45 protein-coding genes and 1 pseudogene (1 of these 46 running past the window's edge) are annotated in these 57,671 nt (G+C 58.6%); 36 read left to right on the forward strand and 10 right to left on the reverse strand.

From position 1 onward, the window contains the following. The first annotated feature begins 169 nt into the window (after positions 1 to 169). From recC to yfiB, 6 genes are all read left to right on the forward strand, one after another. Positions 170 to 3,622 carry an exodeoxyribonuclease V subunit gamma gene (gene recC / locus AC07NR_RS28580; RefSeq protein ID WP_495079961.1) on the forward strand — a complete coding sequence of 1,151 codons (3,453 nt, stop codon included), beginning with the start codon at positions 170 to 172 and terminating at the stop codon, positions 3,620 to 3,622. Further along, a complete protein-coding gene (gene recB / locus AC07NR_RS28585) occupies positions 3,619 to 7,308 on the forward strand; it encodes an exodeoxyribonuclease V subunit beta (RefSeq protein WP_248738398.1) in 3,690 nt (1,229 codons plus the stop codon). The genes recC and recB overlap by 4 nt, the downstream gene beginning before the upstream one ends. Further along, the gene (gene recD, locus AC07NR_RS28590) at positions 7,305 to 9,410 is read left to right on the forward strand and encodes an exodeoxyribonuclease V subunit alpha (protein WP_495079962.1); all 2,106 of its coding nucleotides are present in this window, start codon (positions 7,305 to 7,307) and stop codon (positions 9,408 to 9,410) included. The genes recB and recD overlap by 4 nt, the downstream gene beginning before the upstream one ends. Positions 9,411 to 9,529: 119 nt before the next feature. Further along, the gene (yfiR, locus tag AC07NR_RS28595; protein WP_114881328.1) at positions 9,530 to 10,105 is read left to right on the forward strand and encodes a regulatory sequestration protein YfiR; all 576 of its coding nucleotides are present in this window, start codon (positions 9,530 to 9,532) and stop codon (positions 10,103 to 10,105) included. After that, positions 10,102 to 11,370 (forward strand): diguanylate cyclase DgcN/YfiN, encoded by a 1,269-nt coding sequence (dgcN, locus tag AC07NR_RS28600; protein WP_495079963.1) that lies wholly within the window; start codon positions 10,102 to 10,104, stop codon positions 11,368 to 11,370. The genes yfiR and dgcN overlap by 4 nt, the downstream gene beginning before the upstream one ends. Beyond that, a complete protein-coding gene (yfiB, locus tag AC07NR_RS28605) occupies positions 11,370 to 11,870 on the forward strand; it encodes an outer membrane lipoprotein YfiB (RefSeq protein ID WP_192552822.1) in 501 nt (166 codons plus the stop codon). Before dgcN ends, yfiB begins: the two co-directional genes overlap by 1 nt. On the opposite strand, the pseudogene AC07NR_RS28610 reads toward yfiB, so the two are convergent. Continuing rightward, positions 11,867 to 12,004: pseudogene (locus tag AC07NR_RS28610) on the reverse strand (LysR family transcriptional regulator); the annotation flags it as partial. The gene yfiB and the pseudogene AC07NR_RS28610 sit on opposite strands and share 4 nt — an antisense overlap. A gap of 43 nt (positions 12,005 to 12,047) precedes the next feature. Between AC07NR_RS28610 and AC07NR_RS28615 the strand changes: the two are divergent. From AC07NR_RS28615 to AC07NR_RS28635, 5 genes are all read left to right on the forward strand, one after another. Next, a complete protein-coding gene (locus AC07NR_RS28615) occupies positions 12,048 to 13,433 on the forward strand; it encodes a tyrosine-type recombinase/integrase (protein ID WP_495079964.1) in 1,386 nt (461 codons plus the stop codon). 522 nt (positions 13,434 to 13,955) lie between these two features. Continuing rightward, positions 13,956 to 14,546, forward strand: coding sequence for a recombinase family protein (locus tag AC07NR_RS28620; RefSeq protein WP_495079965.1), 591 nt, complete (start codon positions 13,956 to 13,958; stop codon positions 14,544 to 14,546). A 1,257-nt stretch (positions 14,547 to 15,803) separates the two neighbouring features. Next, positions 15,804 to 16,127 carry a hypothetical protein gene (locus AC07NR_RS28625; protein WP_495079966.1) on the forward strand — a complete coding sequence of 108 codons (324 nt, stop codon included), beginning with the start codon at positions 15,804 to 15,806 and terminating at the stop codon, positions 16,125 to 16,127. Between the two features lie 390 nt (positions 16,128 to 16,517). Further along, positions 16,518 to 17,198 carry a KilA-N domain-containing protein gene (locus AC07NR_RS28630; RefSeq protein ID WP_495079967.1) on the forward strand — a complete coding sequence of 227 codons (681 nt, stop codon included), beginning with the start codon at positions 16,518 to 16,520 and terminating at the stop codon, positions 17,196 to 17,198. 192 nt (positions 17,199 to 17,390) lie between these two features. Then, on the forward strand, positions 17,391 to 18,476 hold the full coding sequence (locus AC07NR_RS28635; protein ID WP_495079968.1) for a hypothetical protein: 1,086 nt from the start codon (positions 17,391 to 17,393) through the stop codon (positions 18,474 to 18,476). 322 nt (positions 18,477 to 18,798) lie between these two features. On the opposite strand, the gene AC07NR_RS28640 is transcribed toward AC07NR_RS28635, so the two are convergent. Next, complete coding sequence (locus tag AC07NR_RS28640) at positions 18,799 to 22,422, reverse strand: AlbA family DNA-binding domain-containing protein (protein ID WP_495079969.1); 3,624 nt, start codon at positions 22,420 to 22,422, stop codon at positions 18,799 to 18,801. A 248-nt stretch (positions 22,423 to 22,670) separates the two neighbouring features. Here AC07NR_RS28640 and AC07NR_RS28645 point away from each other — a divergent pair, with 248 nt between their 5' ends. Continuing rightward, the gene (locus AC07NR_RS28645; RefSeq protein ID WP_495079970.1) at positions 22,671 to 22,889 is read left to right on the forward strand and encodes a hypothetical protein; all 219 of its coding nucleotides are present in this window, start codon (positions 22,671 to 22,673) and stop codon (positions 22,887 to 22,889) included. A gap of 71 nt (positions 22,890 to 22,960) precedes the next feature. Here AC07NR_RS28645 and AC07NR_RS28650 read toward each other — a convergent pair whose 3' ends face one another. Both AC07NR_RS28650 and AC07NR_RS28655 read right to left on the reverse strand, forming a co-directional pair. Continuing rightward, the gene (locus AC07NR_RS28650) at positions 22,961 to 23,512 is read right to left on the reverse strand and encodes a hypothetical protein (protein ID WP_495079971.1); all 552 of its coding nucleotides are present in this window, start codon (positions 23,510 to 23,512) and stop codon (positions 22,961 to 22,963) included. Positions 23,513 to 23,801: 289 nt separating this feature from the next. Beyond that, complete coding sequence (locus tag AC07NR_RS28655) at positions 23,802 to 24,749, reverse strand: LysR family transcriptional regulator (RefSeq protein ID WP_495079972.1); 948 nt, start codon at positions 24,747 to 24,749, stop codon at positions 23,802 to 23,804. A 149-nt stretch (positions 24,750 to 24,898) separates the two neighbouring features. Between AC07NR_RS28655 and AC07NR_RS28660 the strand changes: the two genes are divergently transcribed. Continuing rightward, positions 24,899 to 26,425 carry a CoA-acylating methylmalonate-semialdehyde dehydrogenase gene (locus AC07NR_RS28660; RefSeq protein ID WP_495079973.1) on the forward strand — a complete coding sequence of 509 codons (1,527 nt, stop codon included), beginning with the start codon at positions 24,899 to 24,901 and terminating at the stop codon, positions 26,423 to 26,425. Between the two features lie 9 nt (positions 26,426 to 26,434). Next, positions 26,435 to 27,322 carry a 3-hydroxyisobutyrate dehydrogenase gene (mmsB, locus tag AC07NR_RS28665; protein WP_248738392.1) on the forward strand — a complete coding sequence of 296 codons (888 nt, stop codon included), beginning with the start codon at positions 26,435 to 26,437 and terminating at the stop codon, positions 27,320 to 27,322. Positions 27,323 to 27,398: 76 nt separating this feature from the next. Here the strand turns inward: mmsB and AC07NR_RS28670 are convergent, their stop codons facing one another. Beyond that, positions 27,399 to 27,743, reverse strand: a complete 345-nt coding sequence (locus tag AC07NR_RS28670; protein WP_007953863.1) for a cupin domain-containing protein — start codon at positions 27,741 to 27,743, stop codon at positions 27,399 to 27,401. Between the two features lie 739 nt (positions 27,744 to 28,482). Between AC07NR_RS28670 and AC07NR_RS28675 the strand changes: the two genes are divergently transcribed. From AC07NR_RS28675 to rfbA, 5 genes are read left to right on the forward strand one after another with little or no spacing between them, the layout of a single operon-like run. After that, positions 28,483 to 29,283, forward strand: a complete 801-nt coding sequence (locus AC07NR_RS28675) for a DapH/DapD/GlmU-related protein (protein WP_248738391.1) — start codon at positions 28,483 to 28,485, stop codon at positions 29,281 to 29,283. A 38-nt stretch (positions 29,284 to 29,321) separates the two neighbouring features. Continuing rightward, positions 29,322 to 30,530, forward strand: coding sequence for a glycosyltransferase family 28 protein (locus tag AC07NR_RS28680; protein ID WP_248738390.1), 1,209 nt, complete (start codon positions 29,322 to 29,324; stop codon positions 30,528 to 30,530). A gap of 22 nt (positions 30,531 to 30,552) precedes the next feature. Then, positions 30,553 to 32,730 (forward strand): prenyltransferase/squalene oxidase repeat-containing protein, encoded by a 2,178-nt coding sequence (locus tag AC07NR_RS28685; RefSeq protein WP_248738389.1) that lies wholly within the window; start codon positions 30,553 to 30,555, stop codon positions 32,728 to 32,730. 54 nt (positions 32,731 to 32,784) lie between these two features. Beyond that, on the forward strand, positions 32,785 to 33,867 hold the full coding sequence (rfbB, locus tag AC07NR_RS28690) for a dTDP-glucose 4,6-dehydratase (protein WP_495079974.1): 1,083 nt from the start codon (positions 32,785 to 32,787) through the stop codon (positions 33,865 to 33,867). Between the two features lie 42 nt (positions 33,868 to 33,909). Continuing rightward, positions 33,910 to 34,833 (forward strand): glucose-1-phosphate thymidylyltransferase RfbA, encoded by a 924-nt coding sequence (gene rfbA / locus AC07NR_RS28695; protein WP_495079975.1) that lies wholly within the window; start codon positions 33,910 to 33,912, stop codon positions 34,831 to 34,833. Positions 34,834 to 34,875: 42 nt separating this feature from the next. Here rfbA and AC07NR_RS28700 read toward each other — a convergent pair whose 3' ends face one another. Next, entirely contained in the window at positions 34,876 to 36,021 is a 1,146-nt protein-coding gene (locus AC07NR_RS28700; protein ID WP_495079976.1) for an LLM class flavin-dependent oxidoreductase, read from the reverse strand. Positions 36,022 to 36,131: 110 nt separating this feature from the next. Here AC07NR_RS28700 and AC07NR_RS28705 point away from each other — a divergent pair, with 110 nt between their 5' ends. From AC07NR_RS28705 to AC07NR_RS28735, 7 genes are all read left to right on the forward strand, one after another. After that, positions 36,132 to 37,052, forward strand: a complete 921-nt coding sequence (locus AC07NR_RS28705) for an NAD(P)-dependent oxidoreductase (protein ID WP_495079987.1) — start codon at positions 36,132 to 36,134, stop codon at positions 37,050 to 37,052. Between the two features lie 230 nt (positions 37,053 to 37,282). Next, positions 37,283 to 38,440, forward strand: a complete 1,158-nt coding sequence (locus AC07NR_RS28710; protein ID WP_423204859.1) for an acyl-CoA dehydrogenase family protein — start codon at positions 37,283 to 37,285, stop codon at positions 38,438 to 38,440. 136 nt (positions 38,441 to 38,576) lie between these two features. Beyond that, positions 38,577 to 39,677: an efflux RND transporter periplasmic adaptor subunit gene (locus AC07NR_RS28715; protein WP_085713201.1), complete on the forward strand. Its 1,101-nt coding sequence runs from the start codon at positions 38,577 to 38,579 to the stop codon at positions 39,675 to 39,677. Continuing rightward, entirely contained in the window at positions 39,674 to 42,751 is a 3,078-nt protein-coding gene (locus AC07NR_RS28720) for a MexW/MexI family multidrug efflux RND transporter permease subunit (RefSeq protein WP_305836553.1), read from the forward strand. Before AC07NR_RS28715 ends, AC07NR_RS28720 begins: the two co-directional genes overlap by 4 nt. Before the next feature lie 9 nt (positions 42,752 to 42,760). Then, on the forward strand, positions 42,761 to 44,212 hold the full coding sequence (locus AC07NR_RS28725; RefSeq protein WP_495079977.1) for an efflux transporter outer membrane subunit: 1,452 nt from the start codon (positions 42,761 to 42,763) through the stop codon (positions 44,210 to 44,212). 129 nt (positions 44,213 to 44,341) lie between these two features. After that, entirely contained in the window at positions 44,342 to 44,707 is a 366-nt protein-coding gene (locus AC07NR_RS28730; RefSeq protein WP_085713204.1) for an ArsR/SmtB family transcription factor, read from the forward strand. Between the two features lie 75 nt (positions 44,708 to 44,782). Next, the gene (locus tag AC07NR_RS28735; protein ID WP_495079978.1) at positions 44,783 to 45,340 is read left to right on the forward strand and encodes a chorismate--pyruvate lyase family protein; all 558 of its coding nucleotides are present in this window, start codon (positions 44,783 to 44,785) and stop codon (positions 45,338 to 45,340) included. A gap of 51 nt (positions 45,341 to 45,391) precedes the next feature. On the opposite strand, the gene AC07NR_RS28740 is transcribed toward AC07NR_RS28735, so the two are convergent. The 3 genes from AC07NR_RS28740 to AC07NR_RS28750 form a co-directional block, all read right to left on the reverse strand. After that, positions 45,392 to 45,667 carry a helix-turn-helix domain-containing protein gene (locus tag AC07NR_RS28740; RefSeq protein ID WP_134825418.1) on the reverse strand — a complete coding sequence of 92 codons (276 nt, stop codon included), beginning with the start codon at positions 45,665 to 45,667 and terminating at the stop codon, positions 45,392 to 45,394. A 59-nt stretch (positions 45,668 to 45,726) separates the two neighbouring features. After that, entirely contained in the window at positions 45,727 to 46,236 is a 510-nt protein-coding gene (locus AC07NR_RS28745) for a flavin reductase (protein ID WP_007953834.1), read from the reverse strand. 172 nt (positions 46,237 to 46,408) lie between these two features. After that, positions 46,409 to 47,290 (reverse strand): LysR family transcriptional regulator, encoded by an 882-nt coding sequence (locus AC07NR_RS28750; RefSeq protein WP_495079979.1) that lies wholly within the window; start codon positions 47,288 to 47,290, stop codon positions 46,409 to 46,411. 82 nt (positions 47,291 to 47,372) lie between these two features. Here AC07NR_RS28750 and AC07NR_RS28755 point away from each other — a divergent pair, with 82 nt between their 5' ends. Further along, positions 47,373 to 48,137, forward strand: a complete 765-nt coding sequence (locus AC07NR_RS28755) for a sulfite exporter TauE/SafE family protein (RefSeq protein ID WP_495079980.1) — start codon at positions 47,373 to 47,375, stop codon at positions 48,135 to 48,137. On the opposite strand, the gene AC07NR_RS28760 is transcribed toward AC07NR_RS28755, so the two are convergent. Continuing rightward, positions 48,127 to 48,441 carry a putative quinol monooxygenase gene (locus AC07NR_RS28760; protein WP_495079981.1) on the reverse strand — a complete coding sequence of 105 codons (315 nt, stop codon included), beginning with the start codon at positions 48,439 to 48,441 and terminating at the stop codon, positions 48,127 to 48,129. The genes AC07NR_RS28755 and AC07NR_RS28760 overlap by 11 nt on opposite strands. A gap of 202 nt (positions 48,442 to 48,643) precedes the next feature. Here AC07NR_RS28760 and mdaB point away from each other — a divergent pair, with 202 nt between their 5' ends. From mdaB to AC07NR_RS28805, 9 genes are all read left to right on the forward strand, one after another. Continuing rightward, complete coding sequence (mdaB, locus tag AC07NR_RS28765) at positions 48,644 to 49,234, forward strand: NADPH:quinone oxidoreductase MdaB (protein ID WP_085713210.1); 591 nt, start codon at positions 48,644 to 48,646, stop codon at positions 49,232 to 49,234. 60 nt (positions 49,235 to 49,294) lie between these two features. Beyond that, the gene (locus AC07NR_RS28770) at positions 49,295 to 50,206 is read left to right on the forward strand and encodes a LysR family transcriptional regulator (RefSeq protein ID WP_249485766.1); all 912 of its coding nucleotides are present in this window, start codon (positions 49,295 to 49,297) and stop codon (positions 50,204 to 50,206) included. A gap of 103 nt (positions 50,207 to 50,309) precedes the next feature. After that, entirely contained in the window at positions 50,310 to 51,203 is an 894-nt protein-coding gene (locus tag AC07NR_RS28775; RefSeq protein WP_495079982.1) for an NAD-dependent epimerase/dehydratase family protein, read from the forward strand. 417 nt (positions 51,204 to 51,620) lie between these two features. After that, positions 51,621 to 53,342: a carbamoyltransferase family protein gene (locus AC07NR_RS28780; protein WP_432218526.1), complete on the forward strand. Its 1,722-nt coding sequence runs from the start codon at positions 51,621 to 51,623 to the stop codon at positions 53,340 to 53,342. Between the two features lie 64 nt (positions 53,343 to 53,406). Next, positions 53,407 to 54,582, forward strand: coding sequence for an MFS transporter (locus tag AC07NR_RS28785; RefSeq protein WP_495079983.1), 1,176 nt, complete (start codon positions 53,407 to 53,409; stop codon positions 54,580 to 54,582). Then, positions 54,548 to 55,255: an HAD family hydrolase gene (locus tag AC07NR_RS28790; RefSeq protein WP_495079984.1), complete on the forward strand. Its 708-nt coding sequence runs from the start codon at positions 54,548 to 54,550 to the stop codon at positions 55,253 to 55,255. Before AC07NR_RS28785 ends, AC07NR_RS28790 begins: the two co-directional genes overlap by 35 nt. Then, complete coding sequence (locus AC07NR_RS28795) at positions 55,252 to 55,890, forward strand: YdcF family protein (protein ID WP_085713216.1); 639 nt, start codon at positions 55,252 to 55,254, stop codon at positions 55,888 to 55,890. The genes AC07NR_RS28790 and AC07NR_RS28795 overlap by 4 nt, the downstream gene beginning before the upstream one ends. A 25-nt stretch (positions 55,891 to 55,915) precedes the next feature. Then, positions 55,916 to 57,373, forward strand: a complete 1,458-nt coding sequence (locus tag AC07NR_RS28800) for an N-acyl-D-amino-acid deacylase family protein (RefSeq protein WP_495079985.1) — start codon at positions 55,916 to 55,918, stop codon at positions 57,371 to 57,373. A gap of 117 nt (positions 57,374 to 57,490) precedes the next feature. Then, on the forward strand, positions 57,491 to 57,671 hold the 5' portion of the coding sequence (locus tag AC07NR_RS28805; protein ID WP_495079986.1) for a glyoxalase superfamily protein. 188 nt of this gene lie beyond the right edge of the window; the window shows 181 of its 369 coding nt (coding positions 1–181); it begins with the start codon at positions 57,491 to 57,493; its stop codon lies off the right edge, out of view.

Consider the following 57,671-nt stretch of genomic DNA (forward strand, 5'->3'; position numbering starts at 1 on the left):
TAGGTCATCGTCAAGATTAAATTCCGAAACCCCAATTGCGAAAGCAGTTGGGGTTTTGTTTTGCCCGCAGGAAAGTTCGTACAGCATTCTCGGACGCCTTGCGGCTGCCCTAGCCAGCCGGGAATGCTAAGGTTCAGCCCTAGCTTTTGTACTTTTCCAAGGAAGCCTTATGCCGGACACTCAGTCCCTCAACGCTGCATTCATGGTGGTCCAGAGCAACAGCCTGGACGAACTGCGCAGCCTTGTGATCAGCATCATGCGGCGTTATCCGCTGGCTCCCTTGGAGAACGAAATTGCGCTCGTGCAGAGCAACGGCATTGCTCAATGGCTCAAGCTTGCACTGGCTGAGGATCCTGAAGAGGATGACTTGGGTGGCTGCGGTATTGCCGCTGCAATTGATGTGCAGTTGCCGGGCAGTTTCATGTGGCAGCTTTATCGCATGGTCCTGGGGCGAGATGAGATTCCGGCCAAGTCCTTGCTCGACAAGGCCCCTCTGACCTGGCGACTGATGCGCCTGTTACCGCAGGTCATTGACCTGCCGCATTTCGAACCCCTGCAACGATTCCTGACCCATGACACCGACTTGCGCAAGCGCTACCAGTTGTCCGAGCGTCTGGCGGATCTGTTCGATCAGTATCAGGTATACCGTGCCGACTGGCTCGAGGATTGGGCCGAGGGTCGTCATCAGCTACGAAATGTCAGGGGGGAGGTGAAACCGCTGCCCAGCACCAGTTGCTGGCAGGCGGAGCTGTGGCGCGCATTGCTTGAAGATGTCGGTGAGCAAGGCATGGCTCAAAGTCGGGCAGGCGTGCACCAGCGATTCATCGAGTGTATCAACAACCTTGAAAAAGCACCGACAGGCTTGCCGTCACGGGTAATCGTCTTCGGAATTTCCTCACTGCCTGCACAAGTACTCGAAGCATTGGCTGGGCTGGCCCGTTTCAGCCAGGTCCTGCTCTGCGTACATAATCCTTGCCGTTATCATTGGGCCGATATCGTTGCCGACAAGGATCTGTTGCGTCATCAATACAAGCGTCAGGCTCGCAAGAGCGGCATGCCCGTAGTGCTGGATCCAGAGTCACTGCATCAACACGCCCATCCGCTGCTTGCCGCCTGGGGCAAGCAAGGTCGTGACTACATCAATCTGCTCGACAGCTATGACGACCCCGGCAGCTATCGCGCGGCATTTCGCAATGGTCGTATCGATCTGTTCAGCGAAACGGCCCCGCAAAACATGCTCAATCAACTGCAGGATGACATTCTGGAGTTGCGCCCGCTCAGCGAGACGCGTGAGCTCTGGCCTGAAGTCGATCTGAAGCAGGATCAATCGATTCGATTCCACATTGCCCATAGTGCGCAGCGCGAAGTCGAGATTCTCCACGATCAGCTCCTGGCTCGATTCAGCGCCAATCCGGAACTGCGTCCCCGCGATGTGATCGTGATGGTGCCCGACATCGACAGTTATGCACCGCACGTCCGTGCAGTGTTCGGGCAACTGGATCGTAACGATCCACGGTTCATTCCTTTCACGCTGGCCGACCAGGGGCAACGCGGTCGCGACCCATTGCTGATCGCCGTCGAACATCTGCTCAAACTGCCCGACAGTCGTTTCCCCGTCAGTGAAATTCTCGACTTGCTCGATGTGCCGGCGTTACGCGCACGGTTCGGGGTGGAGGAGCGGGACTTGCCGACACTGCATCGCTGGATCGAAGGCGCCGGGGTGCGTTGGGGGATGGACGCTGACCAACGTGCCGGACTGGGATTGCCAAATGAACTGGAGCAGAACAGCTGGCGTTTCGGCCTGAAGCGGATGCTCCTTGGTTACGCGGTTGGCGATTCCAGTGCCTGCGCAGGCATTGAGCCCTACGACGAAATTGGCGGCCTCGATGCCGCGCTGATCGGTCCGTTGTCCGCCTTGCTGGATGCCTTGGAGTACTCGCACCAGCAATTGCTGAAGCCTGCGAAACCTCAAGAGTGGGGGAGTCGGTTACAGGTACTGATGCAGTTGTTTTTCAAAGCGAGCAATGAGCATGACGACTACTTGCTGACTCAGCTTGAGGACCTACGCGAAACATGGCTGGAGACCTGTGAGTCTGTCGGACTGGAGGATGAGTTGCCGCTGACCGTTGTTCGCGAGGCCTGGCTGGCCGGGCTGGATCAAGGGCGCTTGTCTCAACGGTTCCTGGCCGGTGCAGTGAATTTTTGTACCTTGATGCCGATGCGGGCAATTCCCTTCAAACTGGTTTGCCTTCTGGGCATGAACGATGGCGATTATCCCCGGGCACAACCACCGTTGGACTTCGACCTGATGGGCAGCGATTACCGGCCGGGAGATCGCTCCCGCCGTGAAGATGATCGCTATCTGCTGCTCGAAGCACTGCTGTCTGCTCGTCATCAGCTCTACATCAGTTGGGTTGGACGCAGCATTCGTGACAACAGTGAACGGCCACCCTCGGTGCTGATCGGTCAGTTGCGCGATCATCTCGCCAATGGTTGGCGAACGACTGATGAGAGTGCGGATCTGTTGCATGCCATGACCCAGGATCACCCGTTGCAGCCATTCAGTTCACGTTACTTCCATGACGGTGATGAGCTGTTCAGCTATGCCAATGAATGGCAGCTGCTGCATCAACTTCATGAGCCTGCCGAAGTGAAAGGAATGCTTGAACCCCATGTCCAGGAGGAGCCGCTCGGCCTTGCACTGCTGCAGGATTTTCTGCGTAACCCGGTTCGACACTTTTTCACTCAACGCTTGAAGGTTTACTTCGAAGCGGCGCAAGTGCCTCAAGCCGATGAAGAGCCTTTTGTGCTGGATGCATTGCAGCGATACACCCTCAGCAGCAGTTTGCTCGACGCGGCCTTGAGGCATCCGGAGAGTGTTGATCAGGCGCTTGAAGCTCAGGCCCGGCGCCTGCAAAACAGCGGACTGCTGCCCATGGCGGGATTCGGAGAGTGTCTGCAGCGAGAGTTGATCGAACCCCTTCCTGATTTGCTGCAACGCTATCAACAACTGCTGACGCTTTGGCCGACTCCGCTGACCAGTGCGATCCCGATCAATCTTGAATGGCAGGGATTACGCCTGGAAGGATGGCTTGGAGGTTTGCATCAGCGCGCCGATGGCGGTGTGCTGTCGGTGACGACGATCCCCAACAGCATCGGTTCAATCAAGAACCGCAAATGGCACCGTCTGATCAAACCGTGGGTCGATCATCTGGTCGCTTGTACGAGCGGGCTGTCCTTGACCACTGCGCTGGTCGCCAGCGACGACACTCTTTTGCTTGAACCCATGGAGCAGGATCGGGCATGGCGGATACTCGAAGACCTTCTGCTCGCCTGGCAGGCAGGAATGCGCCAGCCACTTCCGGTTGCAGTGAAAACCGCTTTTGCATGGCTGGGCCAGAGCGACCCGCTGAAGGCTGAAGCCGCTGCACGCAAAGCCTATGAAGGTGATGGCCAGACCAGCGAAGGCGAGAGACGCGAAAGTCCCGCATTGGCGCGGCAGTTCCCGGATTACGATGCTTTGCTGGTCGAGGAAACATTCCCCGATTGGTGTAACGCTCTATACCGCCCGGTGCTCGAAGCCCCCTGGCAGTCATTGGCCAGCGAGGGGGTGCGTTCATGAGTACACAGCAGCCACTTGCCCTGGCGTTTCCATTGAAGGGCAGTCAACTGATCGAGGCCAGCGCGGGCACCGGCAAGACGTTCACCATCTCCGCGTTGTATCTGCGCCTGATCCTTGGTCATGGAGGCGAAGCGAGTGGCTTCGGTCGTGAACTGCTGCCACCGCAGATTCTTGTAGTGACCTTCACCGATGCGGCAACCAAGGAGTTGCGCGAGCGCATCCGCACACGTCTGGCCGAGGCCGCACGCTTCTTCCGTGACGAGACGCCGCCTCCTGATACGTTGATCGATGAGCTGCGCGCGCAGTTCGATCCTCAGCAATGGCCCGGTTGCGCCAATCGCCTGGATATCGCCGCGCAATGGATGGACGAGGCTGCGGTCTCGACGATCCACAGCTGGTGTCAGCGAATGCTGCGCGAACACGCATTCGACAGCGGCAGTCTGTTTACCCAGTCTCTGGAAACCGATCACAGCGATCTGCTCGGCGAAGTGCTCCGTGATTACTGGCGCCTGTTCTGCTATCCGATGCAGGGGGATGCCCTGAATTGGGTTCGTACTAACTGGGGAGGTCCGGCCGCCCTGTTGCCTCGTGTACGTGCTCTCTTCGGCACTGAACGTGACGGCAAGGAAGACAGATCTCCGGCCGAACTGATCGACGAGTGCCTGCTGGAACGCCGCGCAGCATTGGTTGAATTGAAAAAGCCCTGGCAGCAGTGGGCGGAAGAATTGCTCGCCATTTGTCATCAGGGTGTTGCCAGCAAGACAGTCGACGGACGCAAGATGCAGGCCCGCTACTTTGAGCCCTGGTTCGAGAAGCTCAAGACCTGGGCTGAAGACGAGTCACTGGAACAACTGGATATCGGTACCGGATTTACCCGGCTCACGCCGGACGGCATGGCCGAAGCCTGGAAAGGCGAGCCCCCGAGTCATCCGGGACTGGACGCGATGTCGAGGCTCAAGTCGAGTCTCGACGGGCTGCCGACGCCTGACGCGGCTGTGTTGCAGCACGCCGCCAAATGGGTAGGTGCGCGCTTTGAGGAAGAGAAGCGCAGACGTGCCGAAATGGGCTTCGATGACATGCTGCTGCGCCTTGACGCCGCGTTGCGATCCGAAGGCGGCGAGCGCCTCGCCACGCTTATCCGCGAGCAGTTTCCGGTCGCCCTGATCGACGAATTCCAGGACACGGATCCGGTGCAGTACCGGATCTTCGAGAACATCTATCGCATCGAGGAAAACAATCCCGAGACCGGACTGTTTCTGATCGGAGATCCCAAGCAAGCGATCTATGCCTTTCGTGGCGCGGACATCTACACCTACCTGCGCGCGCGAATAGCCACCGCAGGGCGACTGCATACGCTGGGTACGAACTTTCGCTCCAGCCACGGGATGGTCCGTGCAGTAAACCAGGTGTTCGAGCGCGCCGAGTCCCGTGAGCAGGGACGCGGTGCGTTTCTGTTTCGGGAGAAAGACGGTGACAACCCGGTGCCGTTTCAGCCTGTGGATTCTCAGGGGCGCAAGGAGCATTTACTGATTTCCGGGCAAGACGTGCCGGCGCTGAACATCTGGCGTTTATCCACCGAGCAGCCAGTCTCCGGTGCGGTCTACCGCCAGCAGCTGGCGGCGGCCTGCGCCAGTGAAATCACTGCCCTGCTCAATGGCGGACAAGCCGGCAGCGCGGGTTTCGAGCAGGACGGCAAGGATTTTCGCGGGCTGCAGCCGGCGGACATCGCAATTCTGGTGCGCGATGGCAAGGAGGCTCAAGCGATACGCGGTGAGCTTGCCGCCCGTGGGGTGCGCAGCGTCTATCTTTCGGACAAGGATTCAGTCTTCGCGGCCCAGGAGGCCCATGACCTGCTGGCCTGGCTCAAGGCCTGTGCCGAGCCGGATGTCGAGCGCTCACTGAAAGCAGCCCTGGCCTGTATTACCTTGAATCTGCCGTTGGCTGAACTCGAGCGCCTGAATCAGGACGAACTGGTCTGGGAAGCCCGAGTCATGCAATTCCGAGCCTATCGCGAGATCTGGCGTAAACAAGGCGTGTTGCCGATGTTGCGGCATCTTTTGCATGACTTCCATCTACCGCAAACCCTGATCGCTCGCAGTGATGGTGAGCGGGTGCTGACTAACCTGTTGCACCTGTCGGAGTTGTTGCAGCAGGCGGCCTCCGAACTGGATGGCGAGCAGGCGCTGATCCGTCATTTGGCCGAGCACCTTGCGTTGTCCGGTCAGGCGGGTGAGGAGCAAATCCTGCGCCTTGAAAGCGACGAGCAACTGGTCAAGGTCGTGACGATCCACAAGTCCAAGGGGCTTGAGTATCCGTTGGTGTTTCTGCCCTTCATCTGCTCGGCCAAACCCGTGGACGGCAGCCGGCTGCCGTTGCACTACCACGATGCATCCGGCAAGGCTCAGGTCAGTCTCAAACCGGATGCCGAGCTGATTGCCCTGGCCGACAATGAGCGTCTGGCGGAGGATCTGCGTTTGCTCTACGTCGCGCTGACCAGGGCACAACATGCGTGCTGGCTCGGTGTGACGGACCTTAAACGCGGTAATAACAGCAGCTCGGTCCTGCATCTTTCAGCATTTGGCTATCTGCTGGGTGGTGGCGCGTCACTGAGCGAGTCCAGCGGTCTGACCCGTTGGCTCGACGATTTGCACCAACATTGCCCAGCGCTGAGCATCGTGGAAATGCCGCTGGCAACCAGCGAGCGTTACCTGCCACCCCGCAACGAAGCGACCCCAAGTGCCACGTTAATCCCCAAACGCAAGGCCAGCGAAAACTGGTGGATTGCTTCCTATAGCGCATTGCGCATCAGTGATGTGTTGAGCGTGGGCAGTGATGAAGCACCTGACAGTCCCCAAGCGCAGAAACTGTTCGACGACGAGCGCCTCGAGCCCGATGCCCCCCGCGAGATCGTTCCGGGAGGCGCCGAGATTCACCGCTTCCCCCGAGGACCGAATCCGGGAACGTTTCTTCACGGACTGCTCGAATGGGCAGGCGATGAAGGTTTCGCGGTTTCGCGCGAAGCGTTGGAAGACGCGATCGCCCGGCGCTGCAATCGTCGTGGCTGGGAAGGCTGGATCACGACTCTCAGCGACTGGTTGCAGCATCTGCTCAAATCGCCGATGCCGGCAGGCGCCGGTCGACCTTCAGTCGTGCTGGAGCAACTGAAACAGTATCGGGTCGAGATGGAGTTCTGGTTCGCCAGCCACAAGGTCGATGTCGTCAGACTCGACGAGCAGGTACGCAAGTTCACCCACAACGGCGTTGCCAGGGTTGCCGCCGAGGCCGTGCAACTCAACGGCATGTTCAAAGGGTTCATTGACCTGACCTTTGAGCATGATGGTCGTTACTACGTGGCGGATTACAAATCCAACTGGCTGGGCGTCGATGATGCCGCCTACACCGAGCAGGCCATGGAACAGTCGATTCTGGAAAACCGCTACGACCTGCAATACGTGCTGTACCTGCTGGCACTGCATCGTCAGCTCAAGGCCCGCCTCGCCGATTACGATTACGACCGGCACGTGGGCGGTGCGCTGTATCTGTTCCTGCGGGGTACACGGGCAGACAGCGGTGGCGTGTATTTCGCGCGGCCTCCACGGGAGCTGATCGAGCGTCTGGACCGGATGTTCCAGGGTAAACCGGAACCGAAATCCGAGCCGGTATGGGAACAGGGAGAATTGCTATGAGCCGCACCTTCGCGCACTTGTCGCCGATTGCGCTGGATGCAGACAGTCTTGCTCGACTGACGCCCCTGATGCAGGCCGAGGACTTGCTGCAGTTGCTGACCCACTGGGTCGAGCGAGGGTGGCTACGGGCTCTGGACAAGGCCTTCGTGACGTTTCTTCACGAGTTGGTGCCAGACGTCGACCCGCTGGTCCTGCTTGCCGCCGCTTTGACCAGTCACCAGCTCGGTCATGGTCATGTGTGCCTGGATTTGTTCGAAACCCTCAAGGCTCCTGACTTTGCCCTGTCCCTGCCACCTGAAGGTGATGCGCAATCCGGTGTGTTGTTGCCATCGCAATTGCTTGAGTCACTTGACGGCGCACACTGGTGCAAAGTGCTGGCCGGCAGCCCTCTGGTGGCGCTGGCTGCCGACGACAGTGAGTCTGCACGGCAATGCCCTCTGGTGCTGTCCGGTAAACGCCTGTACCTGCGCCGGTACTGGGCCTATGAACGGCGTATCGACACGGCACTGCGCCAACGTTTGGCAGAGCATGAACCGACGCCGGGTGATCTGTCGCAGCGACTGGACGAGTTATTCGGGTCGGCAAAGACATCCGGTGCGATCGACTGGCAGAAACTCGCCTGCGCACTGGCGACCCGAGGTGCCTTCAGCATCGTCACGGGCGGGCCGGGCACCGGCAAGACCACCACGGTCGTGCGTTTGCTGGCCTTGCTTCAGGCCCCGGCAGTCGAAGCCGGCCAGCCTCTGCGTATTCGCCTGGCCGCGCCTACGGGTAAAGCGGCAGCGCGGCTGACCGAGTCCATCAGCCAGCAAGTGCAATCGCTGGAAGTCGCCGAAGCCGTTCGGGAAAAAATTCCTTCCGAGGTAACTACCGTTCACCGCCTGCTCGGTAGTCGTCCCGGCACCCGACACTTCCGTCATCACGCGGGCAACCGCCTGCCACTGGATGTGCTGGTGGTCGATGAAGCGTCCATGATCGACCTGGAAATGATGGCCAACCTGCTTGATGCGTTGCCGTCACATGCTCGCCTGGTGTTGCTGGGCGACAAGGATCAACTGGCCTCTGTCGAGGCCGGTGCGGTGCTGGGGGATCTGTGTCGCGATGCCGAGGCGGGTTGGTACAGTCCGCAGACACGTCAGTGGCTGGAATCCGTGAGCGGGGAATCCTTGCAGGACGCCGGTTTGCACGAAGACACGGACGGTACGCACCCGCTGGCGCAGCAAGTGGTGATGTTGCGTCACTCGCGGCGTTTCGGCGAGGGCAGTGGCATCGGCCAGCTTGCGCGCCGGGTGAATCAGCAACTGCCGGATGAAGCTCGTCACTTGCTGGCAGCGCGAAGCCATGACGACGTTTATTCGCTGGCACTCAAGGGAGAGCATGACCATGCACTGGAACGCCTCGTTCTGGATGGGCATGGCGAGGGCCCTCACGGTTATCGGCATTACCTGAGCGTCTTGCGCAATCAGCGCCCGCCCGTCGGTGCCCCTCTTGAAAATCCCGGTTGGCTCGATTGGGCGCGAGCAGTCTTGCAGGCGTTCGATACGTTCCAGTTACTGTGCGCCGTGCGCAAAGGACCGTGGGGTGTCGAGGGGCTGAACCTGCGTATCACCGAAGCACTGCTCAAGGCGCGGCTGATCGACAGCGACCAGCAGTGGTATGAAGGCCGTCCGGTCCTGATGACCCGCAATGACTATGGCCTGGGGTTGATGAACGGTGATATCGGTATCGCTCTCAAACTGCCCGAACGAGATGGACCGAACGCCGGTGAACCGGTGTTGCGGGTGGCGTTCCCGCGTAACGATGGGCGCGGTGGGGTGCGGTTCGTGCTGCCGAGCCGGCTCAATGATGTGGAAACCGTGTACGCGATGACTGTGCACAAGTCGCAAGGCTCGGAGTTTGCCCATACCGCGTTGATCCTTCCCGACGCTCTGAATCCGGTATTGACCAAAGAGCTGATCTACACCGGCATTACCCGAGCCAAACACTGGTTCACCTTGATCGAACCGCGAGCCGGGGTATTCGAGGAAGCGGTGCAGCGCAAGGTCAAGCGCTTGAGCGGTTTGATGCTGGAACTGGAGGAAGGCGCGGCGCTTCGAGGGTGAAGTTGCCAGTGATTACTGGCGTTATCTGACCGACCGGTCAGAGGGGGCTGTATCGCTGGCGTTCCAACGCTGTGCTATCGTTGCGGCATCATTTCGTAACGATCCAAGAGAATCCCTGCATGAAGCTGGCTGTCTGGGCGACAGAGCGCGTAGTTGGCAGCAAGCGAGCGTTGCTTGCCGTTCTGCTCTGTTTGCTCACAGGCGGGGTTGCTGCCCAGCCGCAAACACCGGTCGGTATGGCTGAACAACGGGCCAAATCCGTCACTCAGGTAGTCCTTGGCATCCTCAGTTACGCCCGTTGGCCGGTCGAGCCTGCGCAATTGCGCCTGTGCATCGTCGGTCCCACCGAATACACCGACGATCTGGTGAAAGGCACGACCCAGGCTACGGGCCGGCCTGTCACGGTGCGTCGCCTCCTGGCCGATAACCCGTCCATCGTCAGCGAGTGCGATGCGGTGTATATCGGCAAGCTCACCGCCGATGAACGCAGCCGTCTGTTCGCTTCGCTGATCGGTCACCCGGTATTGAGCATCAGCGAGGGCGGCGATCAATGTACGGTCGGCAGCCTGTTCTGCCTGCGGGTCGGTGACGAGCAGGTGTCGTTCGAGGTCAATCTCGACTCCGTCGCCCGCAGCGGCGTGCGTATTCATCCTAGCGTGCTGCAGTTGTCGCGCCGCAAGCCGGCGGCTCCATGAGACGCGACAAATCCACAGGGCGTCCGACCCTGGGTTCGGTCATCGGTCGCGGGCATTTGATCGTGGCGCTGGTTGCCGTGGCGATGGCCAGTGTGTCCCTGACCCTGCTGGGCGTGCTGGCGCTGCGGGTCTATGCCGACCACAACCTGCACCTGATCGCTCGTTCGATCAGTTACACCGTGGAAGCGGCGGTGGTGTTCAACGACAAGCCTGCCGCGACGGAGGCGCTGGCGTTGATCGCCTCGACCGAAGAGGTGGCGGACGCGCAGGTGCTGGATAGCCAGGGTCAGTTGCTGGCGCGATGGCAGCGACCGGAAAACGGTTTGTTTTCCGGGCTGGAAATGCAGATCACGCGGATAGTGCTGGAAAAGCCGATCAGCCTGCCGATCCTGCACCAGGATCGCGAGATCGGCCGGATCCTGTTGATCGGTCACGGCGGCAGCCTGATGCAGTTTCTGTTGAGCGGTCTGGCGGGCATCATTCTCTGCACCGCGATCAGCGCCTGGGTCGCGCTATTTCTGGCGCGCAGTCAGTTGCGCGGGATCATCGGCCCGCTGCACAGCCTGGCGAGCGTGGCTCACGCCGCACGAAGCGAACGGGCACTGGACCGGCGGGTGCCACCGGCGAAAATCGCCGAGCTCCACAACCTCGGCAACGACTTCAACGCTTTGCTCGATGAGCTGGAGTCGTGGCAGACCCACCTGCAAAACGAGAACGAAACCCTTGCCCACCAGGCCACTCACGACAGCCTCACGGGACTGCCCAACCGGGCGTTTTTCGAGGGTCGCCTGATTCGTGCATTGCGCAGCGCCAACAAACTCAATGAACGCGTAGCCGTGCTGTTTCTGGACAGTGATCGTTTCAAGGAGATCAATGACAATTTTGGCCATGCGGCCGGCGATGCGGTGTTGGTGGCTGTAGCGAACCGGGTGCGCGCGCAGTTGCGCGAAGAGGACCTGGTAGCGCGTCTGGGCGGCGATGAATTTGCCGTGCTGTTGACGCCGTTGCACAAGACCGAAGACGCCGAGCGCATTGCCGACAAGATCCTCGCCAGCATGGACACTCCCATTGCGGTACCGGGCGACACCCTTGTGGTGACCTCGCTCAGTATCGGCATTGCGGTTTACCCCGATCATGGCGCCACGCCCGGCACCTTGCTCGATGCGGCCGACGCCGCGATGTATCAAGCCAAACGCCTGTCCCGCGGCGCCCAATTCACCGCCGGGTCGGAGCACCCGGTCGATCCCGTTCAAACCAGGAGCTGATGCCCGTGTTCTCAATTTCCTTTCGACTGATTTCCACCCTGTTACTGACCGCCATGCTGGCCCTGACCGGTTGCCAGACCGCTCCGCAAAAAGGCCTGACGCCGGCGCAGATTGCCGTGCTCAAGCAGCAGGGCTTTGAACTGACCGACGACGGCTGGGAGTTCGGCCTGTCGGGCAAAGTGCTGTTTGGCAGCGACATCGAAAGCCTGAACAAGCAAAGTACCGAAATCGTCGAGCGTATCGGCAAAGCCTTGTTGGGTGTAGGCATCGAACGGGTTCGCGTGGATGGCCACACCGATGCCTCGGGCAAGGAAGCCTACAACCAGCAGCTGTCGCTGCGCCGAGCGAAGAGTGTGGGCAAAGTGCTGACCACGGTCGGCATGAAGGAAGAAAACATCCAGCTGCAAGGCCTCGGTAGCCGCGAGCCGGTAGCCTCCAACGACACCGCCGCCGGCCGCACCGAAAACCGCCGGGTGTCGATCGTGGTCAGCGCCGACTAGTCGGCGAACTGCATCTCCCGGGTCTGTCCCATCAACAGCGCCTGATTGCGCTCGGTCACTTCGCGGATGTAATCCCACAACAGGGTGATCCGCTTCAACTTGCGCAGGTCCTCCCGGCAGTACATCCAGAACTTCAAGGAATTCAGGTTAACCCAATGATTACGGGGGCTAACCGCCATGAGCATCCTTGAAGTTCGATCTGCTGTATCAACCACTGTTACAAGTCTTACTACTCCCCTGAGGCCGGCCACAAGGCTCGCTAAGCCGTATTACTACCGACGCAACGGCATTTACTACATGCGTCTCAGGGCTACAGGCAGCACCACCAATCTCGCTTCGGTTTCCTTAAAGACCAATAACCGAAGGGTGGCTATGGATGCCGCTGAACAGCTCTCGGGCTTTGTCCGGGCTTTTCACTTGGAGAACCCAGACGCCCCTTGGAACAAGCTGAAGGAGCATTTTCGTTGTGTCTCGTTTGAGCTGTTTGGGGCTGAACGGGATAACGACGTCACGCAGGTGTGGGGCGGGTTTCATGAAGTCCACTCAGGTGATGTGGGCGGCTCAACGGGATCCATAAAGCCGACTGCGGATGTCCCGGTGTCTCTGTCTGAAGTGGCTCCAGCGATGACCTTTGAGATTCTTTCCAGTCTCTACTTGGCCGACCGTGGGCGGGATCAGAAGGCATCAACCCTGAAGGAAACCAAGATTTGCCACGGCACCATCTCTGCGGCCCTAGGTGAACTGGACATGAGGACGCACTCACGGGCTGACCTCGTAGCTCTCCGTGATCGTCTTGCAGATGGTCGCATGCCTTCAACGGTCAATAAGCTCATTGTGAAGCTGTCGGCTGTCCTCGCATGGTCTGTGGAGAACGGTCACATATCCAAGTCATACGATAAGAAGCTGAAGCTTACTAAGGGTCTTGAGTCGAGCCGTAAGGCATTTACACAGGATCAAGTGGGCTTGCTGGTGGCTTACTCCAACACGCTCCCTGAGTCCTCATGGAAGCGCTGGCTATTGAGTCTTGGTGCTATCACTGGCGGGCGCCTCAATGAAATCTCACAGTTGACGGTAAGTGACGTGCAGACCCTTGCTTCAGGAATCACCGCCATACATATCAACGAGATCGGTGAAGGTAAGTCGATCAAGAACAAACGTAGTGAGCGGTTAGTGCCACTGACTGACGGTGCCTATGGGTTCGACCTCGCAGCCTTCATGCGGTATGTCGATGCGCGCAAAGTCAGCGGGTCAGACTCATTAGCTCAGATCGGCTACAAAACAGCCGGAGAGTGGGTAAATCAACAAGCAATCCCAGAGGCTCTTGGTGACACGTATGGCCCAGGCTTGGTGTTCCATTCGTTGCGTCACTCGTTGGCTTCGCTAATGCAAGTCAAAGGAGTTCCTACGACGCATGCTCAGGCTGTGATGGGGCATGCTTCTGGCACGATTACTTTTGACACATACGGCTCTGGCGTTCCCGTTGAAACCATCGCTGAGGTACTCAGGGGGCTTTTTGTCAGTAGCGATCACCTACCCCGAATCAAAAATGGTTTGCACTTGTGAGAGGTTTCCCGCCGTTAGCCGCGCCCGGCTTCCCCCGTGGGGGAGGGGCAATGGCCTCTGTGCTGCGTCTGGTGGGCGAACGGGAGCCTTTATTGCCCTAGCCGGGGCCGGTGCATGCACTCCGTTGTACCGGGGCGATGCGGTCTGGTGAGGCTTGTCGGGTGGCTTGCCTCATGTATCACTCAGGGCCATTGCCGCAGCTTAAGTCGTGTTGGCGTGTAGCGTTGTATGACGGGCTGTGAGGGCAGTTGGCCCGTTACGCTGACTATGCCGAGGCTGTCGCTTTGTGTCCGCTGGTGGTTGGCTGACGAGCTGTGAGGTGCTGTCGAGTGATGCTGGTCTGGTTTGTCGCTGTCAGAAGGGGGCTGAGGTCATGTGGTGCCAACAATCATCCGTTTAATGGCACTGGCTGGAAAGGTCGTGAAGCGGTGACATCAAACTATGGTTGAAACTTGTTGGCACCATCGGTATTCTTGTCACCATTAAATGGCACCACCGCCATTGACTACAGGATGACAGACCATGACCACTACAGGCCGCACCTTCGCCTACTGCCGGGTATCGACTGCCGACCAGACCGCCGAAAACCAGACACACGCGATCAAGTCAGCCGGGTACACCCTGCGCGCTAACCGTGTGGTGTCCGAGACTATCAGTGGCAGCGTGCCAGCGATGGAGCGTCCGGGCTTCCTGTCCCTGCTCAATAAGATGGAAGAGGGTGACACGCTGGTGGTGCTGAAGCTCGACCGCCTTGGCCGTGACAGCATCGACATCCAAACCACTATTCAACAGCTTGACGATGCGGGTATTCGTGTCGTTTCCCTCGACCTTGGAAATACCGATCTAACCAGCGGCGCGGGTAAGCTCTTGATGCAGGTAATTGCAGCCGTGGCAGAGATGGAGCGTGACCGAATCCGCGAGCGTACTCGTGAAGGTCTAGCTCGTGCCAAGTCCGAAGGCGTGAAGCTGGGGCGCCCTGTTGCCGATGACGTGACCGCACAGGTTCATTCTTATCGCCGCCAAGGCTACAGCCAGTCAGCTACAGCCGCAGCACTGGGCATCTCTGTACGAACCGTGAAGCGACATTGTGCAAAGCGGGAAGCCGATGCATGATTTTTGGCAAAGGGCCGTTTCAGGGCACGCTAAGGGCGTTCTATAGCATCGAGGCGCTGACTGCCCCGACCTTATCTAGCTACCCGAATGCACTACGCATAGGTTGAGATGCACGGTGAGAAATGCGGCCAGAGGCCCGCGAGAGGCTATTACAGCTCAACCGAGCAGCATCTGGGATTCGCTTAGGGGGGGACGGCTTGAAATGGCTCCCGCGCGCCCAGATCCGCCGACTGTGGCGCTGGCGTTATTCATTGTCACTCACATTCCGCTATTGGTCGCCTGGCTCTTCCGTGACTGCATGTATTCCAATCAGCCCCAGACCACACTCAGACAGCGACCGGGCAGAATATAGATTGCCCCCCACCAAAAGCCTCAGGCGCTCAACGCGAGCCTCTGGGGCTTTCTCGTTTGAGGATATTCGCCCACGTCTGACAAAAGTCTCACACGTGAGACTAATACCGGATCGAGTTTTAAATTGCAGTATAGAAATAAACCTCCCGCGTGACTCGATTGGTAGATCTGGTCACAAAGTCTCACAGCGCCACAGCCCTTATAAACCGTGGTTTCGAGAGTCTCACACTATTTAAGTTGCAGTATAGAAGAATCCCCAGTAGCAACAGTAGTGTAAAAGCTACAGTAGCACCCTAGGGGGAGTAGGTTTAGTAGTCTCCAGTGGAAGATGTAGTGCATTAGCCTAGTAGAGATAGTTGTATTCCTCCCTTCTTCTCCTTATGGAGAAAGGGAGAACAATATCTGCAATGACGTATCCCGTTCACTGAGCCCTAGGCCGCTCACAGGCAATTGTGGGTAGAGTGCTGAGCCCAATACTGTCTAGCGCTTAAAAGACGAATAGCGAGCCTCTGGGGCTTCTGAGTTTGGCCTTAAGTCTCACACGTTAGACAGATTTAAGTTGCACTATAGATAGGCACGTCGAGTCTCGGCAGTAAACACCATTCAGTGAAACGCCCCCACCACTATTTCCCTATCTCAGGTCGATGCCCAAATGAGAATGATTCATGGGTTCATCGGTCTGTATCCCCATCGAAGATGGTAGCCACCAGTAGAACAAGTTCCACTAGTAGCCGCTCTTCTTGTTCTTCCTTGAAGAACAAAGCCAACGCAGTTGGTAGCAACCAGAAGCCGTTAGCAGCCCTCTCTTTCCGGGGAGGTTTGTTAGGACATCGTTGCAATAACCATACGATGCTCAAAGCGTACAGCACTGAGCCAGTAACCACCCACACTAGAGAGGTAAGACCAATGTCCAATCAAGACCCAGAAGATTACAACAGCACCCATATCACCGGTGACCGAGCAGAGAACAAGCGACGTTTCGGTGTCACTTTGCACAACATGCCTACAGTCCCGCTCTCTGCCATCAATGACCCTAAGCACAGCATCAATATCAGTTCGGAGTCAGGTAAGCGCATGGGCGCTTTGGTGCTGGTTGTCGATGAAGGCTTCGAGCTTACCGGTCGAATGCAGCTCATGATTGCTCACGGAAGCCGCACCACTGATGGCTGGACGCCTATCTGGTCGAGGTTCGTTGAGGCTCCTCAGTTCACTCCCGGTGCATCGGAATGAATCGCGGTGTGCAAGTCCTCACCAGCGCGAGCATGGTAGACCTGACAGGCAACGGTAGGACGCCACGTCAACCGGGCCAACCTATGGGCGTCATTGCCACAGGCCGCTTTGCTCATGAACCAGACCCGATAGAGCTGCAGGGAACCACCAGCACTACAGGCATGTATGACATGTCCAAGATGCGACGTAGTTAAGTTGCAGTAATGAATGAGGCAGGCGGTCGCTTGCCCATCTGCTACACCCTCTTACATCTCCCTAGACAGAACATATAAGTCAATCATCGTGGCCGGTGGTTACGGTTGGTCGCCGCTCTTTGGCTGGCTGCTCGATGGTTGACTTATATGTTCCGCCTGCACACCAAATTCAAAAATAAATTTCGAGAGGTCTACTATGACTATCGCACTGCCTATTAAACTGCCCGACGCACAGGGTAACTTGCACACCTTCCTGTCTAACAATGATGGGATGTACAACCTGACTGACATCTGGCGAGAGCTGGGCCTGCCAAAGAAGAATCTACCCAGTCAGTGGGATAATGCGACTAAGCGTTACTTAGCGCAGAGTGGAAATTTCCATTCTGCAAATACTCAAGACAAGAATACCCTCGCCACTGAGATTGGAACCATCGCATATGCAATGTGGGTTAGCCCTGCATTCTTTGAGCTGGTTGTTTCTGTCTTCATCACTGTGCGCAATGACGAGAAGTTAGCCGCTGCCACCTATCGCAAGCTGGCGGATGAGCATCAAGACATGTTCGCTGCCAATGCCCGGAAGGTTAAGGCATACGCACGCTTGGATCGTACATTGTTGCACTGGAGGCATAGCTGTTACTTGGCAGACATCAACAGTCCTGACCTGGCCTACAAGTACGTAGTCAGTAAGTACATGCTTTGGTCTGTCCGTTACGTCGGCAAGATTACCCGATATTCCCTCACCGCTGAGGGAAAGGCCGCAGGGTTCTACGTGGTCAATGGTGGAAACATGAGCGATGGCCTTCGCGTTACATCGGCAGGTCGCTGCTGGCTTATGGATCACGCCGACGAGATTAACGAGGCAACCCGTTATGCGTAAGTTGATCCCCGGATATTCCCCATCGTTTAACTACGGCGGGCCAATTGGTCACGCTGATGAAGACGACACAGTTAACGGGCGAGCGCCCTACCTACCGGCACCTACTAACTTCCTTGCTGCATTCCAGCCGGGGAGAGGTGCGCAACTAATGCAACAGACAATGACCAACTAAACAGAGAGGTTTAAGACCAAATGGACAACGTACAGAATATCAATGCACGATTCGACGCACTCAAAGGCGCAATGACCCATTCCCAACTGCTCAACGCAATGAAGGTGCCATCTGCTCAACAAGCTATCCAGCAAGTTGGCGAAGCCGAAGTTATCAAGATGCTGCAAATGAATGGCTTGGGCTACGCCGAAGGACAGGTGTGCAAACGCTTCACTGTGTTCACCTCCCAGCTAATCCCCGGTCGTGATAGCGATGACCAGAAGTTGCGGGAGTTCGCCCGTACTCGACAGGACGTTATCAACTCGCTCAAGCATTACAACGAGTTCGGCTATCTGAAACACCAGACTCCGAAGGGTATGCCGTCGCCATATGACGCTCAGTGCCTGTTCAAGTGGCTGAGCGACCTGCGATCTTTCATCACGACCCAGCTACCAGAAACCGACATGTTCAAGCAGGTAGGGGTGGGGAGTAGCCGTAGCAGCTTCCCAGAGTTCTCCGAGGTGCTGAGCAAGTACAGCCCTGACATCCTTGACCTTCTGGACGTGGTAGACCACGGGCGCTATCACAGCTACGCCTACCACTCTGCGAAGGTGGGGAGCGATCTGGGGCGCACGATGCACTCACTGCTGTTCGGTGCCGAGGGTTGGGGCAAAGCTGCTGCTGAGAAGCTGGCCGAGCTGTCGGCTGCTGCAAGCGGCCCGTACAACCAGCGCAAGCCAGCGACTGAGGCATTCAACCTGCTGACCACTGGCCTGCTGTCGGCTGAGGACTGCGCTGCATTGGTTGCCACCGGAACCTACACACCGTTATTCGTGGAGCAGATGTTCCAGATGGCGGCTCAGGTCTACGGCCAGTTCAAGATGGGCGACATCGGCTATCAGGTCTACGAGTTCAACAGTAGCCGACTGAGCGCTGCTGTCCGCGAGGCAGAGCGTCAAGCCAAGCTACTGGCGGATCTGGAGGCACAAGAAGAGGCTCGGCGCACTCGGATGGAGCGTGCCCAAAAGATCCTTAAGCGACTGGAAGAACTGAAGGCCAAGATGGCCGACGGCTCTATCACCATCAGCGAGCTGGAAGAACTGGAACGCATGCAGGTCTTCGCGTAAGCATCAGGCAACAGAAGGAAGGGGCTGGCATAAGCTGGCCCCAACCAGTAGGAACAAGCACCCAAGGCCACAGCGCACGGGTGACTATTGCGGACAGGCTAAGCTCGGGGTATCTGTCTTTTTGCACCCTGGCCCTCCGCTTCAGCCATTAGCAATTGATGATGAGTGGTAATCGAGTCTATCTTAACCTCGGCCTACTCTTTGGAAATTTACCAATCTGATAATGAGATTAATATGTTGTTAGCAGTTAAAAGAAAACGCTACGAGATCGGCGAAATCTACGTAGCGTTTAGATTTTGCTTGTTTTAATTTCCCCCTAGTCTCATTCGAGATTAACTACCCATGCGCGAGGCCCATCATAGCTGAGACCTAGATAAAAGCTAACTGTCGCGTTTTCATCTTTGCCAGCATGAATGTCAGATTTTCCAGGAACAAAAAATGCGTCTATCCCGCCATTAACCTCAATGAGTCCCTTATGAGGCCCGTCTATAGACTTTACCCTACCGGATACTCTGCGAAGCAATTCAGGTGATTCAAAAAACTCTCCCTTCCAATCACCTAGTTGACTTTGATGAACCAACCCTTGAATTCCGCTTTTCTGGCCGATCCACTCAAAGCTGCGAGTGCGATCACGCCGATATCGAGTTAAAGTCTTACAGTCTTCCAAAGAGCGTTCGGTATCCATTACCGCCTGTGAAGAGCCCTGTAAAATACGCATGAAGTGCAACGCATACAGGTAGAAAGCTGCGTCGAGCGAGCCTGTATTCACTTTCCAATATCCAACTTTTTCCGTGAGTGCGTCTAAGGAAGGTGGGGCGCTCGAGTAGCGAACGGCTCTAAGCCAAAGTCGCAGGCTGGTGGAGTCGTTTGTGTTTTCTTCAAGGTTTTCTTCGAGAAGATTTTGAATTCTTTGAATCTCTTTAGTCGATAGATTTTCCCACCGACCTTTATGCCTTCTGAGAATAGTCCACACAATTTGTCTGCGCACGGGCGGTTTAGAAACTTCCGGGCGGGATAATAAGCTATCCCAACTTTGCAGGGAGGAAGTAAAGTCGCCGTGAAGTCTAGAAAGCTTTGCTTGGCAGTCAAGCGCGTAGCGACTTGGCTCTTCTCCCGCATAAAGATTTTGTAGTTGGTCTAAAACGTCTTCCGCCCTATCTATTGCCTCCCGAAGATAGGGGTTGCTCGTCGCGCTAGTGACACTCGAAAAGCCGACTCTGTCTACCAAGTCAAGCAGTAATTGTATTTCTCCAATGTAGCCGTGCTCTAAGTCTGGAGCGATATCTCTGGTGCGTTCAAAGGAGGAGCTTGCATCTTTTGCTATCTCAACAAGTTCCTCAGCCATAGCTCCTTGCTCAGCTGAGGCTTTCATTTTTTGTCGTAGAACCATGCCTCGCATATGGTGAAGTACGTGATCGTCTTCCTGGATAGATATTGCATAATCAATCTCACTAAGAGATTGAGGGAAGTCACCTTTGGCGCCCAAGAAACGACCTAAGTGAGCATGCATGTGCGCTTCTAATGGAAAACACTCAGTAAGATGACGTAGCACCTCGACCCGCCCGGCGTCAGAGGGAATATCATCAATTAGATGAGAAAAACCTCTTGCGCCTGAACGCTCGGTGCCAAGAACTTCGACGTTGTCACGATAAATGAATACCCTTCTCGCCAGTTCCAATAGCACATCGCTTGACGTTTCACCATCACCGCCACATAGATCAGCGAGTTCCTTGCTCCACTTTGAAAGGCTCTGACGCCAAATGTCGCTCTTGTCCTGAGCATCCACAGGTGAGAGCAGATGTCTCATAATTTCTTTCGAAATAAGTTGGTGGCTTGTCCTCCAAAACCCTGTTTGCGTTTCGATCAATAAATCCAGTGTTTTTTCTGTTTCGCCAGAGAATACACTTCGCAGTTCGACAGGTTTCGTCTGTGGCAATCCTAATATACTTGCAAAGGCCTGAGCAGGAACAGCCTGCTGTCCATAGTAATTAGCTATTGCCAAGAAGCCCAATATCTTCATCTGAGCAGCGTTTAGATGCTGTACCCGCAGAATTACATAAGGGGTCAAACCTTTAAAGTCACTCTCAAAAGCTGTCAGTCCAAAGAAAAAAGCTGTTCTTTCTCGTGCTTTTTTACTTTCAGCCAATGAGCGGATCTGTGAGGATCTACTTGGTACAGCTTTAACGTACGCCGCGCGGAAACGATCAGATTCTTGGTTGCTCAGATCCGCCTCCAACCAAAATCGACGTTTTGCAAGCTGCTGCGGACTGAAGCGACGAAGCACCTGAAGAAGAACCGCAGGAGTTTGTGACGCTTTCAAATAGCCAAATAACTCGTCAATATCCCTTTCCGAATGAAGTCCACCATCAATTACTACGAGGACGGTACATTCGGTAAGCGCTGCTAACTTGGATATCTTATCTGCTGTTTCGCGGCCGGAGGATCTCGTAAGTAAGCAAGTAGGATATGTGTTGTGCACATCCCATGCTAGTCGACGAGCGATTGTTGTTCCACCACCGCCTGGGGCATGATAAAGATTTACCCTGACAGTTTGCCTCCGTCTCAGGTCATCTTCAATTTGCGTTCTGATTTGATAAAGAACATCTCGATCGCAGTCATGATGGAGCTGTAAGTTTCTCCAAGAAATATCTGCCCCGCGTCGAAACTCATCAGGATCATCCTCGCCTGTGAGGCCAGTGTTCCGGTGAAGAATCTCTAAGTCCTCTGATAGCCACAACCAATTGGCTAACTCCAACTCAATTGAAGCTCCGTTTGGAGTGACTAAAATGTATCGTTCATCTTTGTGAGTGGATTCTATGTCTGAGAAGTGTACAGCAAGGCTAGATAGAACACTTCTCCGGCTCATCGTAATAAAATGGGCTCCCGCATCCTCACCAATGGATTCGAATGAGGCGGGGTCGTTTGAAACTAAGACAATTTCGAGCGCTTCCCCGAATACACCATTCATTTCTTCTAATATGGTTCTTAGATGCTTCTTGAGATCTGTATCTTCCCAAAAAACAACAGCCACTACCGGTGAAGGATTGATCGCTGATGCAATATTTTGGAGCTGCCTACTAATCTCTAATTTATATTGCTTCAGCCAAACTTTGTGCTCGTTGGTTGCAACCGTTTCTTGCCTCCCATGGATGCCTCTGGCAAAAAACCAATGTATCCCTGGCTCTGGTCTAACTGTGTACTCTCCCCGAACTACTCGGTGTATAGTTCTAAACCGCTCAAGAGTTCCAGATGCGAGTTTCAACAACCCAGTTGTGTCACTTTCAGGGTCGAAATCGATAACTGCTCGCCAAGGAGCGGCTCCTATAGCATGTGCAACTCCTGCTAGCTTTGGGTCAACTCGGTCAGTAATTAAAATGTATGAGATGCCCTGCGAAAAACTTCGTGCAGCTTCTAGAAAAGGTGACCAGTTATCAAGAGGCTGAGAGGTAAATCCGGATATCTCGCCCGTATGAAACCACCGAAAAATCATCGAGGTTTCATCACCTACAGCTCGTTCGCTAGTAGTGCCGCGTCGAAAATAAATAGCACCAGCTTGTAAACCGTCAAAATCTTTTATGGGTGTAAAAGGCCCTCTATCATCAATTAATATTTCAACAACTCCGACATTTTTGTTGTCGATAGTTAGAGGGGTATAGACGAATCGTGGAATAGGTTGGGCCCGATCTGTACCAAATGCTCCTTGGAATTGCTGATCATCCATATGCTTTTCAAGACCAATGATTTCGCTACCATTCTCCGCAGTCCAAGAAACTCCCAGTACAAGCACTGCACTACAATCTCGCGGCGTATTTGCCATCGCCAGAATATCTTTAATGAATTCGTTGCGTGATTGCGGCGATTTCAATCCGCCATATGCATCCCTTTTGAAGTCCAGCCAATCTCTCTCGCCAAAACTTAGCAATTCACGCAGTCTTGCTTCATCCATATAAGACACCCTTGTCAATCGCTGTAAGTGTTTCTTTATCTGCTCATGGAAAATATAGTGATTATTTTCCGCTAAAAAAACTTTTGCCCTTTCGTGACGCTACCAAAAGCGTGGAGCCGTGTCGAGCGCCTTGACCGGAGCTGCCTTGGAGTAAACGCGCGTAGGTACGCCTGAGGAATTACATACCCGGCTTCCACCAGTGGCGAGATGAGCTAAAGTTTATGCGTCACCACTCAAGGACGATTCTTATGTGCGATAACTCAGAAAGTAATGTCGCAACGGCGGACGCACTCACTTTGCTTTTGCATAACCAGCATGCCATCGCTGCGGCAATTGATGAGCTGACTTGCTGGCTCTCAGAGAATGGAGTTTCAATCGTTGCTGAAAACGCAACCATGGCCTTGGAAACGCTGGACGTGAATGCTCAAGAGATTACGGACGCCATAATGCGAATACGGCGGTCGTAGACCTGGCGGCTTGGCTACCCGCCTTGTCACCTGCTGTTTTCGATCATGGGCGCAGCGATCCCTGAGAAAGGTCAAAGCTCCCCATTGTAAGTTATTGGGTCTTTACTAATTCCGATGTCCTCTCGGACAGCATTCAACAGTGCTAGAGCTTTCTCTCGTACTTCTGACCATTCATACACCACCGCTCCGTGGCTGATTTTCAGTAAGTGGTCAATGAGGTTGTCCTGTGCGTCCATCACGGACTGGGGCGCAAGCATGGCGAGATATCCGTAGACCTTCATACGTTGCTCGTTGAATTCATCGAAGCGCGCCCCTGCCTCGGTCGCAATCAACCGCCCCTCTCCGTGGGAATCGAGGGCTGAGAGAAGCCTTGCGACAATTTCTATAACCGCCCGGTAAATCAGTATTTTGTCGTTCTGGAATCGGAGAGTGTTTTCTTTGATTACATCGAGAGCCCGCTTTGCCTTTTCAAGCTCCATGGTCAATTGGTGGGTTTCGTTTGCCAGAATTCGGCCAGCCCAGACCTTTCCCAACCAAGAGGAGAGAGCGAAGACAAGAATGCCGCCACCTCCGAGCGAAAAGATTGCAGCCCCCACCAGTTTCAATATCTCTTCCCAACTCATGATTGGCTCCCTTGTTGTAGCGCTTGAGTATGGTCGACTTCAGGCAGGCGCCTACTGGGCTCCTTCAGCATCTTGCAGAAAATCCGGGTAGGCACTTCCGGGTATGTCCACACATCTCCCTCGCAGGTGCCCTAACATGAGCTTATCGCGTGCACATGCGCGCCTCTGGGTGGGGGGACTTTGGGGCGCTCTCAGGTGTTACAAGTCACGTATCAACCCCTGACACAAAACCTTGGCAAAGGCCTGCTGACCTCGTTACGATGCGGCCACCTGATTCCTTGAAACTCTGTCAGTCGGCAAACCGCATCTCTCGCGTCTGCCCCATCAACAGCGCCTGATTGCGCTCGGTCACTTCGCGGATGTAATCCCACAACAGGGTTATCCGCTTGAGCTTGCGCAGGTCCTCCCGGCAGTACATCCAGAACTGCCGGGTGATGTCGATTTCCTCCGGCAACACCGGCAACAGGCGCGGGTCCTGGGCCGCGAGGAAGCACGGCAGAATCGCCAGCGAACGCCCCTGCTGCGCCGCCACGAATTGCGCGATCACGCTGGTACTGCGCAAGTTCGCGCTGGCGCCGGGCACCACGTTCGCCAGATACAGCAGCTCCGAGCTGAACGCCAGGTCATCCACATAACTGATGAATTGATGCTTGCCCAAATCGGCGGGGCGGCGGATCGGTGGGTGTTTGTCGAGGTATTCCTGGGTCGCGTATAGCTGCAGGCGGTAGTCGCAGAGTTTGCAGCACACGTACGGCCCGTGCTCCGGGCGTTCGAGGGCGATGACGATGTCGGCCTCGCGTTTGGACAGGCTGATGAAGTGCGGCAGCGGCAGGATGTCCACCGAGATCGCCGGGTAGGCGTCGACGAAGTGGCTCAGTTGCGGGGTGATGAAGAAGCTGCCGAAACCCTCGGTGCAGCCCATGCGCACATGCCCGGACAGCGCGACGCCGGATCCGGACACCTGCTCGCAGGCCATGTGCAGCGTGCTTTCGATCGACTCGGCGTAACTCAGCAGACGCTGGCCTTCAGCGGTCAGCACGAAACCGCTGGTGCGGGACTTCTCGAACAGCAATGTGCCCAATGCCGCTTCCAGCGAACCGATTCTGCGCGACACCGTGGTGTAGTCTACCGCCAGACGTTTGGCCGCAGTGCTGGCCTTGCGGGTGCGGGCGACTTCGAGGAAAAACTTGAGGTCGTCCCAGTTCAGCGAGCCTAAAGACGTGATGTTTTTTTGCATGATGGACGGGCTTATATGTGCGTTCTTATTAGAAGTTTGCACATCTATACTCCAAAAACAGTCCGACAACCAATTCGCGACACACGCCTCATCTCAAGGCGAACCTCTCGTCTTGGCTCCCAAGATAAAAACAATTTCTGGAGACCAGCATGAACGCATCGCTTACGCCCAACGAAACCACGGTCCAGAAGGTCAAGCTGCTGATCGACGGCGAGTGGGTCGAATCGCAGACCTCCGAGTGGCACGACATCGTCAACCCGGCGACCCAGCAGGTGCTGGCCAAAGTCCCGTTTGCCACCGCCGCTGAAGTCGACGCAGCCGTGAGTGCCGCCCAGCGCGCCTTCCAGACCTGGAAGCTGACCCCGATCGGCGCACGCATGCGCATCATGCTCAAGCTGCAGGCACTGATTCGCGAACACTCCAAACGCATCGCCGTTGTACTGAGCGCCGAGCAGGGCAAGACCATTGCCGATGCCGAGGGCGATATTTTCCGTGGCCTGGAAGTGGTCGAGCACGCCTGCTCCATCGGTAGCCTGCAGATGGGCGAGTTCGCCGAAAACGTCGCCGGCGGCGTCGACACTTACACCCTGCGCCAGCCGATCGGCGTCTGCGCCGGCATCACGCCGTTCAACTTCCCGGCGATGATTCCGCTGTGGATGTTCCCGATGGCCATCGCCTGCGGCAACACCTTCGTGCTCAAGCCGTCCGAACAGGATCCGCTGTCGACCATGCTGCTGGTGGAACTGGCGATCGAAGCCGGTATTCCGGCCGGTGTATTGAACGTGGTGCACGGTGGCAAGGATGTAGTTGATGGCCTGTGCACCCACAAGGACATCAAGGCCGTTTCGTTCGTCGGTTCGACCGCCGTCGGCACTCACGTTTATGACCTCGCCGGTAAACACGGCAAGCGCGTGCAATCGATGATGGGTGCGAAGAACCATGCGGTGGTGCTGCCGGACGCCAATCGCGAACAAGCGCTCAATGCCCTGGTCGGCGCCGGTTTCGGTGCGGCCGGTCAGCGTTGCATGGCCACCTCGGTGGTGGTGCTGGTGGGCGCGGCCAAGCAGTGGCTGCCGGATCTGAAAGCGCTGGCGCAGAAACTCAAGGTCAACGCCGGCAACGAGCCGGGCACTGATGTCGGCCCGGTCATTTCGAAAAAGGCCAAGGCGCGGATTCTCGATCTGATCGAAAGCGGTATCAAGGAAGGCGCGAAACTCGAGCTGGACGGTCGCGACATCAGCGTGCCGGGTTACGAGAAAGGCAACTTCGTCGGCCCGACCCTGTTCTCCGGGGTGACCACTGACATGCAGATCTACACCCAGGAAATCTTCGGCCCGGTGCTGGTGGTGCTGGAAGTCGACACCCTCGATCAGGCCATCGCGCTGGTCAACGCCAACCCGTTCGGCAACGGCACCGGCCTGTTCACCCAGAGCGGCGCGGCGGCGCGTAAATTCCAGACTGAAATCGACGTCGGCCAGGTCGGCATCAACATCCCGATTCCGGTGCCGGTGCCGTTCTTCAGCTTCACCGGTTCGCGCGGTTCGAAACTCGGCGACCTCGGCCCGTACGGCAAGCAAGTGGTGCAGTTCTACACCCAGACCAAAACGGTCACCGCGCGCTGGTTCGATGACGACAGCGTCAACGACGGCGTGAACACCACCATCAACCTGCGCTGAGGAATGGCCATGAAAATCGCATTTATCGGTCTGGGCAACATGGGCGCGCCGATGGCGCGCAACCTGATCAAGGCCGGGCATTCGCTGAATCTGGTGGACCTGAACAAAACCGTGCTGGCGGAGCTCGAGCAACTGGGCGGCACCATCCGTGCCTCGGCCCGTGAGGCCGCCGAAGACGCAGAGCTGGTGATCACCATGTTGCCGGCCGCCGTGCATGTGCGCAGTGTCTGGCTCGGTGAAGACGGCGTACTGGCCGGGATCGGCAAAGGCGTGCCGTCAGTGGATTGCAGCACCATCGATCCGCAGACTGCGCGCGACGTGGCAGCAGCGGCTGCCAAACAAGGCGTGGCCATGGCCGATGCACCGGTCTCCGGCGGTACCGGCGGCGCCACGGCTGGTACGTTGACCTTCATGGTCGGCGCCACCCCGGAACTGTTCGCCACTCTGCAACCGGTGCTGGCGCAGATGGGCCGTAACATCGTGCATTGCGGTGAAGTCGGCACCGGCCAGATTGCCAAGATCTGCAACAACCTGCTGCTCGCCATTTCGATGGTCGGCGTCAGCGAGGCGATGGCCCTCGGCGATGCGCTGGGGATCGATACCGGTGTGCTCGCCGGGATCATCAACAGCTCGACCGGTCGTTGCTGGAGTTCGGAAATGTACAACCCATGGCCGGGCATCGTCGAAACGGCACCGGCCTCCCGTGGTTACACCGGTGGCTTTGGCGCCGAGCTGATGCTCAAGGATCTGGGGCTGGCCACCGAAGCGGCGCGTCAGGCCCATCAGCCGGTGGTGCTGGGCGCGGTGGCGCAGCAGTTGTATCAGGCGATGAGTCAGCGCGGGGAAGGTGGCAAGGACTTCTCGGCGATCATCAACAGCTATCGCAAACCGCAGTAAATGTCGCCAGGCCTGTGCTCTGCACAGGTCTGTATTGCCGGGAAATCACGTCGGGTGGTTTCCCGGCTTTTTTGTATCAGGCGAACACGAAATATTTGCGCACGGTCTCGACCACTTCCCAGGTGCCTTTCATGCCCGGCTCGACGACGAAGATGTCGCCGGCGCGCAGGTGGATCGGCTCCATGCCGTCCGGGGTGATGACGCAGTAGCCTTCCTGGAAATGGCAGTACTCCCACTTCACGTAGTCCACTCGCCACTTGCCTGGCGTGCAGATCCAGGTGCCCATGATCTTGCTGCCGTCTTCGCTGGTGTAGGCGTTGAGGTTGACGGTGTGCGGGTCGCCCTCGAGCTTTTCCCATTTGCAGGCGTCGAGTACGGGCAGCGGGTGGGTGTCGCGCAGAACGGTGATAGGTGCGGGCATGACGGCTCCAGGTCAAAGGCAGTTTGAGTCGCCACCGTAACGTGGGTGAGCACCGTCGGAATGTCTGGGTTCGACCTCCGGATGCCCGTTAGCGCTGAGCGGGAAAACCCGATAAAACCGCCATTTGCACCAATGCAGTGCATATATGACGGTTTTAATACAAGTGCGCACCATAAAAGTTCAATAAATTTTTAGACCAAAACGAGATAACCATTCTGGCACCTATTGCAAAACAAAATCGTCTGTACTATAACATTCGTACTAAAGGACAATCCCACCCTAATGGAGCTACACCAGAGTCACGGACAGACTTGAATCGGCTTTTCTTCACATGAAACTGACTTGGCCTTCGGCGCAAGCGTGAACTTCTACCTGTTGTTAATGAATAACGACAATTGAATGAACCGGTCAGTTAATAAGTTGCGCAGACGCAATGTCGTGCGTGCTTTGAATGGAAGCCCTAAATAAACAGTTAATTATTATTTGTGCTGCGGCGGAATTATTTCTGCGGGATACGCACGCCTATCGAATTTTTATGTGCCCGGCATCAATGGAATGAGGCTTTATTGTGGACGACATAAATGTAGTTGAAGTTTCGACGACCGTGAATGACGCGAGTGAGTTGGGCCGGCATGTCTGGATTCGTGCTGGCAGTTGCCTGCAAAACGTTCAGGTCGCCGATGATTGTTTCATCGGATTCAAGTGTGATTTGCAGTTCACTTCAGTTGGCGCGTCCAGCATGTTTGCCACTGGCGCACGATGCCTGGGCACTGCGCAAGCACCGGTAAACATTGCCGAAAACGTCTGGCTGGGCGCCAAGGCCACCGTGACCGCCGGTGTTTCCATCGGTGCGGGAGCGGTGATCGCTGCCGGGGCGCTGGTGACGGCGGATGTGCCGGCCGATGCCATCGTGGTCGGTCGTCCGGCGCGGGTCATTGCCCAGCGCACAGTCGTCGAAGACGGCCTGCCGAGCCCGGCACCTGTGCTGGCCAAAGTCCGGGACCGGGCGCGCCAGGGCTTGCCGTCGATGCTCGATCGGTCCACGCAGTCGGTGCCGCGCCTCAAGGCGTTGAACCCCGACACCGCGACTTGGGACATCAGCGACGAAGTCTTGATCGATGCCGAATTGCGCGGCGGGGCTTCGGTGGAGATCGCCCGGGACTGCATTCTGATCGGACGCAGCAGCCGCCAGGGCGGCATGTCGCAACTGGGCGGCATCGAACTGGGCACTGGCACCCGACTGGCGCCGGGCGTGGTTATCGAAGCGGCCGGCGGAGTGACCATCGGTGCCTTCAGCGAGCTGGCCGAAGGCGTCACGATTGTTGCGTCCACTCATGATCATTCTTTCCGCTCACTGCCCTGGGAGGAGGCACCTGTGCGCATTGGAAGTCGTTGCGTAATTGGCGAGGGCGCCATCTTGGTAGGTCCACTGAATATCGGTGACGGTGCAGTAATCAAACCGTACTCAGTGGTGATAAGGGATGTATTGGAAAACACTGTGGTTCATGGCGTTGTTCAACTAATGGAGATTCAAGAATGATTTTATTTGCCCCCAATCCAACCGGTTCAGGCCACAACATGCGCGCGCTTTCGATCGCTCAGGCGATTAAAAAGCAACGTCCGGACATGCCATTGACCGTGGCACTGGCTTCTTTGCAGCCAACCTTTACACCGATGTTCGAAAAGTCCGGTGTTGAAGTGGTGGATATTGCCGGTCGTCTGGTCGATTACTCGAAAAAGAGCAACTTGTCGAAAGAACTCGACTGGAATAATTACATCGGCGGTTATATCGCCAATACCTTCCTGTCTGGCGAGCGGATTCTGTCTTACCTGGCCCTGATCGACGAGTACAAGCCGACGGCCCTGGTGTCCGACTACAACATGGCCGCCTGCCTGGCCGCGATTTTCAGCGGCACACCGCTGGTGTTCGTGACCGAGCGTTATGACTTCACCCTTTGCCAGCTTCAGGATCACGACCTGGCCGACGGCGGTTTCGAGGTCAACGCGCTGGAAATGGCCCGTGCCCGCACGGCGCTGCACAGCCAGTTCAACTGGATGATCAATCAGAGCCAACTGGTGCTGACCGACAAGCCGTACGTGGCTTCACTCGATCAGGGCACGCCGGTGGCTGAAGCACTGAACAGTGGCAAGGCTCATTTTGTCGGGCCGATGATCCGCGACATCAATGTGCAGAGCGGCTTGAACGTGCGCGAGCAATTGAACCTCGGTGATGCGCCGTTCGTGGTTGCCTCGATCAGCGGCACCACGATGTTTGCGCAGAACAAGGACGCGCTGCTCGCCGCTTACCTCGACAGCTTCAAGGTCCTGCGCGAACGCAATCCGGAGCTGAAACTGGTATTGCTCGGCCGTCAGGATATCCAGTCCCAGGACGGCGTGGTTTGCGTGCCGTATTACCCGGACTGGATGGGCCTGCTGCGCGAAGCCAGTCTGCTGATTTCGGCGCCGGGCTGGATCACCGTGACGGAAATCGCCGCACTGCAGATTCCGACCCTGTTCGTGCTGCCGTCCAAATCCGAATACCACGAACTCGAAGCCCTGCGCCGTCTGGAGCTGCTCGGTTTCCCGACGCATCTGGGTCACGATCGCGACGCTATCGTCGAGCTGATTCAGGGCGAGCTGGAGAAAGACACTCGCGCTTCGGCCTATTACGCGCCTCATCGCCAGGTGGCCGCACCGGACGGCGAAGGTGCCGCCCGCGCCGCGACGCGCATCATCGAGTTGTGCCTGGGCAGCGTTGTGTCGCTGACCGCAAGCAAAGCCGCTTAACCTCAAGGAAGAGGGATTTACCATGCCGCTGCATCCGCAGTTTGTATTTGATCAAGGCCTCAAGGACATTGAGTACGGCGGTTTTTTTGCTGTCACCGATGCCAGTGGCGAAGTCGCGATTTCCACTGACAAGCAGTTGCAGGACCAGGTCGCGGCCACGCTTTTTCAAGCCGACCACGGTGACGATGTTCAACTGCGTTTTGCCCATGACGGGCTGATGCGTTTGTACGATGCGCCGAACGCCGGCTTTCACGAGCTGGCTGACCGCTACTGGACGCCCCACGGTTCGGGACGTTGCCGAACGCTGGCGCTGCAACTGGACGCATTGGCTGCGCTGATTGCCTATCAGCGTCGAGTGCCGCAGGACGCGGCGAACGATGCCGTGATCCACGGCATTCTGGAAAAGGTCGAAGCGCTTTACGCCCGTTCCACGGTTGCCGGCCTGTACAGCAGTGACTGGACGACGCCGCTGGAGCTGGCGACCTCGATCGATCTCGACATCAGCGCCACGGCTTTGCTGGCGCGCATCGGCAACGAGCCGTTAGGCCTGGGACTGGTCGGGCACCTGCAGATTCATGCAGAAAACCTGATCGGCCGGGTGGCCGGCAGCGACAGCCAATCCTGTGTCGATGTGGCGCTGACCCGTTGCGCCGTGCGCGCTCAGGTCAGCCTGGTGCTGGCGCGTCTGGCCAATGTGCGGGACGACAATGCGTTGTCGAACCTGGCCCGTTCGTTCCTGCTGCAAACCCTGGCGCTGTTCCGCGATCCGGCCTACGGCGGCTACTGGGACCGGGTCGGGATCAACGGCAAAGTGCGATGCGACTGGCACACCTCGTACAAGAACCACGAGTCGCCATTCCCGATCAAAACCGCCTACGACGTCGCGTTGCTGTTGCAGGCGATTCAGGCCTTGCCGTCCGGCGCGAGCGACGCTGACCGCGCTTCGGTGACGGCTGCCTTGCTGGAGTTTCACGACGCCCGCAATGGCGGACTGTTCATGGGCAAGGGCTATTTCTGGTCGACGCCCGATGACCCGACCGTGCCGTTCATTCGGCAGTTCTGGGCACCGCCGCGTCAGCCGGGGATCTTCAGTATCGGCAACCTGACGTACCTGCCGCTGCACCTGAAGAGCCTGAAAACCCAGCTCGCCGCCGCCCACGCCTTGCAGTCCATCGAGCCGGCTGCTGGCGTTGCTCATCATGACGATGCGGCGTTGGTAAACCGTGAGCTGCAAGTGATCGATGGCGGTGGCGACGTCCAGCGCATTCACCCGAATGGCGTGCCAACCATCAATGTCGATCTGCAGCGTTATCTCGCCTGGCTGGCCAAGGCCCGGGCGTCGAACGAAACGCCTTACGGGCTGACCGCTGAAACCGCGCCGCTGGGTTTCCGGGCCGACAAAACGTGGCAGGTGTTTTCCGGGCTGCACGTGATTTCGGACTTGCACGCCCTGGGCCTGCAAATCGAAAACAAGGCCAGCCTGATCGATTGCATCAGGGCTTCGCAAAACACCGACGGTGGATTTGCCGAACAACCGGGGCATCTGAGCGACGTGTTCGCCACCTACTGCGCGGTGTTGTCGCTTCGAGTGCTGGGTGCGTTGCCGAACGATATCGGCGGTTGCGTGCGTTACCTGCAAGCGTGCCAGAACCCCGATGGCGGGTTCGGCGATGTGCCGGGTTTCGGCTCGGACATCTGGCACACCAACCTGGCAGTGCTGTCGCTGCATGCGCTGGAAGCCAAAGCGCCGGACGAGCAGGGCGTGATGGCTTTTGCCCTGCGCTGCCGCTCGGCCGACGGCGGTTTCGCCAACAAGCCAGGGTATCCGCCGGATGCGTTTTCGGTGTACCGCGTGGTGTCGACGCTGTTCATTCTCAACCGACGCATCGTCGATGCCGAACAGACCGTCGCGTGGCTGCAAAAGCTGCAACTGGCTAACGGTTCGTTCCACTACCGGCCGGGCAAAGCGGTCAGCCTGGTGGGGACTTACATGGCCATCGCGGCAATGTTTCTGCTCGACGCCCAGCCGACGTATTTGCAGGAATCGAAAGACTGGATCGCTTCCCACCAGAAGCAGGACGGTGGTTTCGGCCCGCTCAACGCGACCTCGGCGACCACCGACGAAAGCTTCGTCTGCATCCAGACGCTGCTGATTCTCGAGCAAGGCCTGTCGCAGTACTGGGTCGCGTTGTTGAACTGACCTGCACACAGCATCGAAGGACGTTAAATCATCATTTTGCCAGGGGAGGCGCTGATGAAAATTTTAGTGACAGGGGGCGCGGGCTTCATTGGCTCGGCCGTGGTGCGGTTTCTGATCGAAGAGACCGAATGCGAAGTGATCAACGTCGACAAACTGACCTACGCCGGCAATCTCGAGTCGCTGGCCGATGTGTCCGATTCGCCGCGTTATCGGTTCTGTCAGGTGGACATCTGCGACAAGCCGGCGCTGGACGAACTGTTCGCACGGCTGCAACCGGATGCGGTGATGCACCTGGCCGCCGAGTCCCATGTGGACCGCTCGATCGATGGCCCGCAGGCCTTCATCGAAACCAACGTCGTCGGCACCTACACGATGCTCGAAGCGGCACGTGGTTACTGGAACCGGCTGGACGCGACGCGTCAGGCGGCGTTCCGTTTCCATCACATTTCCACCGACGAGGTGTATGGCGACCTGGAACCCGAAGATCCGGCGTTCACCGAACGCACGCCGTATGCGCCAAGTTCGCCGTACTCGGCGACCAAGGCCGGTTCCGATCATCTGGTCCGCGCCTGGCATCGCACCTACGGCTTGCCGGTGGTGATGAGCAATTGCTCGAACAATTACGGGCCTTATCACTTCCCGGAAAAACTGATTCCTCACGTCATCCTCAACGCGCTGCAAGGCAAGCCGTTGCCGGTGTACGGCGATGGCGCACAGATCCGCGACTGGCTATTTGTCGAGGATCACGCCCGAGCGCTGTATGCGGTGGTGACCCGCGGCGAAGTAGGGCAGACCTACAACATCGGCGGCCACAACGAGAAGACCAACCTCGAAGTTGTGCAAACCCTGTGCGATCTGCTCGAAGCGCGTGGTGCGGAAAAACCGGCAGGCATCGCGCACTTCCGTGACCTGATCACCTTCGTCAAGGATCGTCCGGGCCACGACAAACGCTACGCCGTCGATGCCGGAAAAATCCACGCGACGCTCGGCTGGACCCCGCAGGAAACCTTCGAAAGCGGCATGAAGAAAACCGTCGACTGGTACCTCGACAACCGCGCCTGGTGGGTGCGGGTGATGTCCGGTGCCTACGCGCTGGAGCGTCTCGGCGAGCAACGCAACGAAGCCCTCGTGGCCTGAACACTCAGTCATTCAAATCTCACTGCTTGAAAGGAAAAAAGCATGGCCAAGTACAAAGGAATTCTGCTGGCGGGCGGCGCCGGTTCGCGTTTGCATCCGATCACCCTGGGCGTCTCGAAACAGTCGTTGCCGGTGTATGACAAACCGATGATCTATTACCCGCTGTCGGTGCTGATGCTGGCGGAAATCCGCGAGATCCTGATCATCTCCACCCCGGAAGATCTGCCGGGCTTTCAACGCATGCTCGGCGACGGCAGCCAGTTGGGCCTGAGCCTCAGTTACGCGGAGCAACCAAGCCCGGACGGCCTCGCTCAGGCGTTCATCATCGGTCGTGAGTTCGTCGGTGAAGACAACGTCTGCCTGGTGCTCGGCGACAACATTTTCTACGGCGCCGGTTTCGGTGAAACCTTGCTGCAAGCCGCGTCTCGTGACGAAGGCGCCACAGTGTTCGGTTACTACGTGGCCGACCCCGAGCGCTTTGGCGTGGTGGAATTCGATGCCGCCGGCAAGGCCCTGAGCATCTGCGAAAAGCCGAGCGATCCAAAGTCCAACTACGCGGTCACCGGCCTGTATTTCTACGACAACGAAGTGCTGCAGATTGCCGCCGACATCAAGCCGTCGCCGCGCGGTGAACTGGAGATTACCGACGTCAACAACGTCTACCTGCAACGCGGCAAGTTGAACGTGTCAGTGATGGGCCGTGGCATGGCGTGGCTGGACACCGGCACCCACGATGCGTTGATGGAAGCCGGCAACTTCGTGCAGGCCATCGAGAAACGCCAGGGCCTGAAAATCGCCTGCCTCGAAGAGATCGCCTACGACAAGGGCTGGATCGACGACGCGCAGTTGCTGGTGCACGCGGGCAGCATGAGCAAGACCGGTTACGGTCAGTATCTGGCGCGGCTGATCAACGATGATGTGGTGGTTTCGATGGACGCGCAGCGCCCGTTGAAAGGCGCTGCCTGACCGTTGTGAGATCAATGTGGGAGCACGGATGCTCCCACGGTTTCAGTGGCCGGTCACACTGTCATGTTGTGGGGTTTTGACACCCGGGCGTGGTTCGGCTGGCGAGGATTGCAGGGACTGCAAACGGGCCAGGCGATTGGCGTGAGTCGGCGCGTCGGCCGCCAGTGGCGAGCGGCGTTTGCGGGTTTCCTCACGCAGCACCGGCAAGACTTCCTTGCCGAACATGTCGAGTTGCTCCAGCACGGTCTTCAGCGGAATACCGCCGTGGTCGAACAGGAATAGCTGGCGCTGATAGTCGCCGAAGTGCTCGCGGAAGGTCAGGGTCTTGTCGATGATTTCCTGAGGGCTGCCGACGGCCAGCGGGGTCATCTCCATGAACTCTTCCAGGGAAGGACCGTGGCCGTACACCGGCGCGTTATCGAAGTAAGGACGGAACTCCCGACGTGCATCCTGGGAGTTGCGACGCATGAAGATGTGCCCGCCGAGGCCGACGATCGCCTGTTCCGGCGTGCCATGGCCGTAATGGGCAAAGCGCGTGCGGTAGAACTCCACCAGCGCCATGAAATGTTCCCGGGGCCAGAGGATGTGGCTGGCGAAAAAACCGTCGCCGTAATACGCCGCCTGTTCGGCGATTTCCGGGGTGCGGATCGAGCCGTGCCAGACGAAGGGCGGCAGGTCGTCCAGCGGTCGCGGGATCGACGTGAAGTGGTTCAGCGGTGTGCGAAAGCGTCCGCTCCAGTTGATGTCTTCCTCGCGCCAGAGCCTGTGCAGCAGGCGATAGTTTTCCATCGCCAATGGCAGGGCGTCGGCGATGCTCTTGCCGAACCAGGGATAGACCGGCGCGGTGTTGCCACGGCCGAGCATCAGGTCCATGCGTCCGCCGCAGAGGTTTTGCAGCAGCGAATACTCTTCGGCCAGGCGCACCGGATCGTTGGTGCTGATCAGGGTGGTGGACGTAGAGAGAATGATGCGTCGGGTTTTCGCTGCGATGTAGGCCAGCAGCGTGGTGGGAGAGGAGGTGATGAACGGGGGATTGTGGTGCTCGCCGGTGGCGAACACGTCCAGTCCGATGTCTTCGGCCTTCTGCGCAATTTGCAGGGTGGCCTGGATGCGCTCGGATTCACTGGGGGTACGGGCGTTGGTAGGGTCCTGTGTGACGTCGCCAACGGTGTAGATCCCGAATTGCATAAAGCCTCCTTGCCTTGGGTAAAGGTACGTTTGAAACCCTCGCCGCGAAGAATGAATCAACGTGGCACTTGAAATGTACGCCTGTACACGTACAATCGCAATCGCGGGTCATTTTACAAACGGATTTGAAGACCTCATCGAGAGAGGAGCGCGACATGGAACTGGGATTTATCGGTCTGGGCACGATGGGTGCGCCGATGGTGCTGAACCTGCTGAAGGCCGGGCATCGGGTCCGAGTGTGGAATCGCTCGTCGGCACCGCTGGAGGCACTGGCCAGGGCTGGCGCCGAACCTGTCGATTCACCCGCGCTGGCAGCGCAGGCCGAGGTGCTGATTTCGATGCTCGGTGATGACTCGGCGATCCGCTCGGTGTTCCTCGATGGCAAGGCACTGGACGGCCTGCAGGCCGGCAGCGTTCACGTCAACATGTCCACGGTGTCCGTGGCGCTGGCCAAAGAGCTGGCGGCCCTGCACGAGGCGCGTGGCGTCCGTTACGTCTCGGCACCAGTGCTGGGGCGAGTCGATGTGGCGGCCGCCGGCAATCTGAATATCCTCGCTTCCGGGCCTGCCGAAGCACTGGCCCGGGTGCAGCCGCTGTTCGATGTGCTGGGGCGCAAGACCTGGCACTTCGGTGAAGCCGCCGACGTGGCGTGTGCCGCCAAACTGTCGGCCAACCTGATGGTCGCTTCGGCGATCGAATCACTGGCCGAAGGCTCGACCCTGGCCGGTGGCTACGGCATCAGCCGTGCGGCATTCATCGACATGATCACCTCGACCCTGTTCCCCGTTCCCGTCTATCAGGGTTACGGCAAGCAGATGGCCGATGACACATTCGAGCCGGCCGGCTTCAAATTGTCGTTGGGATTGAAGGACGTCCGTCTGGTGCTGGAGGCCGGGGAGGCTGCCCAGGTACCGCTGCCGTTTGCCAGCGTGTTGAAGGACAACTTGCTGGACGGCATGGCCCATGGTCAGGCCGATCAGGACTGGGCATCGCTGTCGCGGGTCAGTGACCGGCGTGCCGGCGTGAAATAATCATCTGGATTTAAACGCCGTAACTTGCTTAACAAGTTCGGGCGGCATCTTGTGCCGTTAATTATTGTCGGACAGCTATTTGCCTTTTACTGAAAAGTGAAAGAAGTCTGAGAATAATGCTTGTCAAATGTACGACTGTAGACGTACATTTTTATCGGGGTTTAACAACAATAAAAGTTCGTCTGCTTTTTCGTCTGCTGATCGTAAATAAATAATAGCTAGGAGCCGTTATGAAAAATCTAATGCAATGGAACAGCCTTCCCTCCGAATCCAATGAATGGCTCGAGAAGGTGCGTGCACTGAATCCGCTGATTATTCAGCACCGCGATTACAGCGAGCAGACCAATGCGACGCACAAGGATGTGATGTCCCGATTCTTCAAGGAAGGTTTTGGCCGTACGTCAGTGTCCCGAGCGTTCGGCGGCTCCCAGGTCGATATCCAGACCACCTCCGCGCTGGTGCTGGAATTTGCCCGGTACGACGCTTCGCTGTCCTGGCAACTGGCGGTGCAAGTGGCGATGGGGCGCCTCTCGGACTACCTGCCGGAAGCCACTTCCGAAGCGATCTATAACCACTGCGACGGTTTCGTGATCGGCGCCATCCACTCCGGCGGCGAAGCGCTGCCAATGGGCGACAACTACCTGCTGAGCGGCAAATGGGCGTTCGCCAGTGGCTCGGCCCACGCCGACTGGCTGGTCTGCACCGCCACCGTCAAAGGCACCGAAAACAACACCACCCCGGAAGTGCGGATGTTCTTCGTCCCCGCCAGCCAGTGCACCGTCCTGCCGACCTGGGACACCCTGGGCATGCGTGGCACCGGCAGCCATCACTTCCAGTGCTCCAACGTCATCGTCCACAAGTCGTACTCGCTGGACGTCGAAACCCTGAAGAAATCCCCCGAAGCGCGCAGCTCCCGGGCCTACGCCACCGGTTACTACGAGTTCGGCACCCTCGCGGCGATGTCCACCGTGCTGGGCGTGGCCCGGGCGGCGGTAGATCATTTCCGCAACGACCGTGCGGTCAACACCGACCCGGGTCTGGAAGGGGTGATCTTCGAGAAGACCGGTCGCGCCATCTCCTCGGTGCACACCGCGCAATTGTTGCTGGAAGATGCGATCCACCAGGTAATCAGCCGTGGTGAAACCATCGGCGAACCGGTCAGCGCCCGTGTCGGTCTGGCAGCCTCGGTGCTGACTGAAAACTCGGTCAATGCGGTCAACCAGCTCTACTCGATGGCCGGCTCCAAAGCGGTCTACAAGTCGCACTTCCTGGAACGTTGCTTCCGCGATATTCATACCGGTTCGAAGCATTTCACCCTGTCGCCTTTGAACTTGCACGGTATCGGCAAGTATTACCTGGATAAAACCAATGTACTGGCCGCGGCGTAATAGCCGATAAATAAAAAACGGGTGCGTTATCAGTGAATGTTCACAGGGATCAATAACGCGCCCGTTTCAAGCTGCACCTTTATTTTCTTAAATCTCAAACTTTTGTGCTCGCAGTAAAGAGTCAAGGGAGTGCCACATGCTTGCTCGAAATATTATCAAGTCACTGATCTTTATTGTTCTGGTGGTGGTTCTTTCCGCCGCGCTGGGCTGGCGTTTCTGGTCGCCGCCACCGGCTGCGGCCGAACAACGGATCCCCAGCACCCGGGTCGGTCTGGCCGTGGTCAAGAAACAACCGTACACCTACTACCTCGAAGCCATCGGCAAACTCGAGGCGCAGCGTCAGGTGCTGGTCTCGGCCGAAGTCAGCGGCAAAGTGGTGGACATCGATTTCGAGTCCGGCGATGAAGTGAAGGCGGGGCAGGTGCTGCTCAAGCTCAACGATGCGCCGGAGCAAGGCGAACTGGTTCGCCTGAAAGGCGAGTACGAATCGGCCAAGGCGCAGTTTGCCCGGGTCCAGGAGCTGGCCAAGACCGGCGCCGAAAGCCGTCGCGCCTTCGACAGTGCCCGTGCTCAATACGACGCGGCCAAGGGCGACATGGAGCGCATGCAGGCGCAGATCGCGCAACGGCACATTCGTGCGCCGTTCGCCGGCACCCTCGGCATTCGCCAGGCGCACCTTGGCCAATACCTGCAAGCCGGCAGCGCGGTGGCGACCCTGACGGATCCGGGTCTGCTGCGCGTCAACTTCACCCTCGCCGAGCGCGATGGCTCGCAAGTGCAACTGGGCCAGACCGTGCAGGCCAAGGTCGATGCCTGGGGTGACGTGACCTTCGCCGGCAAGATCGTCGCGGTCGATCCGCAGATCAACCAGTCCCACACCATCAACGTGCAAGCGGTCATCACCGACACGCAAAAACGCCTGCGTCCCGGCATGTATGCACGGGTCTCGGTGACCCTGCCACAGACCGCCGAGCTGCTGATCCCTGAAACCGCGATCACCTACAACGCCTACGGCGAGAGCGTGTTCTCGGTCTACACCGACGAGACCGGCGTGCAGAAGGTCAAGCGTGAAAGCATCAAGGTCGGCGAGCGTCGCAACGGCTGGGCGGTGGTCGACAAGGGCCTGATCGAAGGCGTGCAGGTGGTGACTTCCGGTCAGCTCAAGCTCCACGACGGTGTGGCGGTGGAAGGCGTGCCGGACACGATTGCTCTTAAACTCAGTGGGCTGGAAAAATGAATTTCACCGACCTCTTTCTTCGCCGCCCGGTGCTGGCCGTGGTGGTCAGCACGCTGATCCTGCTGTTCGGGGTGCGTGCGCTGATGAACCTGCCGATCCGTCAATACCCGATGCTGGAAACGTCGACCATCACGGTCACCACCCAGTATCCCGGCGCCTCTTCGGAGCTGATGCAGGGCTTCGTCACCCAACCGATCAGCCAGGCCGTGGCCTCGGTCGAAGGCATCGACTATCTGTCGTCGGCCTCGACCCAGGGTCGCAGCCAGGTGACGATCCGCATGGCACTCAACAGTGATTCCATTGCGGCGCTGACCGAGGTTATGGCCAAGGTCAACCAGATCAAATACCGCTTGCCGAAGGACGCTTACGACCCGGTGGTCGAACGCACTTCCGGCGGCTTCACCAGCGTGGCCTACGTCGCGTTCGCCAGTTCCAACCTGACCATCCCGGAGATGTCGGATTACATCTCCCGCGTCGTCGAGCCGATGTTCGCCGGCATCGAAGGCGTGGCCAAGATCAACATCATGGGCGAGCAGAAACTGTCCATGCGCCTGTGGCTCGATCCGCAGCGTCTGGCCGGCTACGGCATGACCGGGCAAGACGTTTCGGCGGCCATCGAGGGCAACAACTTCCAGGCGGCTCCCGGTCAGGTCAAAGGCCTGTACGTGGTCAGCAACCTGCGGGTCAACACTGACCTGAACAGCGTCGAAGACTTCCGCGACATGGTGCTGCGTAACGACAATGGCCACATCATCCGTGTGCGTGACGTCGGCACGGTGGAACTGAACGCAGCCTCCACCGACACCAGCGGCGCGATGAGCGACGTACCGGCGCTGTTTCTCGGTCTGGACGCCGCGCCGACCGGCAACCCGCTGGTGATCGTCAAACGTGTGCGTGAATTGCTGCCGCAGATCCAGGAAACCCTGCCACCGGGCGTGACCGTGCAGATCCCGTTCGAAGTGGCGCACTTCATTCAGTCGTCGATCGATGAAGTGAGTTACACACTGCTCGAAGCGCTGGTGATCGTGGTGCTGGTGATCTACCTGTGCCTGGGCACGTTCCGCACCGTGCTGATTCCGCTGGTGACCATTCCGCTGTCGATGCTCGGCGCGGCGATGCTGATGCAGATGTTCGGCTTCAGCCTCAACCTGCTGACCTTGCTTGCCATGGTGCTCGCCATCGGGTTGGTGGTGGACGACGCCATCGTCGTGGTGGAAAACGTTCACCGTCACATCGAAGAGGGCAAGAGCCCGTTCGAAGCCGCACTGATCGGCGCCCGTGAAGTGGCCGGGCCGGTGGTGGCGATGACCTTCACCCTGGCGGCGGTGTACGCGCCGATCGGTCTGATGGGCGGCCTCACCGGCACGCTGTTCAAGGAGTTCGCACTGACCCTGGCCGGTGCCGTGGTGATTTCCGGCATCGTCGCCCTGACCCTGTCGCCGATCATGAGTACCCGACTGCTGGACGCGAAAACCAGCGAAGGTTTCATGGCCGTCAAGGCGGACCGTTTCTTCCAGTATCTGTCCCGTCGTTACGGCGCGCTGCTCGGCGGTTCGCTGGCACGTCGCTGGATCAGCCTGAGCGTGGCGCTGGTGATCTTCTTCAGTCTGCCGTTCCTCTATCGCTCGGCGCAGACCGAACTGGCGCCGCTGGAAGACCAGAACATCCTGCTGACCGCAATCAAGGCGCCGCAGCACGCCAACCTGAACTACCTCGAAGCCTACGCACACGAGCTGTACAAGACCTTCAACGAAATCCCCGAGGGCTACAGCAACTGGGTGGCGAACGGTTCCGACGGTCTGTCCAACAGCGTCGGCGGGATCAACCTGGTGGACTGGGAAAAGCGCGGTCGCGATGCCAACACCATCCAGCCTGACTTGCAGGCACGGGTGAACCAGATCGAAGGCACGAGCATTTTCGTGTTCCAGATGCCGCCGCTGCCGGGCTCTACCGGTGGTCTGCCGGTGCAGATGGTGATCCGCAGTGATCAGGATTACCTGGCGCTGTACAACGTGATGGATCAGCTCAAGCAAGCCGCCCAGGCCAGCGGTCTGTTCGCGGTGGTCGACAGCGATCTGGACTTCAACAATCCAGTGGTGGAAATCCAGGTTGACCGCGCCAAGGCCAACGCCCTGGGCATCCGCATGCAGGACATCGGCGAGACGCTCAACAGCCTGATCGGCGAGAAGTACGTCAACCGGTTCTCGTTCCATGGTCGTTCCTATGACGTGATCCCGCAGTCGGTGTCGGCGGATCGCCTGACCCCGGAAACCCTGAAGCTGTATTACGTGAAGGATCAGAAGGGCAATCCGGTGCCGCTGTCGACGCTGGCCACCCTCAGCGTCAAGGTCGAGCCGAATCGCCTGACCCAGTTCAACCAGCAGAACTCCGCCACGTTCCAGGCCATTCCGGCGCCGGGCGTGACGTTGGGTGATGCGGTGGGCTTCTTGCAGAAGCAATCGGAAAACTTCCCGGCCGGCTTCAGTTTCGACTGGCAGTCCGACGCCCGCCAATACGTGCAGGAAGGCAACAGCCTGGCGTTCACCTTCGGCCTGGCCCTGGTGATCATCTATCTGGTGCTGAGCGTGCAGTACGAGAGCTTCCGCGACCCGTTCATCATTCTGATCAGCGTGCCGCTGTCGATCTGCGGGGCCCTGGTGCCGCTGGCGCTGGGCATGACCTCGATGAACATCTACACCCAGATCGGCCTGATCACGCTGATCGGTCTGATCAGTAAACACGGGATCCTGATGGTCGCGTTTGCCAACGAGTTGCAGCGCCAGCAAGGCATGGACCGCGTGCAAGCGATCCAGCACGCCGCGCAGGTGCGTCTGCGGCCAATCCTGATGACCACCGCTGCCATGGTGGTCGGCCTGGCGCCGCTGTTGTTCGCCAGCGGTGCCGGCGCCAACAGCCGCTTCGGCCTGGGCCTGGTGATTGTGGTGGGGATGCTGATCGGCACCTTGTTCACCCTGTTCATTCTGCCGTCGGTGTACACGCTGCTCAGTTCGATCAAGCAGCCGAGCCACGCACCCGAAGCCGAACCGGCCGGTGTGCCGCAACCCATCCTGTGAGGACGTGACATGTATTCGATTACACGTTTGATGCTGGCGCCCTTGGCGGCGTCCATCCTGTTGGCGGCGGGTTGTGTGAACTACGCCGGAATCGATCATCAGGGCAAATTGCTGGCGGTCGGCGATGCGCCGTCCGACAGCCTGAAAGACAAGTTGCCATCGGCCCAGTGGCCCCGTGCGGACTGGTGGACGTCACTGGGCGATCCGCGTCTGGGCGCGTTGATCGAAGAGGCGTATGCCAGCAACCCGGACTTGCAGGAAGTCGCTGCCCGGGTCGCCAAGGCCAACGCATTTCTCGACCTGCGCGATGCCGAACGTTACCCGGAAATGGACGCGTCGGCGGGGGTCACTCGCGGCCGGCTGTCGCGCTTCGAGGACTACAGCGGCGAAGGTGAAAAGTACTTCACCGCACGCAATCTGGCGGTGAATTTCAGCTACACCTTCGACCTCTGGGGCGGCCAGCGTGCCGCCTGGGAATCGGCGCTCAACAGCGCAAGAGCGGCGGAAGTCGATCTGCAATCGTCGCGACTGATTCTGGCGGTCAACGTGGCCAAGGCCTACAACCAGCTGGCGTATGCCTGGCAGGTGTCGGAGCTGAATCAGCGCGATCTGGAGCGCTTGAGCAAACTGGTGGAACTGACGGATTCGCGCTACGGCTCGGGGCTCGACAACCTGTCGCAGCTCAAGCAGGTGCAGAGCCTCAAGGCGCGTTCGGAATCGACCCTGATCGGCGCTAACGAAGACATCGAAATTGCTCGTCTTCAACTGTCGGCGCTGATCGGCAAGGGCGTTGACCGTGCGCACACACTCGAGCGGCCATCGAATCTGCAAGCCAGCGTGGTGGCATTGCCGGCGCAGTTGCCGGCCCAGTTGCTCGGTCGTCGTCCGGACATCGTTGCTGCGCGCTGGCGGGTGGAAGCCGAGACCAGGAACGTCGAGGCGGTGAAGACCACGTTCTACCCGAACATCAATCTGGTGGCGGCGGCAGGCTCACATGCCTTGATCGGTGATGCGATGTTCGCCGGGGTCAGCAAGTTCTGGAACGTGGCGCCGACGGTGTCGCTGCCGATCTTCGATGCCGGGCGCCTGCGCTCCGATCTGAAGGCCGGCAACGCCGAACTCGATAGCTCCATCGCCCAGTACAACCGAGTGTTGAATTCGGCCCTGCACGAGGTGGCAATTTCGGTGACGCAGCTGCGGTCCTTCGAGCAGCAAATCGTCGTGCAGCGCGATGCCTGCTCGATTGCGCAGTCGTCTTACGATCTGTCGCAGTCGCGCTACAAGGCCGGGGAAGATACGTTCCTCGACGCGCTGAATATCGAGCAACAATTGATTCAGGATGAAATGCGCCTGGCCTTCCTCAACAGCAAGCACATCGACAGCTCGGTTTCGTTGATGGCCGCGCTGGGCGGCGGGTTCCAGGCCCCCGCGCTGGAGACGGCACAGAGCAGTGCTCTGTAGTGTTTTCCGGGACGCCGCCTTCGGGGCGGCTGTCGCGGGAAAAAAGCATCTTGTGTATAGTCTTACTGTTCTCGTATAGACGAATACAAGACGGATTTTTCCCGCCTATATCATCAAGGGTACCTACCTATGAACGTCCCGAATCATCCCAATCAGGATCAGATCCTTCTGGAAAATGTGCTGAACGCATTGGGAAGCCCGCTACGCCTGACCGTGTTGAAAGTGTTGTCCGATGGCCAGGAACATCCATGCGGCCGGATCCTCAAGGGCGCATCGAAGTCGACCATGACTCACCACTGGCGGGTCCTGCGCGACAGCGGTCTGATTTGGCAACGCCCCTACGGTCGGGAAAACCTGCTGTCCTTGCGTCGCGAAGACATGGACGTGCGTTTCCCTGGCCTGCTCGATTCGCTGCTGTCGGCGGTCAAGACCGATGAACAGACCATCAGCGTCATCAGCAAACACGAAGTGACCGAAGAAAACGGAACCGAGTGACAGACACCGCCGGTGAAGGGTTGGCCTTCCACGGCAACCAATCAATTCACCATCACCAGGAAGGTGTGTGCGGGTATGGATACAAGTCATTACTGGTCGTCGCGACCGCTGTCGGATTTGACCGGCTCCGAGCATCACTGGCTGTTTTTGCCCGGGGCCTTGACTCCGCGTCTGAAAGCCATGGGCGACTATTCAATCGAAGTGGTCGAGCAGTCCCATGGCCCGCTCAATGCTGAAGAAGCGCAAGCGCTGAACGTGCCGACGATGACCATCGGCTGGGTGCGCGAGGTGGTGATGAAACTGGATGGCGAGGCCTGCGTCACCGCGCGCAGCCTGACCAGCATGCCGGCGCTGAACGGCGATTGGGCGGATCTGAACGGCTACGGTCGTCGACCGCTGGCCGAGATTCTCTACACCTCGGAGCAGACGCTGCGCGAGCCCTTCCAGTGCGCCTTGCTGCCCCCCGGCGCACCGTTGACGGCGCTGTCCCAGCGCTACGCGCCGCAGGCCAAACGGTTGTTGGCCCGACGTTCGCGCTTCACCCGTAATGGCTCGGCGCTGCTGGTCAGCGAGTGCTTCCTGCCGGCGTTCTGGGCCCGGGTCGAGTACGCTCAGGCGCGCAAATCGGCCTGACAAAAAAAACCTGCGGGAGCGAACTCCCGCAGGTTTTTTTTCGCAAGTTATTCAGAGCCGGATGACTGCTTCGATCTGCTTGATTGCCGGTGTCAGAGCCTGCGCCAGCTCCTCGGCTTTGGTGGTCGGGCGCATGGTTCTGGATGAACGCAAAAACAACGGATCATCGAACCGCTTGCGCAGCCGTGCCAGCGATCCGCTGATGGCGGGTTGTTTGACGTGCAGGCGCTCGGCCGTGCGTGACACGCTGCGTTCGCGGAACAGCACCAGGAAAATGATGATCAGGTTCAGGTCGATATCCGCGAAGTTGTCTTCATTGAATAGCATGGTTACATCCCTGTCATGACCCGCCGGCTGGCGTCAGCCGAGGCCGGCGGGTGTCTGGATCACTGCTCGGGTGCCAGGCGCAGTTCGTCGTTCAGACGGTAGTAACTGCGGTTGAAATAAACCAGGCCTTCCGTGGCCTCACTGTGTTGCTGCAGTTCGAGGATTTCACAGTAGAAAATGCTGTGGGTGCCGACCTCGTCGACCTTGCTGACCCGGCAATCGAGGCTGACCAGCGCTTCTTCGATCACTGGCGAACCAGTCTTGAGGGTCTGGCAGTTCACGCTGGAAAAACGCTCCTGCATGCTCAACTGCCGATTGGCGAATGCCCCTGATGTCGACTGGTGGTCGCCGGTCAGGACGTTCACGCACAGCACGCCATTGGTCTTGAAATGCTCGTGATTGGACGACGAGCGATTGACGCACACCAGCAGCGTGGGCGGTGAATCCGTCACGCTGCACACCGCCGACGCGGTAAAGCCGAAACGCCCCGCAGGGCCATCGGTCGTGACGATGGTGACGGCACTCCCCAGCATCGCCATTGCATTACGAAACTCCGTTGAATCAACCATCGCGTCACCTCATTCCATGTAGGTTTAATGGAGCCGATCCGTTCTTCCTTGTCCGTTGTCGTTGTGCGAAAACGGGTATCGGGCAACACGTTCGCTCTGGCGATATAGTACGTATGTATTCGTACCTTGAAAACTATTCCGTGTGCTTATTTTGCGGATGAAAAGATCACGCTCAGGGAAGAGCCAAGGCTCGCAACAAGGCTGTGGCATAGGGCGGCAACGTGGAGAAATCCCGGGCACACAGCAACAGTTTGCGCGTGGCCCACGCTTCACTCATAGGCACGGTCTTGAAGGTTTGCGGCGCGGCACGCTGGACCGCCGCCAGCGGCACGATGCCCAGACCGGCACCCCGAGCGACCATGCGCATCACGCCGTCGAAACCATCGGCGCGGATGCGGGTCTGCATCCGCGAGCCGCTGTGCAGCGCCTGTTCTTCCAGGTACACCGCCAGCGCACTGTCGGCGTGCAGACCGACGAAGTCGTGACGCAGGGCGTCGCTGAAACTGACTTCGGTTGCGTCAGACAGTGGATGTTCCAGCGGCAGAATCAGCACCAGCGGATCATCGCGAAAGGCTCGGGTCTGCAAGTCGGTGGTGTCGATCGCATCGGACACAATGCCCAGATCCGCCGCCCCCTGGCGCAAGGCATGGGTGATGCGGGCGCTGGGCAACTCCTGCAGATCGATGTCGAGATTGGGATGCTCACGCAGGAAATCCGCCAGCACCTCCGGCAGATACTCACTGAGCGCTGTGGTGTTGCACAGCAGACGCACCTGGCCTTTGACGCCGCGTGCGTATTCCGCCAGATCCTGCTGCAAGCGGTCGGCCTGTTGCAGCAATACCCGCGCATGTTGCGCCAGTGCTTTGCCGGCCGGTGTCGGCGTAACGCCACGGCGCCCGCGCTCAAGGAACTCGGTACCCAACGAAGCTTCCATCGCACGGATCCGCGCACTGGCCGCCGCCAGCGACAGATGACTGCGGGTGGCGCCAGCGGTGATGTTGCCGCTGTCGAGGATGTGCAGGTACAGACGCAGGTCGGTGAGGTCGAAGTGCATGATGCGTGGCTCTTGCTGAGAGAGAGGCTGCCTCAGTGTAAGACAGATTTTCAGTTCACCTGCACAGGCGCACAGTATCGCCATGAACGCACTCGCAGATTTCTATCAAAACCTCGGGCTGGCCCTGTCATTGCTGGTGCTGATGACTTTCGTCCTCGCCGGTCTGGTGAAAGGCGTGATCGGCCTCGGCCTGCCGACTGTCGCCATGGGCCTGCTCGGTCTGGCTATGGCACCGACGCAGGCTGCGGCGTTGCTGATCATTCCGGCAACCTTGACCAACGTCTGGCAACTGGCGTTCGGCGGGCATTTGCTCGGGCTGGTGAAACGGCTGTGGCCAATGCTGCTGGCGATCTTTCTCGGCACGGCCATCGGCACCCTGTGGATCGGCATGGCGGGCGGGCATTGGGTGGTGCGCGGGCTCGGCTCGGCGTTGTTGCTTTATGCGTTGAGCGGCTTGTTCCTGCCGACGCTGAGTGTCAGCCGTCGTCATGAACAGTGGCTCGGTCCGCTCTGTGGTGTGATCACTGGTGTCATCACTTCGGCCACCGGTGTATTCGTGATTCCGGCGGTGCCGTATCTGCAGGCACTGGGTTTGAGCCGCGATGAACTGGTGCAGGCGCTGGGCCTGTCCTTCACCGTGTCGACCTTGGCGCTGGCCGGTGGATTGCTCTGGCGCGGGTCACTTGGCGGCGCGGAACTGAGCGCTTCGCTGCTGGCGCTGATCCCGGCGATGCTCGGCATGTTGCTCGGGCAATGGCTGCGTCAGCGCATCAGCGCGGTGCTGTTCAAGCGCGTTTTCTTCATCGGTCTGGGCGCGCTCGGCGCCCATCTGCTGATCAGCGGCTAGCGGACGAAACGCTGAGCATGTCGATCGGACGGATATCGAAATCCCGCTCCAGATACTCCATGCGCTGAGCGAGAAACTGCTGCATGTGCGGCAGGTTCGAGTGCACGTCCAGATGCGCCTGGCTTTCCCAGATCTCGTAGAAGATGAACAGGGTCGGGTCTTCCTTGTCCCGCAGCATGTGGTACTCGATGCAGCCGGGTTCGGCGCGGCTCGGCTCGACATAAGTGCGGAAAAACGCTTCGAAGGCCTCGGCTTTTTCCGGGCGGGTCTTGGCGTGCAGGATGAAACCCTGGCGTTCGCTCATCTCAAAAAAACTCCTCAGATTCAGATGGCGGCCAATCCTACGGCAACAATCGGCAATCGATTCGTGCGTTTTACTCAAATGAATTTTGCGCAACCGCGGCTTATTCCGCGCGAGGCGCATCGTTAATCTGCCGCCATCCAATTTTTCCCCTTCTCCATCCAGCGCTCTGCGCTGCGCATCGGAATCCGATCGAGGCTGTCCCATGAAAAAAGTACTGTTGCTCAACGGCGGTAAAAAATTCGCCCACTCCGACGGTCGCTACAACACCACCCTGCACGAAGCCGCGCTGAGCGTGCTGGATCGCGGTGGTGTCGACGTCAAGACCACCTTCATCGACGAGGGTTACGACATCGCCGAAGAAGTCGCGAAATTCCTCTGGGCCGACGTGATCATTTATCAAATGCCGGGCTGGTGGATGGGCGCGCCGTGGACCGTGAAAAAGTACATCGACGAAGTCTTCACCGAAGGCCACGGCAGTCTGTACGCCAGCGACGGTCGCACCCGTTCCGACTCGTCGCAGAAGTACGGCAGCGGCGGTCTGATCCAGGGCAAGCAATACATGCTGTCGCTGACCTGGAACGCGCCGCAGCAGGCGTTCGATGATCCGACCGACTTCTTCGAAGCCAAAGGCGTGGACGCGGTGTACTTCCCGTTCCACAAGGCCAACGAGTTCCTCGGCATGACCGGCCTGCCGACGTTCCTCTGTGTGGACGTGATGAAGCGCCCGAACATCGAGGCGGATGTGGCGCGTTACGAGCAGCATCTGAGCGAGGTGTTTGGCCTCAAGGCCTGACGCTCGGCTACTATCGAAGGCCTGAGCTTGCGCAGCAGGCCTTTCGATTCGAGGACACCCGTGAAAGCCAGATCCGATGAGTTGCAGATTTTCGTCTGCGTGATCGAATGCGGTTCGATCTCCGCCGCCGCCGAGCAGGTCGGACAGACGCCGTCGGCGGTCAGCCGCACGCTGTCGCGGCTGGAAGCCAAGCTCGACACCACGCTGATCAACCGCACCACACGACGCATGGACCTGACCGAGGAGGGCAAGTATTTCTTCGAGCAGGCCAAGCTGATTCTCGACCAGATGGATCAACTCGAAGAGCGCCTCTCTTCGCGCCAACAGACGCCATCAGGACGACTGCGCATCAACGCCGCCTCGCCGTTCATGCTCCACGCCATCGTGCCGTACATCGATGAATTCCGGCGGCTGTACCCGGACATCCAGCTCGAACTCAACAGCAACGACCTGATCATTGACCTGCTGGAACAAAGCACCGACGTCGCCATCCGCATCGGCACCCTTGCCGATTCGACGTTGCATGCCCGGTCGCTCGGTTGCAGTCCGCTGCTGATCGTCGCCAGTCCCGCGTATCTGGAAAAGCACGGTGCGCCGCTCCAGGTCGCCGATCTGAGCGAGCACACCTTGCTCGGCTTCACCCAGAACGAAGGCCTCAACCAATGGCCGTTGCGCTACGTGCACGGCGATCGCTGGCCGATCAGCCCGGCGATCAGCGCCTCCAGCGGCGAGACGGTCCGGCATCTGGCGCTGGAAGGCCAGGGCATTGCCTGCCTCTCGCATTTCATGACCATCGACGACATTCGCGCCGGGCGACTGAAGGTGTTGCTGGCGGAATTCAACAGCGGTTATCGCCAGCCGATCAACGCGGTGTACTACCGCAACTCGCAACTGGCGCTGCGGATCCAGTGCTTCCTGGATTTCATCCAGAGCAAACTGGCGGCTTACGCCAGCGCCGATTTCAAAGGCTGATTCGTGACCCCTGCGCAAGAGTGAATTGGTTGAGGGCGGGTTTTTCCACAGGGCTCGCCGGTCGATACTCGTTGCATCACTTATTCACGCAGGGAGTTTCTCCATGAACGTATTCGTCACCGGCGCTGCCGGTTTTATCGGCGGCTCCATCGCCACCGGTCTGGTCCAGGCCGGCCACACGGTTACCGGTCTGGTGCGCAGCGCCGAACAGGCCAATGAGCTGAAAACACTGGGCATTACCCCGGTGATCGGCACCCTCGACGACAAGGCACTGCTGGCGGAACAGGCCCGCGCTGCCGACGCGGTGATCAACGCCGCCAGCAGCGACCATCGTGGTGCGGTCGAAGCCTTGCTCGATGCCCTGCGCGGCTCGAACAAAGTGTTCCTGCACACCAGCGGTTCGAGCATCGTCGGCGATGCCTCGGGCGGCAAATCCAGCGACGTCATCTACTTCGAAGACAACCTGCCTGAGCCGACCGTCGACAAGGCTGCACGTGTCGCCATCGACAATCTGATCCTCGCCGCAGCGAAGGACGGCGTGAACTCGGCCGTCATCTGCAATACCCTGATCTACGGCCACAGCCTGGGCGTCAATCGCGACAGCGTGCAACTGCCGCGCCTGCTTAAACAGGCACGCAAAAGCGGCGTAGTGCGTCACGTCGGCACTGGCCAGAACATCTGGTCCAACGTGCACATCGAAGACGTGGTGTCGCTGTACCTGCTGGCCCTGACCAAAAACGTACCGGGCACCTTCTACTTCGTCGAAAGCGGCGAAGCGTCGTTCATCGACATGACCACCGCCATGGCCGCAGCCCTGAATCAGGGCGAGCCGCAAGACTGGCCGCTGAAAGACGCCGAAGCCGAGTGGGGCTACGAAATGGCCAACTATGGCTTGGGCTCCAACAGCCGGGTACGCGGCAAACATGCCCGCGAATTGCTGGGCTGGGCGCCGAAGCGTACGTCGGTGGTTGATTGGATTCGCAACGAAATGGTGTGAGTCCACACCACACTTGAACCTGTGGGAGCCAACCGGCTCCCACAGGTTTTTTTATGCCCCGGAAAAGAAGGACAGGGCATCGAGGCTCATCGAAACGTTCAGACATTTCCTACTAGTCTGATCCCCGCACAGACATGGCCAACGCAACTGGCCGGTTTGTAGGATAGCGGGCACCCACTGGTTGTCTGGCCATGAGGCCAGGTCGGTGGGTAACGCCCGTGGAATTTTTCTGCAAAAAGGAATTTGCGATGGCAATACGCACCTCTGCTGCCTGCTCGTAAAGGCATATCCCGGGCGAACCAGACGATTTCGCCTCCTCACGGTTCATGACACGGCGCCAAGCGCCCTGGCCGGAGCATTGCGCTCTTCGGTCACGGGCAAACTCATCCGCGAAATTGGCAAGAACAAGGAGTAGTTATGGTCATTTTGGGCATTACCAATAACGATTTGTCGGGCGCTTGCCTGGTACGCGATGGTCAGATTCTCTCGGCGGTCAGCGAAGAGCGTTTCACCCGGATCAAGGACCACAAGATCTGGCCCGCCAAATCCATCGAGTTTGTGTTGAGCCAGGCTGGCGTGTCGCTGGAAGATGTCGACTACGTGGCTTACGGATGGAATGCCGGTTTCAACGCCGATAAACACCTGGAGCTGTATTTCGACCGGATCGTCGAAGAGGTCCGGAACAACCCCGAGGGCCTGGCGCAGTTCCGCCAGCGTGTCACCGATGAAGTCCGCAACGACAAAGAGAAGCGCGCCGAATTCGACCAGTACATCGCTGCCAATGGCTTGCTCGGCAAGGCGTACTACATCGACCACCACGAGTGCCATGCCCTTGGTGCCTATGTCTGCTCGCCGTTCGATGAAGCCTTGACCCTGACCTGTGACGGACGCGGCGACTTCCAGTCCCTGACTGTGACCTGGTACAGCCCGACCGAAACCACGGTGCTGCAGCGCGAAACCAGCATCGACAGTCTGGGTTATTTCTATGGCCGGATCACCCACTTGCTGGGCTACAAACCGAACCGGCATGAAGGCAAGGTCACGGGCCTGGCCGCTTTCGGCGACCCGCAGAAGTTGCTGGGGGTGATGCAGCAGATGATCCGTTTCGAAGACGGGCGCATCAAGGCGAGTTGCGGCGACCTGTTCGTGCCGTCCTACAACAACTACAGCGAATCACTGGAAACCCTGTTCTCCCGGGAAACCCCCGAGGACATCGCCGCCGCCGTGCAGCGCCACTCCGAAGACTTGCTGGTGGCGGTCGTCAAACATCATCTGGAACAGCGCGGCAGCACCAACCTGTGCCTGGCCGGCGGCGTGTTTGGCAACGTGAAACTCAACCAGCGCCTGCGCGAGATTCCCGGCGTGAAGAACGTCTATGTGCTGCCGTGCATGGGCGATGGCGGCCTGGCCCTGGCGGCGGCTGTCGGGGCGGCGTACCTGGAGAACGGCACTCGCTTCAAGAACCCGGTAATGACCCTCGGCCCGGATTCGCGCAGCGTTTCGCAGAACATCAACCTGATCCATCGCGACTATCCCGAGCTCGGTTACCACACCCCGTCGAACATCATCGACGTGCTGACCGACGCACTGATGGAAAACCAGGTGCTGGGCATGTTCAAGGGCAAGATGGAGTTCGGCCCGCGCTCACTGTGCAACCGCAGCATCGTCTATCACGCGCAGGATGGCGAAGTGAACGACTGGCTGAACAAACGCATGCATCGCACGGAGTTCATGCCGTTCGGCCCGGTCACCGCCATTGAACAGGCAGCGGCCTGCTATGTCGGCTGGGATGAGGATCAAGTGGCGGCAGACACCATGACCATGACCTACGATTGTCATCCGCAGTTCAGCGAAGCCAGTCCTGCGGTGGTGCACATCGATGGCACGGCGCGGCCGCAGATCATTCGCCCGGAGCGCGATGCGTTCATGCATCGCCTGCTGAATGCCTGGCATGAGCGAACCGGTCAGGCTGCGTTGATCAACACTTCGTTCAACCGGCACGAAGAGCCGATCGTGTGTTCGCCTCAGGATGCGCTGGATGCGCTGAAAGAAGGGATGGTCGATCTGGTGGTGATGAGTGAGTCGCTTATTGTCTGGCGCAAAGGCAAAAACAGCTTCACCCAGCAACGCTTCGAATAACGCAAGGATGGTTACAGGGCTCCGCTGGAGCCCTGCTCAGGAGTATCGAGCGTATGGTTGATTCATGTATCTGATCTTTTTCGGGTTCTTTGCAGCAGAAGGGATCATCTATCCGTTCTGGCCGACCTGGCTGAATTCGCTGGGCTTCAGCGCCAGCCAGATTGGCCTGCTGATCGCGGCGGTCTACTGGCCCCAGGTGGTGACCGGAGTGTTGATCACCTACGTGGCCGACTGGCGCGTGGACCAACTGCGGCTCGCGGCTTTTCTCGGTTTCTCGGCAGCGTTGTGTACGTTGCTGTTCTATTTCATGCCGGTGCACCTGTGGGGATTCGTGTGCTTGAGCATTCTGTTCGGCGGGCTGTGGATGGTGGTGTTGCCGCTGTCCGAGTCCTATCTGCTCAAGCGTGACAAGCAAGCCCTGCAGAACTACGGATGGGTCCGCGCGGTGGGCTCTTCGGCCTTTATCCTGACATCGACCCTCGGCGGCCTGTTGTTTGCGCAGTACAGCCAGTCCTGGGTGCCGGTGGTGATTGCCGCGTGCATGTTGCTCACCGCGCTGGCGTGCCTGTGGCTGAAGCGTCAGGTCACGCTGGCGCATCTGCAACCACCCGAGCGTGTGACGAAGCGCCCCGACTGGAAGGCGCTGTTCGCCCAGAAAGGCCTGCTGATCGCGATTGCCGCCGCCAGTTTCATTCAGCTGAGTCACACCCTGTACTTTTCCACGGCGTCGATCGGCTGGGGCGTGAAGGGCTACTCTTCAACCGCCATCGGGGTGTTCTGGTCAGTGGCGGTGATCGCGGAAATCACCTATTTCGCGTTCTCTAACAAAGTCCTGTCGTTCTGTTCGCCGTTATCCATCGTGATGTTTTCCAGTGTCTGCGCGGCGGCGCGCTGGGCGCTGTTTTCCGACAGCGATGCGGTGCCGGTGATCCTGTTGGGGCAATGCCTGCACGCCTTGAGTTTCGCGGCGTATCACTCGGCGATCATGCGCTGCATTCGCGACCATGCCCCGGCGGATATCCAGGTGTTTACCCAGGGTGTCTATTATTCGCTGGCGGTTGCCTTGCCCATGGGTTTGGCCACACCCTTTGCCGGGTATCTGTACGAGACGCAGCCACAATGGTCCTGGTATGTCATGGCGCTGTTTGCCCTGATGGGGACCGTGCTGGCATTCATTGCTCACCAGAAAATGCGAAGTACAACCGATGACACAACGAACGTTTACAGCCGTCTGCTTTGATATGGATGGCGTGCTGATCCAGTCGCGCCAGGTCATCGAACTGGCCTGGACCACGGTGGCGCGCAAGTACGGTGTGACCGTCGATCAGGCCTTCATCGACGATCACATTCACGGCCGCCCGGGTGGTTACACCCTGCAGGCCCTGTTTGGTCAGTTTGACGAGCAGCAGCGCGTGACCATCAAGCAAGAAGTCGATGCCATCGAAGAGGTTTCGATCTGCGCGCTGGTGCCGGGCGTCGCTGCATTCATCGCCCGATTGAACGGGCGCGTGCCGCTGGCGCTGGTGACCAGCAGTTGGCGAGCGCGCGTCGACCACGTCCTGCAGCAACACGACCTGACGTCGGTTTTCGACTGCATCATCTGCCGCGACGATGTGCGCAGTGGCAAACCGGCTCCCGATCCTTATCGCCTGGCTGCCGCGCGACTGGAGCGTCAGAGCGATGAATGCCTGGTCTTCGAAGACTCCGTCAGCGGTGTGCAGTCGGCGGTCAGCAGCGGCGCGCTGTGCATCGGTATCGGCGACGATCCGACGCTGACTGCCCACGGAGCACTGCGGACGTACGCGGATTTCACGGCGCTCCCGGTCTCGCAGGGCGGGGTGGATACACACCTCTATGCTGACGGTGGATTGTTTATCAGCGGGCAGCTTGCCCAGAGGTTCGCACGCTCATGACACCGACCTTGCGACACGCGACCGTCCTGTGGAATTTCCTCGGTGCAGGGCGCCAACACAGCGATTGTGAGCTGATCGTGGTGTGCGGCTCCTACGACCTGCGGGTCTGTGATTACGCCTGTCAGTTGCTGAAAAAAGGCGTCGCCCCGCATCTGTTGTTCACCGGCAACACCGGCAACTGGACGAAGCATTTGTGGGAACGCACCGAAGCCGATATTTTTGCGCAACGGGCCATGATTCAAGGTGTTTCGCCGGATCAGTTCACCCTCGAATCCCGTGCCACCAACTTCGCCGAGAACATCGCGTTTGCCCGGGAGTTGTTCCCGGACGTGCGCCGGGCGACGTTCCTGACCAAGCCGAATTCGATCCGGCGTGTGGCGCTGACCTTGCCCGTTCAATGGCCAGGGCTTGAGGCGTGGGTGGATGCGCCGTCGTTCGGTTTTCCGGGTGAGGTCAGCAACCTGATCGGGGTCCTGGGACTGATCGACGAAATGGTCGGGGATATCCACCGGATCATGGTTTACCCTTCGCTGGGCTTTCAGGCCGAGCAGGTGATTCCCGAGGAAGTCGAGGCAGCCTGGCGCTACCTCATCGAACAAGGATTCGATCACCATTTGATCAAAGGCAGACACTGACGCCGCGCTGCCGCCGGAGACTGACATGCAGTACGACACACTGATTCGCAATGCCCTGGTCATCGACGGCAGCAACACTCCCGGTTACGCCGCTGACGTGGCAATCCTCGATGGCCGCATCGCGCGCATCGGCGATCTGGGCGATGCCCGCGCCAGCGAAGAGATCGACGCCGCCGGCCGCGTGCTGGCGCCGGGTTTCATCGACGTGCACACCCACGACGACACCGTGGTGATCCGCCAGCCGCAGATGCTGCCCAAGCTCAGCCAGGGCGTGACCACGGTGGTTGTCGGCAACTGCGGGATCAGCGCCGCCCCGGTCAGTCTCAAGGGCGATCCACCGGATCCGATGAACCTGCTCGGCACTGCCTCCGCCTTCGTCTATCCACGTTTCAGCGATTACCGCGCGGCGGTTGAAGCGGCCAACACCACACTGAACGTCGCGGCACTGGTCGGGCACACGGCGCTGCGCAGCAATCACCTCGATGATCTGTTTCGCACGGCGACCGACGATGAAATCGCCGCGATGCGCGAGCAGTTGCGTGAAAGCCTTGAGGCGGGCGCCCTTGGTTTATCCACAGGTCTGGCCTACGCGAGTGCATTCTCGGCATCCACCGATGAAGTCATGCAACTGACTGAAGAATTGAACGCGTTCGGCGCCGTGTACACCACCCATCTGCGCAGTGAGTTCGAACCGGTGCTGGAGGCCATGGACGAAGCCTTTCGCATCGGCCGCCACGCCCGCTCGCCGGTGATCGTTTCCCACCTCAAATGTGCCGGCGTGGGCAACTGGGGGCGCAGTCCGCAGTTGCTCGCATCCCTGGAGGAAGCGGCGAAAACCCACCCGGTCGGTTGTGATTGCTACCCCTACGCGGCAAGTTCTTCGACGCTGGATCTGAAGCAGGTCACCGACGCCCACCGCATCACCATCACCTGGTCGACGCCACACCCGGAAGTCAGCGGCCGCGACCTGACCGCCATCGCGGCTGAATGGACGATGCCACTGCTCGATACCGCCAGACGCCTGCAACCGGCGGGCGCGGTGTATTACGGCATGGACGAGAAGGACGTGCGCCGGATCCTCGCCCATCCGCTGACGATGGTCGGTTCCGACGGCTTGCCGGAAGACCCCTTCCCGCACCCACGCCTGTGGGGCGCTTTCCCACGGGTGCTCGGCCATTTCAGTCGTGACGTCGGGCTGTTTCCGCTGCACACCGCCGTGCACAAGATGACCGGTCTGTCGGCGGCGCGTTTCGGATTGAAGGAGCGCGGCGAGATTCGCGAAGGACACTGGGCGGATCTGGTGTTGTTCGACCCGGCAACCGTGCATGACGTGGCGGACTTCAGCGACCCGCAACGTGCCGCGCAAGGCATCGACGGCGTGTGGATCAACGGCGTGCTGAGTTATCGCGAGGGGCAGGCCAACGGGCAAAGGGCAGGGCGCTTTCTGGCGCGTGAGGGTGATCTGCGTGACAACTTTCACTGAGTTTCGCGGATTGCGTCACAGTGATGGCACATTGCGATTAAAGAAAGCCGTCACCAAGCCGAATTGCTGACATCTACCCCGGCTACACTGCGGGGCCAATTAGTCAGGGAGCACCCCATGAGCTTCGGCAAAACCACCCCGATCCTGCGGATTTTCGATGAAGCCAAGGCCTTGGAGTTCTATGTCGACTTCCTTGGTTTCAAGATCGATTGGCAGCATCGTTTCGAACCCGGTTTCCCGTTGTATCTGCAAGTCTCCCGGGGCGAATGTGTGCTGCACCTGTCCGAGCATCATGGCG

Source organism: Pseudomonas sp. GW821-FHT09C09 (genome assembly GCF_059418105.1).

Coding starts and splice junctions, on each gene's coding strand:
- recC (WP_495079961.1), top strand. CDS start 170: ATGCCGGACACTCAGTCCCTCAACGCTGCATTCATGGTGGTCCAGAGC.
- recB (WP_248738398.1), top strand. CDS start 3,619: ATGAGTACACAGCAGCCACTTGCCCTGGCGTTTCCATTGAAGGGCAGT.
- recD (WP_495079962.1), top strand. CDS start 7,305: ATGAGCCGCACCTTCGCGCACTTGTCGCCGATTGCGCTGGATGCAGAC.
- yfiR (WP_114881328.1), top strand. CDS start 9,530: ATGAAGCTGGCTGTCTGGGCGACAGAGCGCGTAGTTGGCAGCAAGCGA.
- dgcN (WP_495079963.1), top strand. CDS start 10,102: ATGAGACGCGACAAATCCACAGGGCGTCCGACCCTGGGTTCGGTCATC.
- yfiB (WP_192552822.1), top strand. CDS start 11,370: ATGCCCGTGTTCTCAATTTCCTTTCGACTGATTTCCACCCTGTTACTG.
- AC07NR_RS28615 (WP_495079964.1), top strand. CDS start 12,048: ATGAGCATCCTTGAAGTTCGATCTGCTGTATCAACCACTGTTACAAGT.
- AC07NR_RS28620 (WP_495079965.1), top strand. CDS start 13,956: ATGACCACTACAGGCCGCACCTTCGCCTACTGCCGGGTATCGACTGCC.
- AC07NR_RS28625 (WP_495079966.1), top strand. CDS start 15,804: ATGTCCAATCAAGACCCAGAAGATTACAACAGCACCCATATCACCGGT.
- AC07NR_RS28630 (WP_495079967.1), top strand. CDS start 16,518: ATGACTATCGCACTGCCTATTAAACTGCCCGACGCACAGGGTAACTTG.
- AC07NR_RS28635 (WP_495079968.1), top strand. CDS start 17,391: ATGGACAACGTACAGAATATCAATGCACGATTCGACGCACTCAAAGGC.
- AC07NR_RS28640 (WP_495079969.1), bottom strand. CDS start 22,422: ATGGATGAAGCAAGACTGCGTGAATTGCTAAGTTTTGGCGAGAGAGAT.
- AC07NR_RS28645 (WP_495079970.1), top strand. CDS start 22,671: ATGTGCGATAACTCAGAAAGTAATGTCGCAACGGCGGACGCACTCACT.
- AC07NR_RS28650 (WP_495079971.1), bottom strand. CDS start 23,512: ATGAGTTGGGAAGAGATATTGAAACTGGTGGGGGCTGCAATCTTTTCG.
- AC07NR_RS28655 (WP_495079972.1), bottom strand. CDS start 24,749: ATGCAAAAAAACATCACGTCTTTAGGCTCGCTGAACTGGGACGACCTC.
- AC07NR_RS28660 (WP_495079973.1), top strand. CDS start 24,899: ATGAACGCATCGCTTACGCCCAACGAAACCACGGTCCAGAAGGTCAAG.
- mmsB (WP_248738392.1), top strand. CDS start 26,435: ATGAAAATCGCATTTATCGGTCTGGGCAACATGGGCGCGCCGATGGCG.
- AC07NR_RS28670 (WP_007953863.1), bottom strand. CDS start 27,743: ATGCCCGCACCTATCACCGTTCTGCGCGACACCCACCCGCTGCCCGTA.
- AC07NR_RS28675 (WP_248738391.1), top strand. CDS start 28,483: ATGTTTGCCACTGGCGCACGATGCCTGGGCACTGCGCAAGCACCGGTA.
- AC07NR_RS28680 (WP_248738390.1), top strand. CDS start 29,322: ATGCGCGCGCTTTCGATCGCTCAGGCGATTAAAAAGCAACGTCCGGAC.
- AC07NR_RS28685 (WP_248738389.1), top strand. CDS start 30,553: ATGCCGCTGCATCCGCAGTTTGTATTTGATCAAGGCCTCAAGGACATT.
- rfbB (WP_495079974.1), top strand. CDS start 32,785: ATGAAAATTTTAGTGACAGGGGGCGCGGGCTTCATTGGCTCGGCCGTG.
- rfbA (WP_495079975.1), top strand. CDS start 33,910: ATGGCCAAGTACAAAGGAATTCTGCTGGCGGGCGGCGCCGGTTCGCGT.
- AC07NR_RS28700 (WP_495079976.1), bottom strand. CDS start 36,021: ATGCAATTCGGGATCTACACCGTTGGCGACGTCACACAGGACCCTACC.
- AC07NR_RS28710 (WP_423204859.1), top strand. CDS start 37,283: ATGAAAAATCTAATGCAATGGAACAGCCTTCCCTCCGAATCCAATGAA.
- AC07NR_RS28715 (WP_085713201.1), top strand. CDS start 38,577: ATGCTTGCTCGAAATATTATCAAGTCACTGATCTTTATTGTTCTGGTG.
- AC07NR_RS28720 (WP_305836553.1), top strand. CDS start 39,674: ATGAATTTCACCGACCTCTTTCTTCGCCGCCCGGTGCTGGCCGTGGTG.
- AC07NR_RS28725 (WP_495079977.1), top strand. CDS start 42,761: ATGTATTCGATTACACGTTTGATGCTGGCGCCCTTGGCGGCGTCCATC.
- AC07NR_RS28730 (WP_085713204.1), top strand. CDS start 44,342: ATGAACGTCCCGAATCATCCCAATCAGGATCAGATCCTTCTGGAAAAT.
- AC07NR_RS28735 (WP_495079978.1), top strand. CDS start 44,783: ATGGATACAAGTCATTACTGGTCGTCGCGACCGCTGTCGGATTTGACC.
- AC07NR_RS28740 (WP_134825418.1), bottom strand. CDS start 45,667: ATGCTATTCAATGAAGACAACTTCGCGGATATCGACCTGAACCTGATC.
- AC07NR_RS28745 (WP_007953834.1), bottom strand. CDS start 46,236: ATGGTTGATTCAACGGAGTTTCGTAATGCAATGGCGATGCTGGGGAGT.
- AC07NR_RS28750 (WP_495079979.1), bottom strand. CDS start 47,290: ATGCACTTCGACCTCACCGACCTGCGTCTGTACCTGCACATCCTCGAC.
- AC07NR_RS28755 (WP_495079980.1), top strand. CDS start 47,373: ATGAACGCACTCGCAGATTTCTATCAAAACCTCGGGCTGGCCCTGTCA.
- AC07NR_RS28760 (WP_495079981.1), bottom strand. CDS start 48,441: ATGAGCGAACGCCAGGGTTTCATCCTGCACGCCAAGACCCGCCCGGAA.
- mdaB (WP_085713210.1), top strand. CDS start 48,644: ATGAAAAAAGTACTGTTGCTCAACGGCGGTAAAAAATTCGCCCACTCC.
- AC07NR_RS28775 (WP_495079982.1), top strand. CDS start 50,310: ATGAACGTATTCGTCACCGGCGCTGCCGGTTTTATCGGCGGCTCCATC.
- AC07NR_RS28780 (WP_432218526.1), top strand. CDS start 51,621: ATGGTCATTTTGGGCATTACCAATAACGATTTGTCGGGCGCTTGCCTG.
- AC07NR_RS28785 (WP_495079983.1), top strand. CDS start 53,407: ATGTATCTGATCTTTTTCGGGTTCTTTGCAGCAGAAGGGATCATCTAT.
- AC07NR_RS28790 (WP_495079984.1), top strand. CDS start 54,548: ATGACACAACGAACGTTTACAGCCGTCTGCTTTGATATGGATGGCGTG.
- AC07NR_RS28795 (WP_085713216.1), top strand. CDS start 55,252: ATGACACCGACCTTGCGACACGCGACCGTCCTGTGGAATTTCCTCGGT.
- AC07NR_RS28800 (WP_495079985.1), top strand. CDS start 55,916: ATGCAGTACGACACACTGATTCGCAATGCCCTGGTCATCGACGGCAGC.